The organism is Azospirillum sp. A1-3 (assembly GCF_023806445.1).
Classification (GTDB): domain Bacteria; phylum Pseudomonadota; class Alphaproteobacteria; order Azospirillales; family Azospirillaceae; genus Azospirillum.
In genome coordinates this window covers 168,585-225,567 of the sequence record NZ_JAMSLU010000005.1, presented here as the reverse complement: position 1 = coordinate 225,567, position 56,983 = coordinate 168,585, and the positions used below count along the sequence as shown (strand labels likewise).

Annotated in this window: 48 protein-coding genes (2 of these 48 only partly in view); 23 read left to right on the top strand and 25 right to left on the bottom strand. The window is 68.3% G+C overall.

Annotation, left to right across the window (positions count from 1 at the left end):
- The 3 genes from M5E06_RS25590 to M5E06_RS25580 all read right to left on the bottom strand — a co-directional run.
- Positions 1 to 448: the 5' portion of a hemerythrin domain-containing protein gene (locus M5E06_RS25590; RefSeq protein WP_252140620.1), read on the bottom strand. Its footprint begins 56 nt before the window's first position; 448 of the gene's 504 nt are visible here — the first part of the coding sequence; it begins with the start codon at positions 446 to 448; its stop codon lies beyond the left edge, outside the window.
- A complete protein-coding gene (locus tag M5E06_RS25585) occupies positions 448 to 711 on the bottom strand; it encodes a DUF1858 domain-containing protein (RefSeq protein ID WP_252140619.1) in 264 nt (87 codons plus the stop codon). The genes M5E06_RS25590 and M5E06_RS25585 overlap by 1 nt, the downstream gene beginning before the upstream one ends.
- Positions 712 to 799: 88 nt before the next feature.
- Positions 800 to 1,516 carry a Crp/Fnr family transcriptional regulator gene (locus M5E06_RS25580; protein WP_252140618.1) on the bottom strand — a complete coding sequence of 239 codons (717 nt, stop codon included), beginning with the start codon at positions 1,514 to 1,516 and terminating at the stop codon, positions 800 to 802.
- 140 nt (positions 1,517 to 1,656) lie between these two features.
- On the opposite strand from M5E06_RS25580, the gene M5E06_RS25575 reads away from it, so the two are divergent.
- Positions 1,657 to 2,751 carry an NnrS family protein gene (locus tag M5E06_RS25575; protein ID WP_252140617.1) on the top strand — a complete coding sequence of 365 codons (1,095 nt, stop codon included), beginning with the start codon at positions 1,657 to 1,659 and terminating at the stop codon, positions 2,749 to 2,751.
- Between the two features lie 284 nt (positions 2,752 to 3,035).
- Here the strand turns inward: M5E06_RS25575 and M5E06_RS25570 are convergent, their stop codons facing one another.
- From M5E06_RS25570 to M5E06_RS25560, 3 genes are all read right to left on the bottom strand, one after another.
- Positions 3,036 to 4,037 carry a glutathione S-transferase family protein gene (locus M5E06_RS25570; protein ID WP_252140616.1) on the bottom strand — a complete coding sequence of 334 codons (1,002 nt, stop codon included), beginning with the start codon at positions 4,035 to 4,037 and terminating at the stop codon, positions 3,036 to 3,038.
- Positions 4,038 to 4,125: 88 nt separating this feature from the next.
- Positions 4,126 to 4,710, bottom strand: a complete 585-nt coding sequence (locus tag M5E06_RS25565) for a YceI family protein (RefSeq protein WP_252140615.1) — start codon at positions 4,708 to 4,710, stop codon at positions 4,126 to 4,128.
- Positions 4,711 to 4,754: 44 nt separating this feature from the next.
- Positions 4,755 to 5,594 carry a hypothetical protein gene (locus M5E06_RS25560; protein ID WP_252140614.1) on the bottom strand — a complete coding sequence of 280 codons (840 nt, stop codon included), beginning with the start codon at positions 5,592 to 5,594 and terminating at the stop codon, positions 4,755 to 4,757.
- A 124-nt stretch (positions 5,595 to 5,718) separates the two neighbouring features.
- Between M5E06_RS25560 and M5E06_RS25555 the strand changes: the two genes are divergently transcribed.
- On the top strand, positions 5,719 to 6,696 hold the full coding sequence (locus M5E06_RS25555; RefSeq protein WP_252140613.1) for a LysR family transcriptional regulator: 978 nt from the start codon (positions 5,719 to 5,721) through the stop codon (positions 6,694 to 6,696).
- A 40-nt stretch (positions 6,697 to 6,736) separates the two neighbouring features.
- Here M5E06_RS25555 and M5E06_RS25550 read toward each other — a convergent pair whose 3' ends face one another.
- The gene (locus M5E06_RS25550) at positions 6,737 to 8,587 is read right to left on the bottom strand and encodes a DEAD/DEAH box helicase (protein ID WP_252140612.1); all 1,851 of its coding nucleotides are present in this window, start codon (positions 8,585 to 8,587) and stop codon (positions 6,737 to 6,739) included.
- A 300-nt stretch (positions 8,588 to 8,887) separates the two neighbouring features.
- On the opposite strand from M5E06_RS25550, the gene M5E06_RS25545 reads away from it, so the two are divergent.
- From M5E06_RS25545 to M5E06_RS25520, 6 genes are all read left to right on the top strand, one after another.
- Entirely contained in the window at positions 8,888 to 9,946 is a 1,059-nt protein-coding gene (locus M5E06_RS25545; protein ID WP_252140611.1) for a LacI family DNA-binding transcriptional regulator, read from the top strand.
- A 42-nt stretch (positions 9,947 to 9,988) separates the two neighbouring features.
- Positions 9,989 to 11,446 (top strand): xylulokinase, encoded by a 1,458-nt coding sequence (gene xylB / locus M5E06_RS25540; RefSeq protein ID WP_252140610.1) that lies wholly within the window; start codon positions 9,989 to 9,991, stop codon positions 11,444 to 11,446.
- The gene (xylA, locus tag M5E06_RS25535) at positions 11,443 to 12,765 is read left to right on the top strand and encodes a xylose isomerase (protein ID WP_286208981.1); all 1,323 of its coding nucleotides are present in this window, start codon (positions 11,443 to 11,445) and stop codon (positions 12,763 to 12,765) included. Before xylB ends, xylA begins: the two co-directional genes overlap by 4 nt.
- Before the next feature lie 247 nt (positions 12,766 to 13,012).
- Complete coding sequence (xylF, locus tag M5E06_RS25530) at positions 13,013 to 14,071, top strand: D-xylose ABC transporter substrate-binding protein (protein WP_252140609.1); 1,059 nt, start codon at positions 13,013 to 13,015, stop codon at positions 14,069 to 14,071.
- On the top strand, positions 14,071 to 15,393 hold the full coding sequence (locus M5E06_RS25525; protein ID WP_252140608.1) for a sugar ABC transporter permease: 1,323 nt from the start codon (positions 14,071 to 14,073) through the stop codon (positions 15,391 to 15,393). The genes xylF and M5E06_RS25525 overlap by 1 nt, the downstream gene beginning before the upstream one ends.
- On the top strand, positions 15,390 to 16,202 hold the full coding sequence (locus tag M5E06_RS25520; protein WP_252140607.1) for an ATP-binding cassette domain-containing protein: 813 nt from the start codon (positions 15,390 to 15,392) through the stop codon (positions 16,200 to 16,202). The genes M5E06_RS25525 and M5E06_RS25520 overlap by 4 nt, the downstream gene beginning before the upstream one ends.
- Before the next feature lie 24 nt (positions 16,203 to 16,226).
- On the opposite strand, the gene M5E06_RS25515 is transcribed toward M5E06_RS25520, so the two are convergent.
- The 3 genes from M5E06_RS25515 to M5E06_RS25505 form a co-directional block, all read right to left on the bottom strand.
- On the bottom strand, positions 16,227 to 17,348 hold the full coding sequence (locus M5E06_RS25515; RefSeq protein WP_252140606.1) for a TAXI family TRAP transporter solute-binding subunit: 1,122 nt from the start codon (positions 17,346 to 17,348) through the stop codon (positions 16,227 to 16,229).
- A 34-nt stretch (positions 17,349 to 17,382) separates the two neighbouring features.
- On the bottom strand, positions 17,383 to 18,819 hold the full coding sequence (locus M5E06_RS25510; protein WP_252140605.1) for an SEL1-like repeat protein: 1,437 nt from the start codon (positions 18,817 to 18,819) through the stop codon (positions 17,383 to 17,385).
- A 373-nt stretch (positions 18,820 to 19,192) separates the two neighbouring features.
- Positions 19,193 to 20,365: a plasmid replication protein gene (locus tag M5E06_RS25505; RefSeq protein WP_252140604.1), complete on the bottom strand. Its 1,173-nt coding sequence runs from the start codon at positions 20,363 to 20,365 to the stop codon at positions 19,193 to 19,195.
- A 726-nt stretch (positions 20,366 to 21,091) separates the two neighbouring features.
- Here M5E06_RS25505 and M5E06_RS25500 point away from each other — a divergent pair.
- The 11 genes from M5E06_RS25500 to M5E06_RS25450 all read left to right on the top strand — a co-directional run bounded on the left by M5E06_RS25500 (position 21,092) and on the right by M5E06_RS25450 (position 34,882).
- Positions 21,092 to 21,928 carry a helix-turn-helix domain-containing protein gene (locus tag M5E06_RS25500; protein WP_252140603.1) on the top strand — a complete coding sequence of 279 codons (837 nt, stop codon included), beginning with the start codon at positions 21,092 to 21,094 and terminating at the stop codon, positions 21,926 to 21,928.
- 11 nt (positions 21,929 to 21,939) lie between these two features.
- Complete coding sequence (locus tag M5E06_RS25495; protein ID WP_252140602.1) at positions 21,940 to 22,614, top strand: hypothetical protein; 675 nt, start codon at positions 21,940 to 21,942, stop codon at positions 22,612 to 22,614.
- A 71-nt stretch (positions 22,615 to 22,685) separates the two neighbouring features.
- A complete protein-coding gene (locus M5E06_RS25490; RefSeq protein WP_252140601.1) occupies positions 22,686 to 23,765 on the top strand; it encodes an apurinic/apyrimidinic endonuclease family protein in 1,080 nt (359 codons plus the stop codon).
- A gap of 73 nt (positions 23,766 to 23,838) precedes the next feature.
- Positions 23,839 to 25,395, top strand: a complete 1,557-nt coding sequence (locus M5E06_RS25485; protein WP_252140600.1) for a PAS domain S-box protein — start codon at positions 23,839 to 23,841, stop codon at positions 25,393 to 25,395.
- Positions 25,385 to 26,083, top strand: coding sequence for a response regulator transcription factor (locus tag M5E06_RS25480; protein WP_252140599.1), 699 nt, complete (start codon positions 25,385 to 25,387; stop codon positions 26,081 to 26,083). The genes M5E06_RS25485 and M5E06_RS25480 overlap by 11 nt, the downstream gene beginning before the upstream one ends.
- Before the next feature lie 140 nt (positions 26,084 to 26,223).
- On the top strand, positions 26,224 to 26,634 hold the full coding sequence (locus M5E06_RS25475) for a response regulator transcription factor (RefSeq protein WP_109075101.1): 411 nt from the start codon (positions 26,224 to 26,226) through the stop codon (positions 26,632 to 26,634).
- A gap of 165 nt (positions 26,635 to 26,799) precedes the next feature.
- On the top strand, positions 26,800 to 27,534 hold the full coding sequence (locus tag M5E06_RS25470; RefSeq protein WP_252140598.1) for a helix-turn-helix domain-containing protein: 735 nt from the start codon (positions 26,800 to 26,802) through the stop codon (positions 27,532 to 27,534).
- A gap of 89 nt (positions 27,535 to 27,623) precedes the next feature.
- A complete protein-coding gene (gene adhE, locus M5E06_RS25465) occupies positions 27,624 to 30,329 on the top strand; it encodes a bifunctional acetaldehyde-CoA/alcohol dehydrogenase (RefSeq protein WP_502802008.1) in 2,706 nt (901 codons plus the stop codon).
- 169 nt (positions 30,330 to 30,498) lie between these two features.
- Positions 30,499 to 31,590 (top strand): enolase C-terminal domain-like protein, encoded by a 1,092-nt coding sequence (locus tag M5E06_RS25460; protein ID WP_252140597.1) that lies wholly within the window; start codon positions 30,499 to 30,501, stop codon positions 31,588 to 31,590.
- The gene (locus M5E06_RS25455; protein ID WP_252140596.1) at positions 31,587 to 34,484 is read left to right on the top strand and encodes an FAD-binding and (Fe-S)-binding domain-containing protein; all 2,898 of its coding nucleotides are present in this window, start codon (positions 31,587 to 31,589) and stop codon (positions 34,482 to 34,484) included. The genes M5E06_RS25460 and M5E06_RS25455 overlap by 4 nt, the downstream gene beginning before the upstream one ends.
- A gap of 20 nt (positions 34,485 to 34,504) precedes the next feature.
- The gene (locus M5E06_RS25450) at positions 34,505 to 34,882 is read left to right on the top strand and encodes a sensory rhodopsin transducer (RefSeq protein ID WP_252140595.1); all 378 of its coding nucleotides are present in this window, start codon (positions 34,505 to 34,507) and stop codon (positions 34,880 to 34,882) included.
- Between the two features lie 147 nt (positions 34,883 to 35,029).
- Here M5E06_RS25450 and M5E06_RS25445 read toward each other — a convergent pair whose 3' ends face one another.
- The 15 genes from M5E06_RS25445 to M5E06_RS25375 form a co-directional block, all read right to left on the bottom strand.
- Positions 35,030 to 36,838, bottom strand: coding sequence for a glycoside hydrolase family 15 protein (locus M5E06_RS25445; RefSeq protein WP_252140594.1), 1,809 nt, complete (start codon positions 36,836 to 36,838; stop codon positions 35,030 to 35,032).
- Positions 36,839 to 36,914: 76 nt separating this feature from the next.
- The gene (locus M5E06_RS25440; RefSeq protein WP_252140593.1) at positions 36,915 to 37,607 is read right to left on the bottom strand and encodes a TetR/AcrR family transcriptional regulator; all 693 of its coding nucleotides are present in this window, start codon (positions 37,605 to 37,607) and stop codon (positions 36,915 to 36,917) included.
- Positions 37,608 to 37,680: 73 nt separating this feature from the next.
- Positions 37,681 to 38,547 (bottom strand): sugar phosphate isomerase/epimerase family protein, encoded by an 867-nt coding sequence (locus M5E06_RS25435; protein WP_252140592.1) that lies wholly within the window; start codon positions 38,545 to 38,547, stop codon positions 37,681 to 37,683.
- Positions 38,548 to 38,561: 14 nt separating this feature from the next.
- Positions 38,562 to 39,722 carry a dihydrodipicolinate synthase family protein gene (locus tag M5E06_RS25430; protein ID WP_252140591.1) on the bottom strand — a complete coding sequence of 387 codons (1,161 nt, stop codon included), beginning with the start codon at positions 39,720 to 39,722 and terminating at the stop codon, positions 38,562 to 38,564.
- A 185-nt stretch (positions 39,723 to 39,907) separates the two neighbouring features.
- Complete coding sequence (locus M5E06_RS25425) at positions 39,908 to 41,059, bottom strand: Gfo/Idh/MocA family protein (RefSeq protein WP_252140590.1); 1,152 nt, start codon at positions 41,057 to 41,059, stop codon at positions 39,908 to 39,910.
- Positions 41,056 to 42,411, bottom strand: coding sequence for an enolase-like domain-containing protein (locus M5E06_RS25420; RefSeq protein ID WP_252140589.1), 1,356 nt, complete (start codon positions 42,409 to 42,411; stop codon positions 41,056 to 41,058). Before M5E06_RS25420 ends, M5E06_RS25425 begins: the two co-directional genes overlap by 4 nt.
- A gap of 173 nt (positions 42,412 to 42,584) precedes the next feature.
- Positions 42,585 to 43,409 carry an ABC transporter ATP-binding protein gene (locus M5E06_RS25415; RefSeq protein ID WP_252140588.1) on the bottom strand — a complete coding sequence of 275 codons (825 nt, stop codon included), beginning with the start codon at positions 43,407 to 43,409 and terminating at the stop codon, positions 42,585 to 42,587.
- Positions 43,410 to 43,447: 38 nt separating this feature from the next.
- A complete protein-coding gene (locus M5E06_RS25410) occupies positions 43,448 to 44,464 on the bottom strand; it encodes an ABC transporter substrate-binding protein (RefSeq protein ID WP_252141029.1) in 1,017 nt (338 codons plus the stop codon).
- A 253-nt stretch (positions 44,465 to 44,717) separates the two neighbouring features.
- Positions 44,718 to 45,527: an ABC transporter permease gene (locus M5E06_RS25405; RefSeq protein WP_252140587.1), complete on the bottom strand. Its 810-nt coding sequence runs from the start codon at positions 45,525 to 45,527 to the stop codon at positions 44,718 to 44,720.
- 230 nt (positions 45,528 to 45,757) lie between these two features.
- On the bottom strand, positions 45,758 to 47,641 hold the full coding sequence (locus tag M5E06_RS25400; RefSeq protein WP_252140586.1) for a right-handed parallel beta-helix repeat-containing protein: 1,884 nt from the start codon (positions 47,639 to 47,641) through the stop codon (positions 45,758 to 45,760).
- 355 nt (positions 47,642 to 47,996) lie between these two features.
- Complete coding sequence (locus tag M5E06_RS25395; RefSeq protein ID WP_109049671.1) at positions 47,997 to 48,797, bottom strand: ABC transporter permease; 801 nt, start codon at positions 48,795 to 48,797, stop codon at positions 47,997 to 47,999.
- On the bottom strand, positions 48,794 to 49,726 hold the full coding sequence (locus M5E06_RS25390) for an ABC transporter permease (RefSeq protein ID WP_252140585.1): 933 nt from the start codon (positions 49,724 to 49,726) through the stop codon (positions 48,794 to 48,796). Before M5E06_RS25390 ends, M5E06_RS25395 begins: the two co-directional genes overlap by 4 nt.
- Complete coding sequence (locus tag M5E06_RS25385; protein WP_252140584.1) at positions 49,723 to 50,802, bottom strand: ABC transporter ATP-binding protein; 1,080 nt, start codon at positions 50,800 to 50,802, stop codon at positions 49,723 to 49,725. The genes M5E06_RS25390 and M5E06_RS25385 overlap by 4 nt, the downstream gene beginning before the upstream one ends.
- Before the next feature lie 130 nt (positions 50,803 to 50,932).
- Entirely contained in the window at positions 50,933 to 51,982 is a 1,050-nt protein-coding gene (locus M5E06_RS25380) for an ABC transporter substrate-binding protein (RefSeq protein WP_252140583.1), read from the bottom strand.
- Between the two features lie 267 nt (positions 51,983 to 52,249).
- On the bottom strand, positions 52,250 to 53,206 hold the full coding sequence (locus tag M5E06_RS25375; protein ID WP_252140582.1) for a LysR family transcriptional regulator: 957 nt from the start codon (positions 53,204 to 53,206) through the stop codon (positions 52,250 to 52,252).
- Positions 53,207 to 53,553: 347 nt separating this feature from the next.
- On the opposite strand from M5E06_RS25375, the gene M5E06_RS25370 reads away from it, so the two are divergent.
- The 4 genes in view from M5E06_RS25370 to M5E06_RS25355 are tightly spaced (at most 14 nt apart) and all read left to right on the top strand, a layout consistent with a single transcriptional unit that may run on beyond the window.
- Positions 53,554 to 54,687 carry an NAD(P)/FAD-dependent oxidoreductase gene (locus M5E06_RS25370; protein ID WP_252140581.1) on the top strand — a complete coding sequence of 378 codons (1,134 nt, stop codon included), beginning with the start codon at positions 53,554 to 53,556 and terminating at the stop codon, positions 54,685 to 54,687.
- Positions 54,668 to 54,970, top strand: coding sequence for a (2Fe-2S)-binding protein (locus M5E06_RS25365; protein ID WP_252140580.1), 303 nt, complete (start codon positions 54,668 to 54,670; stop codon positions 54,968 to 54,970). The genes M5E06_RS25370 and M5E06_RS25365 overlap by 20 nt, the downstream gene beginning before the upstream one ends.
- Complete coding sequence (locus M5E06_RS25360; protein ID WP_252140579.1) at positions 54,967 to 56,418, top strand: FAD/NAD(P)-dependent oxidoreductase; 1,452 nt, start codon at positions 54,967 to 54,969, stop codon at positions 56,416 to 56,418. The genes M5E06_RS25365 and M5E06_RS25360 overlap by 4 nt, the downstream gene beginning before the upstream one ends.
- A gap of 14 nt (positions 56,419 to 56,432) precedes the next feature.
- Positions 56,433 to 56,983 carry the beginning of an NAD(P)/FAD-dependent oxidoreductase gene (locus M5E06_RS25355; RefSeq protein WP_252140578.1) on the top strand. Its footprint extends 577 nt past the window's final position, so the window shows 551 of its 1,128 coding nt (coding positions 1-551); its start codon is at positions 56,433 to 56,435; its stop codon lies beyond the right edge, outside the window.

The window sequence follows — 56,983 nt, the reverse complement described above, 5'->3', positions numbered from 1 at the left end:
ACAGCAGGGTGTCGGTGGCCGGCACCAGCGTCGTCTCCTCCTTCTGGATGTGCAGGACCAGGGCGCGGACCAGCTCCTCGCCGAAGCTGCGAAAGACCGGCCAGCTGTCCCAGTCGAACCCCTCCCGCAGAGCCAGCGCGCAGAAGCGGCCCAGCCGACGGATGATCGGGCGCATGTGTTCGTGGTCGTCCAGCAGGTCGGCCGTCCACTCATGCCCGCCCGCCACGGCCAGCGCCGGGAACAGCGCCTCTTCCGCCGAGAAATGGCTCTCCAGCGGGCCGTCCAGCTCCGCGGCCAGGGCGGCGACGGTGTCGCGTTCCTCCGCCGTCAGCACCGGCAGGCTGTCCTCGCCATGGCGGCCGAACAGGGCTTCCAGCCGGTCCAGCAGGTCCATCACGCGGTGATGGTCGTCATGCAGGATGCGGCCGGTCAGGCTGTCGGTGTGCATCACCGTATCTCCGTCGAATGAGCCTCAATCGAATGGCCGGGCCGCCCGTCCGCGGCGGCAAGATCGGCCAGGAAAGCGTCAAGCTCCAGCCCATAGGCCTCGGCCGCCTCGCGCACCGTCATGAACGGCGCCATGGCGCAGCCGGGGCAGGCGAGGCCATGGCGAAGCAGCACCGGCACCACCGCCGGCCGCGCGCTCATCAGCTCGGCCATCGTCAGATCGGCGAGCTTCATATCGGCAAACGCCATATCGGCGACCGTCATTTCCGCATGCTCCGGCACAGGGGGACAGGCCGCCACCATAGCCACCACGCCGCAAGCGATCTTTGCGCCACAGCAACCCTGCCGGAGATCACTCCCGCTTTGGCACCGGCGGCAGATCCTCGGCGATGACGACCAGCGCGTGCGGCTTGCGGATCACCACCTGCTGCCGGCCGCTCTCGACGATGCCCTGGCTTTCCCAGGCCGACAGGGTGCGGCTGACGGTGTGCAGCGTCGTCCCCGTCATCTCCGCCACATCCTGGCGCGACAGCGGAAAGTCGATCTCCACCCCCGCCTCGACCCGCCGTCCGGCCTGCCGCACCAGCCGCAGCAGGGCATGGGCGATGCGGCGCTCCACCCGCTCCGTCGCCACCTCGCGCAGGCGGTTCTGCAGCTCGCGCAGCCGGCCGCCGATGATCGACAGCGCGTTGCGGGCGATGGCGGGATGGCGGTCCATCAGCTCGGTCATCGTCGCCGCCGGCCAGGACAGCTCGACGCAGTCGGCCACCGCCACCGCATCGGCCGGATAGAGCCCGTCGGTGAAGATCGCCAGCGTCCCGAACATCTCGCCGGGGCCGATGAAGCGCATCACCACCTGCTGCCCGTCAGGGCCGGTCTGCACGATCTTCACCCGCCCGTCGATCAGCGCATGGCCGGCCGCCGCCGGCTCCCCCTGGGTGAAGACGGCGGTGCCGCGGGGATGCAGCCGGGGCCGCGCCAGCGCCACTGCGTCGGCCAGCGCACCGGTATCGAGGCCGGCGAACAGCGGCATGCCGCGCAGAACGGCGGGATCGGGGGGCGGGGGCATGGCGGTCGTCCTGGCTCGCTGTGCGTGATCTGTATCCATTCGTGCACGACTTTGTTGCGGCTCAAAGCGCGAAATCCCGGCCGCCACCAGAATGACGCGCTACACCACCGCCTGACAGCACCACCGAAAGCCCCCACGCCATGCCCGCTCCCGTCACCAGCGCCCACCGGCTGATGTATCCGGCCGCGTCCCTCTTCGCCGCGCTGGCCGTTCCGCTGTGGCTGGCGCAGATCGGCGGCCTGCTGCCGCTGGGCTGGTCCCCGGCGATCCATGCCCACGAGATGACGCTGGGCTATGCGCTGGCGGTGGTCGGCGGCTTCCTGATGACCCGGCTGTCGCGCCCGATGCTGGCGGCAGCATTCCTGTCCTGGCTCGCCGGACGGCTGGCGCTGCTGGCCGGATTGCCGGTGGCGCTGGCCCTGCCGATTGCCTTCGCCTATCCCGTTCTGCTGTTCATTGTCGCCGGCCTGCCGTTCCTGCGCACCAGCCGCAGCGGCCACAATGCGGTGTTCGGCCCGCTGATCGGCGCCTTCCTGGTCGCCGAAGGGCTGTTCTGGGCGTCGCAACTGGGCCTCGTCCAAGGCGTCGGCCAGCCGGTCGGACTGCTGCTGATCGCCACGCTGCTGCTGACCATGGGCGGGCGCGTCATCCCCGCCGCGACCGCCGGCGCCCTGCGCCGGCAGGGGATCACCCTGACCCAGCGAGTCCAACCGAGGCTGGAGGCGATGGGCATCGCCGGCGCCGCCCTCTGTCTGCTGTCGGCCGCCACCGGCCTGCTGCCATTGCTGGGTGGCGCCGGCGCTGCGATGACCGGCACAAGCGCGCTCCTCCGTCTCGCCCGCTGGAAGCCCCATCGCCTGCTGCGCCGGCCGGAGATCGCCAGCCTGCATCTGGGCTATCTCTGCCTCGGCGCCGGCTGGCTCCTGGTGGCTGGCGCTGCGCTGTTCGACCTGCCGCCCGCTGCCGGCTGGCACATGCTGGGGATCGGCGCGCTCGGCATCCTCGCCAGCGCCATGACCATCCGCACCACCCTGCAGCGGGAGGCGGAGCCGGAGCGCTTCCCGCCCGCCGCCACCGTCGCCGTCGCGCTGATGGCCAGCGCCGCCGCTCTCCGTGTGGCGGCGGTCTGGATGCCGTCGATGCCCCTGCTGACGGCCGCGGCGGGCTTCTGGACACTCGGCCAGCTTTTGACCGCCGCAGTGCTGCTCACCCGGCCCAGACGGGCAGGACGATGACGCCGCCCCCCTGAAAGGCTGTAAGTTCTTAAAGATTTTTCTTGGCCGTCATCCCCGCGTTCGCGCTACGGGATGCACACAACTCAGACCGATATTAAGCCTCTGGAATAAAAGGTACTTTGCGTCATCCCCGCGAAGGTGGGGATCCAGGAAACTCCGCAATGAAGCGGCTGAAACGGCTGGATTCCCGCCTTCGCGGGAATGACGGCCGAGGGAGGCGCATGATGAGAGCCGATGCAAGGCGGTTCAAACCTGAAGCGTTTCTCGCCAGCAGTCATAACCCCTCACCCCCGCTGCCAGATGCCCTTGCCGGGCAGCCGCTCACGGTCATGCGGACGGTCGAAGTCCAGCGCCGGCCCCTTCGGCACGATCAGCGTCGGGTTGATGGCGGGGTTGGTGTAGTAGCCGGCCTTGATGTGGTCGATCTTCACCGTGTCGCGGATGCCCGGCCACTGGTACAGCTCGCGCAGGTAGGCCGACAGGTTCGGGTAATCCTCGATCCGCCGCAAATTGCACTTGAAGGCGCCGTGATAGGCGGCGTCGAAGCGCACCAGCGTCACGAACAGCCGCCAGTCGGCCTCCGTCAGATGCTCCCCGGCCAGATAGCGGCTGGCCGACAGATGCTGCTCCAGCCGGTCGAGCGTGGCGAACAGCCCGTCGAACGCCTCGTCGTAGCTGGCCTGCGACTTAGCGAAGCCGCAGCGGTAGACGCCGTTGTTGACGCTGGCATAGACCGCCTCGTTCCAGCGGTCGATCTCCGGCCGCAGCGGTTCGGGATAGAGGTCCAGCCGGTTGCCGGTCAGCCCATCGAAGGCGCTGTTCAGGATGCGGATGATGTCCGCCGATTCGTTGTTGACGATCCGCCCCTCCTGCCGGTCCCACAGAACCGGCACCGACACCTTGCCGGTGTAGGTCGGGTCGCTCGCCGTATAGAGGCTGTAATGGTGGCGGAAGCGGCCGATGCGCGGTCCGCCGTCCTGCTCCTCCGCATAGACCCAGCCATCCTCGCCCAGCACCGGCTCGGCTACCGACAGGCCGATCACCCCCTCCAGCCCCTTCAGCGCGCGGAAGATCAGCGTACGCGAGGCCCAGGGACACAGGTAGGAGACATACAGGTGATAGCGCCCGGCCGCCGCCGGCAGGGTAGAGCGCCCCTCCGCATCCGGCGCGCCGTCCGGCGTGATCCAGTCGCGGAAGCGGGTCGGTTCACGGTGGAAGGCGCCGCCCTTGATCTCACTGGCCGCGATGTCGCCCTTCACCCAAACGCCGTTCACAAGCTGCGGCATCGCGGTCTCTCCTGTCGATGTGGCCAATATGCGAAGGGGCCGGCGAACCGGCCCCTCCTACTCTGCAACAGCCGAACGCTGCCGGCGATCAGGACTTGACCGCTTCGACCTCGATCAGCAGCTGGATGTCGTCGCCGATGGCCGGAGCGCCGTACTTCATGCCGAACTCGGTGCGCTTGACCGTGCCGCGGGCGGAGAAGCCGGCGGTCTCCAGCTTGCTGGCCGGGCTGACGCCGTCCTTGTTGAAGGTGACGTCCAGCACCACCGGCTTGGTCACGCCCAGCATGGTCAGGTCGCCATGCAGCTTGCCGGTCTTGTCGCCGGTCTTCTCGATCTTGCTGCTCTTGAAGGTCATCTTCGGGAACTCCTTCGCATTGAAGAAGTCCGGAGAGCGCAGATGCTCGTCACGCTTGGCGTGGTTGGTGTCGACACTGGTGGTGTCGATGGTGACGTTGACCACGCTCTTCTCGACGGCGTCCTTATCGAAGGTCACGTCGCCGCCGACCGTGTTGAAGCGGCCGATCACGTTGGAGAAGCCGACATGGTTGACGATGAAGGCGACGGCCGTGTGCGCCGGGTCGATCTTGTAGCTGACCGGGGCGGCGAAGGCGGGGGCAAAGGAACCGGCAGCGGTCGCGGCGAACAGGGCGGCGGCGAACAGGGTCTTCTTCATGAACGGAACTCCGAAAAAACAGGATGAATGGAGGAAAGGAAGGATCAGTAGGGCGACGCTTCGCCGCCGGTCAGCGCATAGGCCGCACCGATGGCGACCAGCGCCGGAAGGACTGCGACCACCGTGACGGCGGCCGACGAGGCGGCACGGCCGATCAGGCCGTCACCCCGGGGAAGGAAGCGGCGGACATGGCCGGCGAACAGGGCGGGCAGGGCCAGCAGAAGCACCGCGGCCTGGGTCTGGGTGAACAGGGCCAACACGGCGGCCAGCAGCAAAGCGATGCCGGTCGCCACGCGCCCCGACAGGCCCCAGCCATGGCGCTCCACCGGCCAGTTCCACAGCAGGAACGCGCCGGCCGACGCCGCCAGCGCCAGCGCCATCTGGGCGATGGAGGCCGACGAGCCGATCAGCGCGGTGCCGCCGACCGCCAGCGCCAGCGCCAGCAGCGAGGCGGCCGGCGCCGTCGGGCTCTCGGCCATTTCCGAACCGCGGGCAAAAGCGACCCACGCCGCGGTGCCGAGCAGGACCAGCACACTGACGACCGCCGCCACGGAATCGAGCGCCGGCAGGGCGATCCACAGCAGCGAAGCGGCCAGCCAGACCGCCAGCACCACCGAAGCGACCCGCCCGCGGACGCCCACCGCATCGGCAACCACACCCAGCAGCAGCCCGGCGGCCGACGCCCAGAACAGCTTGCCCATGCTGGACGGCGGCGGCAGGGCCGGCAGGCCGATCACCAGCGCGAAGACGACCAGGAAACCGGCGGCGATGCCGGCCGCCGCCAGCGAACGGCGCAGCAGGTGCAGGACGCCGACCAGGATCAGCCCGACCAGCAGGGGCAGTACGCTGGATTGAACGAAGGGGTCTTGAAGCAGCTCGGACATGGGGGGACAGCCGGGTCTCGATAGGGTGGCGCAGGTTGCGCTTGGTCATGACCCTAACCTGTGCTCTGATAAGCGCGAATTCAGGAGATTTGCAAAAAGCATCTGCAGAAATGAGCGGGAATAAATGCTAAGTAGCAGCAATTGGGACGATCTTCGCTTTCTGCTGGCCGTGGCCCGGCATGGGTCCTTGTCGGCGGCGGCGCGCGTCCTGGGGGTGAACCACAGCACCGTTCTGCGCCGGGTGACCGCGCTGGAACAGGCGATGGGCGCCCGGCTGTTCGACAAGCTGCCCGGCGGCTATGTCCTGACCGCGGCCGGCGACGAGATGCACCGGGTGGCGCAGAAGATGGAGGAGGATTTGGCCGCCGCCAACCGGCTGCTGTCCGGCCGCGACACCCGGATCAGCGGCAGCCTGCGCGTGACCACCGTCGACATCCTGACCCTCTACATCCTGCCGCGCCACATCGCCGCCTTCCGCCGGCTCCATCCCGAACTGCGCGTCGATCTGGTGGCGGCGGAGGCCTCGCTCAGCCTGACCAGGCGCGAAGCCGACGTGGCGATCCGCGCCACCAGCAGCCCGCCGGAAAACCTTGTCGGCCGTGCCGTGTCCGGCCTCGCCTTCGCCGTCTATGGCGCCGCCGCCTGGCTGGACGCGGCGGACAGCACCGGCGATTTCGACCGCCACCCCTGGGTCGGGCTGGACGAGTCCTTCGACCACACCAACCTCGCCCACTGGATGAAGCGGACGGTGCCCGAGGCCTCCGTCGGCTACCGCGTCAACTCGGTGGCGGGCGCGGTGGAGGCGGTGCGGGCCGGCATCGGCCTTGGCCTGCTGCCCTGTGGCGTGGTCGACCGCGACCCCGCCTTCCGCCGCATCGGCGATCCGGTGCCGGAGGCCGACGCCAAGCTCTGGCTGCTGACCCACGAGGATCTGCGCCACATGGGCCGCGTCCGTGCCTTCCTCGACTTCATGGCCGACGCGCTCACCCGAGAGCGCGACCTGCTGGAGGGGCGTTGTCCGTTGCCAATCTCCCTCTCCCTCCCGAAATCCCCCTCTCCCCCCCGGGCTCCCTCTCCCCCCCGGGGAGAGGGGGATGCATAGCGAGGATTCTCGGGCAGGCACGCCGCGCGTCCCCCTCACCCTAACCCTCTCCCCGGGGGGGAGAGGGGATTCCACCGGCGCCGCGAGACGCAGGCATCCCATAACCCGCCCGATGCGACCCCCGCCGCCGGGTCGACCAAGTAAACTGCGGATCGTCGACGATCAGGTGCCGGTGGTCCGACAGCCGGTTGCGCTCCAGCCAGCCGACCGTCGCCTCCAGCTCCGACAGCGTCATTTCGGAACGCGCCTTCTTCATCAGCCGCTTCAGCACGGCGTTGTAGATGTGGTAGCCGGTCGGCCCCTCGGCGACGAGATTGTTGTCCTCGTCCTCGATCACCTGCGCGGCGACCAATTGGCCGATGCGCTGGCGCAGGTGATGCTCCGCCGCGCTCGGCGTCAGCGGCAACTCCCCTGGGTCACGCCCCTGCGCCCCGAAGTCCGGCCCAGGCGCCACCACGGCGAAGCTCAGCGCCGTCGCGTTGGATTCCAGCGGGATGATCTCCGGCTCCCGCTCCGCCGACCGTTCGAACGGCAATTCCTGCTGCGGTCGGCGGGTCTTCACCATGGCGCGGGTTCCCTGCTGGGTCTCCACCATGGTGCGGAACTGCTCGAACAGCGCGTCGGAGGGGTGGTAGATCAGCGCCCGCTGCCGGTCATAGGGGCCGCCATGCGGGTCCACCCGCGTCGCCCGCGCGATCGCCTGCTCCAACCAGGGGCGCGATCGGATGTGCGTCAGGCAGGCGACATGGGTGATCGACGGTGCGTCCAGCCCCTCATAGGCCATGGCGACGGAGACCAGCACCGCCGGCTCGGGGCGCAGCCGGAAAGCCGCCACCACCTCCTGCGCGTCGCGGCACTCGGAAATGGCGAGCCGCGCCATGCGGCCAGCCTGCGCCTTCGGCATCCAGCCTTGCAGCGTCTCCAGATAGAAGCGCGCCGTCCCCTGATCGGGCGCGATCACCAGCAGCTTGCCCAGCCCCGCATCGTCGCGCCCCGCCGGCAGCTTCAGCTCCGCTCGTCGCTTCGCCCGATGCTCCCGGCAGGAGCGGTAGGCCTCGCGCAGCATCGCCTGGGCGAAGCCGGTGCGCAGCGCGGTGAACAGGGCGTCGCGCGTGTTCTCCCCCGCCTTCGACAGCGCATCGACCCAGCGGTTGGTCCGCTCCGCATCCAGCCAGGAGGCCGACCCGTCCATCGCCCCGAAGGTGACCGGCAAAATCGCCTTTTCCGCCAGCGCCTGCCGGCGGGAATAACCGACCACCGCCCAGCCCGGCGCCTTGAAGTCGATCTCCCGCACCTTGCGCGTCCCCTGCGGCGCGCGGTAGGGCAGCCACAGGATCGGCCGCCCGTCGGCGCGCTCCAGCGTCCCGCTCATCAGCAGCCGGGCCGACGCATTCTCCAGCAGCGGCAGGATCGACCGGCTCCAGGCCGTTTCCTCCTCCACCGCCGCCATGCGGTCGGTGTCGAACACCGCCGGCAGATGGTGCAGCTCGTCCACCGCCAGCAGATAGCGGTGACGGCGGAACTCCTGCAGATGCAAATCCGGCGCGGCGGCCACCGCCTGATATGTGGTGATATAGCCCTGCAATCCGCGGCAGAGGTCCCGCCCGTTCTCCGCCGCCCGCAGGGCGATATTGTGTCCCAACAGCTCGCGCCAGCGCGGATCGACGAAGGCCTCCTCCGCCTGCTGGCGCAGGCTGTCGCGCGGCACGATCCAGCAGACGCGGTCGATCCGCCCCGCCTTGTGCAGCGCCGCCGCCATGATGACCGGCAGCAGCGACTTCCCCCCGCCGGGCGTCACCGCCGCCAGAACGTCGCGAACCTCCGTCTGCTGCTGGCCGATGGCGTTGGCGATGGCGCTGACCAGTTGCTGATGGGTTCTCAGCTGCGGCATTCCACCCTGCTGGCTGTGGCACGAGGGAGGAGCAAGCCTAAATTCCCGCGAGTCCCCCAGTCATGGGTGCAATCGAAGGTGTCGAACCCCATCGGGAGTAGCGCAGTCCCCGGTCGGGGGCAGCGATTCGCGCCGCCTAAGCCCTATGACGACGACCGACGGCAGCATACTGACGTACGCACCTTAACGCCCAGTACGGCAACAGGCTCAACATCGGCGCGGATCGGCCAAAAGGCAGAGCACCAGCGGCACCTCCGTTTTTGAGTTGCGTACCTCAAAACGCGGGCATATGTTCGCGTCATGAACAATCAAGTCAACGATGCACCCCTGACCCTGCGCGACGTGGCCGCTGCCGCCGGCGTCAGCCTGGCCACCGCCGACCGGGTGGTCAACGGCCGCCCCGGCGTCAGCGCCAAGACCGCGACCAAGGTGCAGGAGGCGGTGCAGCGCCTGGGCTTCCGCCCGTTGGCTGCCGCGGCGGAACTGGCGCGGGCGCGCTCCTGGCGCTTCGCCGTGGTTCTGCCCGGCGGCGGCAACCGCTTCATGATGGACATCGCCGACAACATCCGCGCCCAGGCCGATTGGTTCCGCGCCCGCCGCATCGGGGTGGAGATCGTCGAGACCGACGTGTTCGACGCCGACACCCTGGCGGCGGAGCTGGCGACCCTGCCGGGCCGCTTCGACGCGGTGGCGCTGGTGGCGCTCGACCATCCGCGCATCCGCGCCGCCATCGACGATCTGGTGGAAGCCGGCATGGCGGTGGTGACGCTGGTGTCGGACGCGCCATCGTCGCGGCGCCAGCATTATGTCGGCATCGACAACATCGCCGCCGGCCGCACCGCCGGATCGCTGGTCGGCCGCTTCCTCGGCCCCCCGCGCAATGGTGAGGCTGGCGGCTCCGTCGGCATCGTCACCGGCTCCGGCAGCCTGCGCGACCATGCCGAGCGCCGCTTCGGCTTCGGGCAGGTGCTGGCGGAGGAATATCCCCACCTCACCCGCCTGATCCCGGTGGAGGGCCGCGACGATCCCGAGCGCAACCGCGATCTGGTCCGCCGCATGCTGGCCGACACCCCCGATCTGGTGGCGATCTACAACACCGGCGAAGGCTCGGTCGGCATCGGCGAGGCGCTGGCCGAGGCCGGTCTCGCCCGCAAGATCCTGTGCGTCGGACACGAGCTGACCCCCGCCACCCGCCGCATGTTGCTGGACGGCACCTTCGCCGCCCTGGTCGCCCAGGATCCGGGGCACGAGGCGCGCTCGATGGCGCGGGTGCTCCATGCCCTGGTCACCGGACAGGAAATCGTCGCGGCGCAGGAACACATCCGGGTCCAGGTCATCCTGCGCGACAACCTGCCCTGAACGACATCAAAGCCCGACGGGCATCAGAAAAGGTCGACAGTCATGTTTCTCGGGATCGACATCGGCACGTCCAGCATCAAGGCGGTGCTGACCGACACCGACGGGTCCGTCGCCGGCAGCGCGTCCCGCCCCTGCACCGTCTCCCGTCCCCATCCCCTGTGGTCGGAGCAGGAGCCGGAGGATTGGGTCGCCGCCGCCATCGCCGCGGTCGACGAACTGGCCGAACGCCAGCCGGCGGATCTCGCCGCCGTCGCCGGAATCGGCTTCTCCGGCCAGATGCATGGCGCGGTTCTGCTGGGCGCCGACAACCGGGTGCTGCGCCCGGCCATCCTGTGGAACGACGGCCGCTCCCACCGCCAATGCGCGACGCTGGAGGAAACCCTCCCGACGCTCCGTTCCATCAGCGGCAACATCGCCATGCCCGGCTTCACCGCCCCCAAACTGCTGTGGGTGGCGGAGGAGGAACCGGAAATCTTCGCCGCTCTCGCCAAGGTCCTGCTGCCCAAGGCCTATGTCCGCTGGCGGATGACCGGCGCGATGGTGGAGGAGATGTCGGACGCCTCCGGCACGCTGTGGCTCGACGTGGCCCGCCGCGACTGGTCCGACGATCTGCTCGCCGCCACCCGCATGACCCGCGCCCACATGCCGGATCTGGCCGAAGGCTCCGACGCCGTCGCCCGGCTGTCGCCCGAATTGGCCCGCCGCTGGGGCATGCCGACGCCGCCGGTGGTGGCGGGTGGGGCAGGGGATTGCGCCGCCAGCGCCGTCGGGCTCGGCGCCATCACGCCCGGCGACGGCTTCCTCAGCCTCGGCACCTCCGGCGTGGTGTGGCGGACGACCGACCGTTTCCTGCCCAACCCGGCGATGGCGGTCCATGCCTTCTGCCACGCGCTGCCCGGCGTCTGGCACCAGATGGGCGTCATGCTGTCGTCGGCCGCCTCGCTCGCCTGGGCCGCCTCCACCCTCGGCGCGCCGGAGGCGGAACTGCTGGCCCCCCTCGGCGACGCGGTCGACGGCCCGTCGCCGGTCGCCTTCCTGCCCTATCTGTCGGGCGAGCGCACCCCCCACAACGACGCCACCGTCCGCGGCCTGTTCGCCGGCCTGTCGGCGGAGACCGACCGCAACGCCATGGTGCAGGCGGTTCTCGAAGGCGTCGCCTTCGCCTCCCGCGATAATCTCGTGGCACTCGGCGAAGGCGCCGGCGCCCCCACCTCCCTCGACCTCGCCGGCGGCGGTTCCCGCTCCCGGCTGTGGGCGCGCATCTGCGCCGACGCGATCGGCGTCACCATCCACCGCATCGAGGACGGCGAGGTCGGCGCCGCGCTCGGCGCCGCCCATCTCGGCCGCATGGCGGCGACCGGCGAGCCCCCCGCCACCGTCTGCCGCAAGCCCCGTCGTCTTGAGACCTTCACCCCCGATCCGGCCCGCGCCGAGGCGTACAGCCAGGCCTGGCTGCGCTGGCGCCGGCTCTACCCCCTTGCCAAGGAGTTCGCGTCTTGAGCACCGCCTCTTTCTTCGGCGACCTGTCCCCGGTGGCCTATCGCGGGCCGGACAGCCGCGACCCGCTGTCCTACCGCTGGTACGACAAGGACCGCGTGGTGCTGGGCAAGCGGATGGAGGACCATCTGCGGCTGGCCGCCTGCTACTGGCACAGCTTCTGCTGGCCGGGCGGCGATCCCTTCGGCGGCGAGACCTTCCAGCGCCCATGGATGCGCCCCGGCCTGGACCCGATGCAGGCCGCGCGCGCCAAGGCCGACGTCGCCTTCGAGATGTTCCGCCTGCTCGACATCCCCTTCTTCTGCTTCCACGACCTCGACGCCGCCCCCGAAGGCGCCACGCTGGCCGAGAGCACCGACAACCTGAAGGCCATCACCGAGCTGTTCGCGGCGAAGATGGAGACCGCCAAGGTCCGGCTGCTGTGGGGCACCGCCAACCTGTTCTCGCACCGCCGCTACATGGCCGGCGCCGCGACCAACCCGGACCCCGACGTCTTCCTCTATGCCTGCGGTCAGGTCCGCGCGGCGCTGGAGGCCACCCACGCGCTGGGCGGCGCCAACTACGTCATGTGGGGCGGCCGCGAAGGCTATGAGACGCTGCTGAACACCGACCTGAAGCGCGAGCTGGACCAGATGGGCCGCTTCCTGGCGATGGTGGTGGAGCACAAGCACAGGATCGGCTTCGACGGCCCGATCCTGATCGAACCGAAGCCGCGCGAGCCGACCAAGCACCAGTACGACTTCGACGTCGCCACCGTCTACGGCTTCCTGGAGCGCTATGACCTGCTGGCCGACGTGCGGGTGAACATCGAGCAGAACCACGCCATCCTCGCCGGCCACAGCTTCCAGCACGAGGTGGCGCTGGCGCTGGCGCTGGGCATCTTCGGCTCGCTCGACATGAACCGCGGCGACGCGCTGCTGGGCTGGGACACCGACCAGTTCGCCAACGACATCGGCGAGCTCACCGTGGTCATGCACGACATCCTGAAGGGCGGCGGCTTCACCACCGGCGGCCTGAATTTCGACGCCAAGATCCGCCGCCAATCGCTCGACCCGGCGGACCTGCTGCACGGCCACATCGGCGGCATCGACACCTGCGCCCGCGCCCTGCTGCAAGCAGCGCAAATGCTGGAGGACAGCGCCCTGACCAAGCCGCTGGCCGAACGCTACGCCGGCTGGGACAGCGCGGAGGGGCAGGCGATCCTGTCCGGCAAGCGCGACCTCGCCACGCTCGCCGAACGGGCGCTGTCCGGCAACCTCACCCCCCAGCCGCGCTCCGGCCGGCAGGAGTATCTGGAGAACATCGTCAACCGCTACGTCTGAGAAGGGCACATGACATGCCCTCTCCCGCCCCGGGAGAGGGAGGGGACCCGCCGAAGGCGGGGAGGGTGAGGGGGAATGCAAGAATCCTGAACCGCACGGCTCCGTGCCTAACCCCTCACCCTTCCCACCGCTTCGCGGCGGGCCCCTTCCCTCTCCCGGGACGGGAGAGGGAGGTGATGCCCGCTCCACTGCTCTCATCCATCAACAAGGCCGCCACCCCAGGACGGCCATACAGGGAGGAAACACGATGAAGCACCGCCTCACCGCAACGGCCGCCGGCCTGTTCCTGACGCTGGCCGCCGCCACTACCATGACCTCGACGGCGGCGCTCGCCGCCGGCACCACCGTCGGCGTGTCCTGGTCCAACTTCCAGGAGGAGCGCTGGAAGACCGACGAGGCCGCGATCAAGGCCGTCATCGAGAAGGCCGGCGGCACCTATCTCTCGGCCGACGCCCAATCCTCGCCGGCCAAGCAGCTCTCCGACATCGAATCGCTGATCTCGCGCGGCGCCAATGCGCTGATCATCCTGGCGCAGGACAGCGACGCCATCCGCCCGGCGGTGGAGAAGGCCGCCGCCGAGGGCATCCCGGTCGTCGGCTATGACCGCCTGATCGAGATCCCGTCCGCCTTCTACATCACCTTCGACAACAAGGAGGTCGGCCGCCTCCAGGCGCGCAGCGTCTTCGCGCTGAAGCCCAAGGGCAACTACGCCTTCATCAAGGGCAGCTCCACCGACCCCAACGCCGACTTCCTGTTCGCCGGCCAGATGGAGGTGCTGAAATCCGCCATCGACCGGGGCGACGTGAAGAATGTCGGCGAGGCCTACACCGACAAATGGCTGCCGGCCATCGCCCAGCAGAACATGGAGCAAATCTTGACCAAGACCGGCAACAAGGTCGATGCCGTGGTCGCCTCCAACGACGGCACGGCCGGCGGTGCAGTGGCCGCACTGGCGGCGCAGGGCTTGGCGGGAACCGTGCCGGTGTCGGGCCAGGACGGCGACAAGGCGGCGCTGAACCGCATCGCGCTCGGCACCCAGACGGTTTCGGTGTGGAAGGACGCCCGTGAACTCGGCCGCCGCGCCGCCGAAATCGCCATGGAGCTGGCCGGCGGCAAGAAGATGACCGACATCGCCGGCGCCACCAGCTTCGACGGCGGCCCGAAGAAGCAGAAGATGACGTCCCTGTTCCTCACCCCCATCGCCATCACCAAGGACAACCTCGGCCAAGTCATCGACGCCGGCTGGGTGACCAAAGACGTGGTGTGCCAGGGCGTGAAGCCCGGCAGCGTCAAGGCCTGCAACTGATGGCGGAGCCGTCCACCACCCTGTCCCCGGCGTCCTCGACGGAGGCGCCGGTCGGACGGCGGGCCGGCATCGGCGACGCCCTGCGCGCGCTGGAGCTGGACACCCGCATGGTCGGGATGATCGGGGCGCTCGCCGTCGTCTGGATCGGCTTCGACATCCTGACCGGCGGCGCCTTCCTGACCCCGCGCAACCTGTGGAACCTGTCGGTGCAGACCGCGTCCGTCGCCGTGATGGCGACGGGCATGGTGCTGGTCATCGTCACCCGCAACATCGACCTGTCGGTGGGGTCCATCCTGGGCTTCACCGGCATGGTCGTCGGCGTGCTCCAGGCCCGCCTCCTGCCGGAGATCTGGGGCTTCGACAATCCGCTGACCTGGGTGGTGGCGGTGCTGGCGGCGATTGCCGTCGGCGGAGCGGTGGGGGCGCTGCAGGGCGCCGTCATCGCCTATCTCGGCGTGTCGTCCTTCATCGTCACGCTGGGCGGGCTGCTGGTCTGGCGCGGCGCGGCATGGTGGGTGACGACCGGCCAGACGGTGGCGCCGATGGACGGGCTGTTCAAGCGGCTGGGCGGCGGCTTCGACGGCGCCATCGGTGCCGGTCCCAGCTGGGCGGTCGGCATCGCCGCCATCCTGCTGTCGGTCGCCGCCATCGTGATGACGCGGCGGCGCCGCGCCGGTTTCGGCTTCCCCGTCCGGCCGCTGTGGGCGGAAGGGGTGGTGATCCTGCTGGTCGCCGCCGCCATCACCGGCGCCGTGCTGGTGGTCAACGCCTATCCGCTCCCCATCCCGGTGGTGCGCCGGATGATGGAGGCGCAAGGCCTTGCCACCGACGGCACCCTGCCGGTCGTCGCCCACGGCTTCGCCATCCCGGTGCTGATCGCGCTGGCGGTCGGCGTGGCGGTGACCTTCCTGTCGCGGCGCACCCGCTTCGGCCGCTATGTCTTCGCGCTCGGCGGCAACCCGGAGGCGGCGGAGCTGTCGGGCATCAACACCAAACGGGTTCTGGTGATGGTGTTCGGGCTGATGGGGGCGCTATGCGGCCTGTCCGCCTGCATCGCCACCGCCCGGCTGAACGCCGCCACCAACGCCAACGGCACGCTGGACGAGCTGTATGTCATCGCCGCGGCGATCATCGGCGGCACCTCGATGGCCGGCGGTGTCGGCACCATCCTGGGCGCGATGCTCGGCGCCATGGTGATGCAGTCCTTGCAGTCCGGCATGGTGCTGCTGGGGGTGGACGCGCCGATGCAGAACATCGTCGTCGGCGTCGTCCTGGTCGCCGCGGTCTACATCGACACGCTCTATCGCAGGGGGATGAAATGACCGGCCTTGTCATGGCGGCCCCCCAGGCCGCCCAAACCGCGACCCGCCCGCTGGTGGAGATGCGCGACGTCTCCATCGCCTTCGGCGGCATCAAGGCGGTGGACGGCGTCAGCATCGACCTCTATCCCGGCGAGGTGGTCGGTCTGCTCGGCCACAACGGCGCCGGCAAATCGACGCTCATCAAGATCCTGTCCGGCGCCTATGCCGCCGACCATGGCGAAATCCGGGTGAACGGCGAGCCGGTCCACATCACCAGCCCGCGCGACGCCAAGCGTTGCGGCATCGAGACGATCTACCAAACCCTCGCTCTGGCCGACAATGTCGACGCCGCCGCCAACATCTTCCTGGGCCGCGAGAAGCTGACCCCCTGGGGAACGCTGGACGACCACGCGATGGAAGCGGAGGCGCGCAAGGTGATGGGCCGCCTCAACCCGCATTTCCGCCGCTTCAAGGAACCGGTCAAAGCCCTGTCCGGCGGCCAGCGCCAGTCGGTCGCCATCGCCCGCGCTATCCATTTCGATGCCCGCGTCCTGATCATGGACGAGCCGACCGCAGCATTGGGACCCGCCGAAACCCAGCAGGTGGGCGAGCTGGTGAAGCAGTTGAAACAGGAGGGCATCGGCATCTTCCTGATCTCCCACGACATCCACGACGTGTTCGATCTGGCCGACCGCATCCATGTGATGAAGAACGGCAAGCTGGTCGGCACCGCCCGCGTATCGGATGTGACCAAGGACGAGGTGCTGGGCATGATCATCCTCGGCAAATGCCCGCCGGGCGCGGTGCCCGGACCGGGGGCCGCCGCCTGACCCCCGGGCGCCGGAGCTGCCCCCCTATTGCGGCGACCGCGCCTGCCACAGCAGGAACTGCTCGAACAGCTTCTCCGCCTGCTGGGGCGGGACCCCGCGCTGTTCGACGAAGCTGCGGAACTCCTCCTTCCGCGCGGCGGCGGTCTGCGGCTCCTTCGCCGCCGATGCCTGACGCAGCCACTGCTCGGCCGGCTCGAAGCGGGTCCAGCCGGGCACGTCCGCCGCCAGATTGACCTCCTTCCATTTCGGATGGCGCGGCGGCTTCAGGAACTCGTCGAACTTGCTGAAGAAAGCGTCGACGAAGCGGGCGACCTTGCGGTGGCGGTCCACGTCACGGTCCCAGCCATAGACCGCCATCACCGCGCCGACCGCCACCGTGTCCACCTCTTCGCCGGGCTTGATCAGCCCCTCATAGTCGGCGCTGGTCAGCCGCGACGGCAGATAGGTGTCGAGCAGCGCGGCGCTCATCGGGATCGACAGGAAATGCAGCCCGTCATTCCCCTTCAGGTCGCGGAACAGCCGGGTCGGCTTGCCGGCGACATAGGCCATCGCCGCGATCTCGCCCCGGCGCAGCTTTTCCAGGGCCAGGGCCTGATCGTCCGCCTGCGGCTCCACCCGGATGCCCAGCATGTCGAAGACCAGCGAGGCCGTCATGCTGGTGCCGCTTCCCTGCACGTCGAAATTGACCTTGCGGCCCGCCAGATCCTCGATCCGCGTCACCCCGGGACCGGCGAGGATGTGCATTTCCTCGTTGTAGAGCTTGGCGATGTATTTGATCCGCCGGTCGAGATTGGGCAGAATCCGTTCGCGCTTGGCATAGGCGAGAACGTCCGACTGCACGATGCCGACGTCGATCCCCTTCAGCAGCACGATGTCCTTCAGGTTCTGCACCGACCCCTTGCCCAGCATCGGCAGGACGCGCAGCGTGTCGCCGTCGTCCAGCACCGACGCCAGATCGGCGGCGATGCGCACATAGGTCCCCTCGACGCCGCCCGACACGATGCCGACGGTCCCGCTGTTGGCGTTGACGCCGCGCGCATCGGCGGCCGACGCCGTGCCGGCCCCCGCCATCGCGCTGCCGGCGATGCATGCTCCCAACACGAGCATGCGGCCAAAATGAAGAATATGGGCGACCGATGCCTTCATGATGCTCCCCCTCGATGGCTCCGCCTGCGCCCGGCTATCTGGATTTGCCGGCGAGCCAGTCGGTCAGTTTCTTCAATTGCTGTTCGGCGTCGCCGCTGCCGGCGGCGACCGCCCGCCGGTACCAGGAGGCCGCCTGCTCCGGATCGGGCGGAAGCCCGCGGACATGCAGCCGCTCATGGACCAGCGGATCGTGGGTCCGGCCGAGCGCGAAGGCGGCCTTCGCGTTGCCGGTGGCGGCCACCATCTCGTAATAGAGCCGCGCCCCCGCCAGATCGCCCTGGGCGAACAGATCGTCGCCCCGCTTCATCAGCGCCGCCTCGGGCACGCCCGACGGCAGCTTGGGCGGGCGCGGCGCCGCCACCTCGTGCCGCTGTTGTGGCGGCGGCGAGGGCGGGGCCGTCACCGCCGGCGCGGCCGGAAGGGCGGCGGTGGTGACCGGCGGTTCCGGCACCGGCGGCGCGGCGACAGCCTCCTGAACAGCGGCCGGCACGGTCACTTCGGGGACGGCGTCAATCTCCCGATCGGGCGATTCGACGGGTGCCGGATCTGGTGCGGCCTCCGCCACGGCTTCGCTTGGCGGCGGTTCCGGCGGCGACGGTGACGCGACGCTTCCCGATCCCACCGGCCCCGTATCCGGCCCGGTCGCCGCCCTGGTCTGCTCCACGGTCTGGGAAGAGCCCCCTTGCGCCGGCGGCGTGTCCGGCACCGAAGATTCGGCGGCGGCGACCGTTTGGGAGACCGGGATCGCCAGGGTCACCGCCTGTTTGGCGACCACGCCGCCGCCATGGTCGGTCACCGCCGTGATGCGCAACGTCACCGGATCGGAGCTTTCCGGCGGCAGGGTCAAGGTCAGGTCGGGCAGCCCTTCCAACTGCACCTTCCACGCGCCGTCCGCGCCCCTCTCACCATTCGAAAGACTGGCTTTCGCCGGCAGATTGTCGATCAGCACATAGGTGATCGCTTCATGCTGCGGGTTCGGCTGGCCATAGGGGGCGGTGACGGCGATGGACAGCAGGATCGGCTGCCCCGTCCCGCTGGCGGAGGCCTGGGCGGCAACGAACGGCATTAGCCGCCAGTCGGTCTCCGCTCCGTCGCCTTTGGTCCCGGCTCCTTTGGCCTCGTCCCGTTTCGGGATCACCATCGTGCGCGTGGCGACGGCATCCACCGGCGGGGTGGTGGCTGGCTGGGCAATGGCCGGCGGCTTCTCACGCACGACGAGCCAGGAATCCAGCGTGCTGTCCGCGCCGCCCTCCTCCCGGCCATCCTCCCCCTGCGCCATTCCGGCAAGCAGCACGCCCGACCGCCAGGAAACGCCGTCCAGTTGCACCGGCAGCGCCAGGACCGTCAGCACGGCCAGACAGGGGCGTAAGGAGCCCGGACTCTGCGGTCTGGCGTCACCATGCTGAAAACCGCGCAGCAAATCGGTACGATGCAGGAAAGGGCGCAGAAAACCGGACCGCATCTCGCGCATGGCGACATCCTCCCTGACAAAATCCCTCAAGACCAGCCTTGAAGCCGGCCCGAATTTCGGGACTTTTGAAAGATATGCGGCGATGTTTTACGCCGTCAGTTGTTTCGAATTCTTTATTATCTTACCGACCGCTTTAAGGTCGTTTTATTTTAAGATGTAGCGGGGGAAAAACAACCATCCCGTAGAGGGCATTTCCCGCTTTACGGCAAAGGGTGGATTACTTCCTTAGATCCGACTCCGGAGCCGATCGGGCGGCAACCATGCCGGCCGGGCCGGGCGATGCCGGAACGAGGTGCCGACATCGCGCAGATCCGCCTCAGCCGCCCCGACGCGAACCGGCGGGACGGCATTCAATCCGGAATGCTTTTACAGATCACCCTTCGCCCTGGGCGCCCAGCAGGTTGCTGCGGCGGCGGCGGATCTCGACGCTCTGGCCGGGGGTGATGGGCAGGAACTCCCGCGGGCGCTCGTCGCTGCCGGCCAGGGCGCGGAAGGTGGCGGCGTTCGCCTCCTGCACATCGTTGCCGCGGCGGACCTGATCGAGGAACTTCTTGCTCGGCATCATGATGTATTCGATGTCGTTGATGCGCCTGCCATCCTTCGACACCGTCTTCTCGACATGGTCGAGGATTCCCTCCTCCACCAGCGAATCCACGGCCAATGTCACGGTGCGCAGCGTGTCGCGCCGCCGGCTCCACTCGTTCATGCCGCTGTTGTTGATGATGTCGTCGGCCGACAGGATCATCGGCGGCACGCCATCGGGCATCCGCGTCAGGTCGAGGTCGCCATACTCGATGGACAGCCGGTTGTAGAGCCAGCGCGCCACCGGGCTCTTCAGCCGCATGATCCACTGGTAGGAGATCGGCTTGAATTCCAGGTTGCGGATGGCCGAGGCGACCAGCGCGTTGAACTCCAGATAGGTGTCGTTCTCGTCATCCTCGCCGCCCTCGCCGGTACGCGGGCGGATGTAGAGGGTGGGGAAGACCGAGGATTCCAGGACGGGCCGCGCCGACTTGCGGCCGTTCTCCGGCACCTTGCTGATGATCATGCGGGTACGGGCCAGGATCTCCAGCGCCTCGCGGATCTCCGCCGTGTCCATGGTGCGGTTGACCGCCCGCAGTTCCCGCCGGATTTCGTACAGCGAGAAATGCACGCGCACCCGGTCCTGCTTGTCGCCCATCAGCGACAGGCGCGAGCGGTCCATGGCGAGGCGGCGGACCACCTGCTCGACGATCTGCTCGCGCTCCGACGGGAACACCTCGTATTCGACCATGCGCTTGTCGGCCGGATCCTCGCCGGGGCCGGGCTTGGCCGGGCGGTAGATGCGGGCGGGCTGCAGGGTCAGCGAGAACAGGGCATCCTTGAAGGGGAACTCCTTGTGCACCGACTGGACGAACGCATTGGCGGCCGGCAGCTCCGGCTCGGTCCCGCGGCCCTTCGACACGAACACGAATCGCGGCGCCGTGTCGTAAAGCGCGATCATATGGGACTGACTGCGGTCCTCCATCTCGAACAGAGTCAGCTGGACCGCGTTCGCCTTGCTCATGGCTCATCCCTCCTCGCCAACCGCCACGATAGGGGCTGGCGTCGGACGGACGCAACCGGCGGGTCCGAATCGCCGCGAAGCCCTGTGTCCCGTTTGGCCGCGCTTGTGTAGGAATTGCCCGCGCCTGTGTCCCGAATGCCCGCGTTTCGGCCGGATCGTCGCCGCCGGACCGCCCCGGAACCGCCCCGATCGTCCCGAATCGGGAGCGGAACGGCGAAGCGCGAGCATATGGGACAGAGACTCGGGAGCACCCCATCCCCCCGCCAGCACAACGAAACGCGGGCAAATGGGACAGCCCGGATCGCAGCGGACTCCAAACCGCGAGCATTCGGGACACAAGCTTGACCGCATAAGCTGTGGCAGCGGGCGCAAACGCGGGCAAATGGGACCGAATCTCTTCTCTCCCCCGCGAGCCCACGCGATTATCCGCCCGTCCAACCGCGAGCAAGCGGGACAACCCGCCCCCGCCAAACGCGGGCAAACGGGATCGAATCCGATTCGCAAGCCTGCCGCGGCCAAATGGGACCGCATCGCGACCAAAGGCGACACAGGCGCGGGCTGATGGGACACAGCTGCGGGCGAAGGGGACACACCGGACTCGGTCCCATTTGCCCGCGATTCGACGCCCGCGCCGACCGGCGGAATCCTTCGCGCAAGTTCACCGGCCGTCCAGTTGGCTCACTCCAGCTGGCCGCCAGCCGGTTCCGATGCTTTGCGGAGTTTCCCATGTCGCACCCGACACCACATCCGACAGACGGCCATCCCCTCGACACCCGGCGCTGGGGGCGGATTCCGGCATGGTGGCTCGACCACCCCGGCCTCGACGCCGATGGGTTCGCCGTGCTGGCGGCGCTGGCCACCTTCGCCGACGACGGCGGCCTGTGCTGGCCGTCGCAATCGACGCTCGCCGCCAAGCTGAAGCGGTCCCGCCCCACGATCAACCGCATCATCCAGGGTTTGAGCGACCTCGGGCTGGTCGGCATCGAGCATCGCCGCGGTCGTGACGGTGCCCGACTGTCCTGCCTCTACCGCCTGCGCTTTACGCCGGCAGATGCGGACTCGCCGGACATCGCCGCCACCAACCGCCCTGTTCCGGCCGCCGACAGGGATGACTCGGTCACAAACACCCCCTGTCCGCCGGCGAGTCAGGAACAGGTCCATTTCAAACAGATTCCGGACTCGCACGCTTCGGGCGAGCGCACGGACAGACGCGAGCCGGTGGACACACAAACGCGGGCACAGCCGGTTCCGGAGGACTGGATGCCGACCGCCGCCGACCTCGCCTGGGCCAAGGCCCGTCATGCCGACATCGATCTCGGCCGTCATGTCGAAGGCTTCATCCTGCGCTGCCGCGCCCATGGCTACCGCTACCGCGACCTCTCCTCGGCCTGGAGAGCCTGGCTGTCGCAGGACGCCGCCGTCGGCAAGGCACCGGTGTCCCGCGACCGCTCGCCGATAACCCCGTCCAGCCGAACCTCCGCCACCGCCGCCGAACAGCGTCTCACCGCCTGGAGCGCAGCCGCCGCCGAACTGCGCCAGCGTTCCACCCCCTCCTGGTCGTGAAGGGAAAGCCGATGACCGCAAGATCCGGAAACGCCCGCGCTGGAAACTCCCCCTCCGGCAGCGCCACCATCACCGCCCTGCCACGCGCCCACAGCCCCGTCGCGCCGGCCGCCGCCTTCGACCCGGCTCTGCCCGCTCCCCAGCGCCGGATCCGGCTGACCGCCGCGCTGCCGCCGCCGCTTCAGGAGCTTCTGGCCCGGGGCCGCACCGACCGCCGCCCGCGCTTCGGCGAGGATGGCTTCGACGGCATGATCGAGCAGTGGTCTCCCCCCGCCGGCGTCACCGCCGCCCAGTCGGCGCTCGCCCGGCAGACGCTGGAGGAGCTGTCCGCCACCGTGCTGGCTCCCGCCGACAGCGACCATCTGCTCGGTCGCGTCCTGACCCTGCTCAGCCATTTCCCGGCCAAGGGCCTGTCGCCGGATGTGGAGCGGATGATGGCGCTCGACTGGGCCGACGATCTCGGCGAATACCCGGCCTGGGTGATCGACGCCGCCGCCCGCAACTGGCGCCGCAGCCGAAAATGGCGGCCCTCCATCGCCGAGATGCGCGCCCTGTGCGAGGAGATCTGCGCCCCGGAACGCGCCCTGGCCGACCGGCTGCAGGCGCTCGCCGACGCCGCCCCGCGCGAGGCGACCGCCCCGGATCCGCGGTCCTTGGCGACGGGAGCGCTGCGCCGCATGGGGTAAGATCCTTTGCGGTGGAAGCCCCGGATCCGCGGTCCATATTAAGCGGCCCATCCGCTTCATCATGCCGTTCGATGCCCGACAGCTCCTCCCTGCCGCCCCCGTCCGCCGCCCGTTTCGGCTGGTGCTGCCAGTTTGTCCCGCCCGATGGCGACGCCGCCCGTGCCAAGCGCATGAATCCCGGCACCGTCACCATCGCGACGCTGAGCAAGCTGAGTCCCGCCCGCGCCGAGGAAAAGCTGACGGAGGTGCTGCGCCGCAATCTCCAGGCCCTGCACCTGCAGCTGGACGAGGTCGCCCGCCATCCGGCCTACCGCCGCCTGCTGCGCGTCAACAGCGGGCTGCTGCCGGCCTACACCCACGAGGTCGGGCGGCCGCTCTACCAGCAGCCCGGCATTCAGGCCCTGGTGCGGAGCGGGCTGGAGCATGCCGGTCGCAAGGCGATGGAGTCGGACATCCGCATCGGGCTGCATCCGGACCAGTATTGCGTGCTGAACAGCGCCAACCCCGCCACCCTCGCCAATTCGGTGGCGGAGCTGGAATACCATGCCGATATCCTGCGGATGATGGGTCTGGCCGGCGGCTGGCACCCGCGGGGCTCGCACGTCAACATCCATGGCGGCGGGCGCGGGGAGGGGATCGCCGGCTTCCGCCGCGGCCTCGCCCTGCTGTCGGAGGATGCCCGCAACCTGCTGACCGTCGAGAACGACGAGATGTCCTTCGGCCTGGACGACCTGCTGCCGCTGGCCGACGCGGTGCCGGTCGTGCTCGACCTCCACCACCACTGGGTCCGCAGCCAGGGCGAGTATCTGCATCCCGACGATCCGCGAATCGCCGTCGTCATCGACTCCTGGCGCGGGGTGCGGCCGGTCGCCCATATCAGCGTGTCGCGCGAGGATCTGCTGCCGGACTGGCCGGCCGACAGCCTGCCGGACTATGCCGCGCTGGCGGCGCGTGGGTTGACTCCGAAGGATCTGCGCGCCCATTCCCAGCGCATGTGGAACCACGCCGTCAACCGCTTGGTGGCCGACCACCTCTCCTGGGCCGATTTCGAGGTGGAGGCCAAGGCCAAGAACCTCGCCGTCGACGACCTGGAGCAGGACGCCCTGCGCAGCGGCGCCGTGGCCGCCACCAATGGCGGCGGGCTCCCCTGATCGCCGGCCTTGACCCACGGTTGCGCTCAACTACTCTGTGACTGAAGTGGAATGAGAGGTCGAGGGTTGAGACGTGGCCGACGATAACCGGGAAGACAACCGGGGTGCCCTGTCGCAGTTGCAGGCGATGCTGGACACCGTGCCGGACGGGGTCGTCATCATCGACGCCCGCGGCCGGATCACGTCCTTCAACCCGGCCTGCGAACGGCTGTTCGGCTGGACGGCGGCGGAGGTGATCGGCCGCAACGTCAACATGCTGATGCCCTCCCCCTATCGGGAGGAGCATGACGGTTATCTGGAACGCTATCACCGCACCGGAGAGCGGCGGATCATCGGCATCGGCCGCGAGGTGACCGGCCAGCGCAAGGACGGCTCCTGCTTCCCCATGGACCTGTCGATCGGCGAGGCGGCCCAGGACGGCGTCCCCGTCTATATCGGCATCATCCGCGACCTGACAGCATCCAAACAGGCGCAGACGGCGCTGCGCGAGCGCGAGGCGCGGCTGACCTCCATCCTCCAGACGGTGCCGGAGGCCATCATCGTCATCGACGAGAAGGGGCTGATCGAATCCTTCAGCCCGGCGGCCGAACGCCTGTTCGGCTGGGCGGCGGCGGAGGTGATCGGCCGCAACATCAACATGCTGATGCCGTCGCCCTACCGCGAGCAGCATGACGGCTATCTGGAGCGCTACGAGCGGACGGGGGAGCGGCGGATCATCGGCATCGGCCGAATCGTGTCGGGCCAGCGCCGCGACGGGTCGGTGTTCCCGATGGAGCTGGCGGTGGGGGAGGTGCTGCTCGCCGGGCGGCGCTGCTTCACCGGCTTCGTCCGCGACCTGACCGAACGGCAGGCGACCGAACGGCGCCTGCAGGAACTGCAGTCGGAGCTTCTGCATGTCAGCCGGGTCAGCGCCATGGGCCAGATGGCCTCGACGCTGGCCCATGAGCTGAACCAACCGCTGACTGCCGTGATCAACTATGCCAAGGCCGCCAAGCGGCTGATGGAGCGCCCGGAAACCGTGACCAAGGCGATGGACATGGTCGACAAGGCCAGCGCCCAGGCCACCCGCGCCGGCCAGATCATCCGCCATCTGCGCAGCTTCATCGAAAAGGGCCAGACCCACCGCTCCGTCGAATCCCTCAACAAGGTGGTGGAGGAGGCGAGCGCGCTGGCATTGGTCGGCGCCAAGGAGCGCGGCCTGCATGTGCGCTTCGACTTCGACCCCGCCGACCCGCAGGTGCTGATCGACAAGGTGCAGGTCCAGCAGGTGATCCTCAACCTCGTCCGCAACGCCATCGAATCCATGGGTGGAGCACACATCGACCAGCGCGTGCTGACCGTCCGCACCGGCCCCGATCCGGACGACACCGCCTTCCGCCGCGTCGCCGTCCTCGACACCGGTCCCGGCGTGCCGGAGACGGTGCGCGCCCAGCTGTTCCAGCCCTTCGTCACCACCAAGTCCAGCGGCATGGGGCTGGGCCTGTCGATCTGCCGCTCGATCATCGAGGCGCATGGCGGACGCCTGTGGCTGGAACCGCCGGCCGAACCGCCGGCGACCGGCGCCAGCTTCGCCTTCACCGTCCCCTTATCCGCCCCCCTATCAACGTCGGATGCCGACGATGCCAGCTGATGCCGTGCCCGACATGTCCGCCGACCTCACCGTCTTCATCGTCGACGACGACGACGCCATCCGCGATTCCCTCCAGGTCCTGCTGGAATGCGCCGGCTTCCAGGCGGAAAGCTTCTCCACCCCGCTGGCTTTCCTGGAGTCCGACGCCCCGTCGCGGCCGGGCTGCCTGCTGGTCGACGTCCGCATGCCGCAGATGAGCGGCCTCGACGTTCAGGAACGGCTGGCCCGCGACGGCCGCGCCATCCCGGTGGTGGTGATGACCGGCCATGGCGACGTGCCGCTCGCCGTTCGCGCCATGAAGGCGGGAGCGGTCGATTTCGTCGAAAAGCCCTTCGAGGAGGAGTCGCTGCTCGCCGCCGTCCGCTCCGCCCTGGCCCGCGCGGCGGAAAGCAGGGTGCCGGCCGCCGCCCCGCCGGCCGCGGCCCCGGAACAGCCGGCACCGCCCCCCGCCGCCTCCGCATCGCCGGAGGTGCTGGCCCGCCTGTCCGCCCTGACGCCGCGGGAACATGACGTTCTGCGCTGGCTGGTGGCCGGCAAGTCGAACAAGGTCATCGCCTTCGAGCTGTCGATCAGCCCGCGCACCGTTGAAATCCACCGCGCGCGGGTGATGGAAAAGATGCAGGCCGACAGCCTGCCCACCCTGGTGCGCATGGCGATCTCCGCCGGCGTGGTTCCCGGCGGCCTGTGATCTCCATCAAGCCTGATCTGCATCAAAACCACGCCGCATACGCAATGGTCCGTATATCGGCACCCCCTGCCACATTTTATCTTCCATGACGCGCCGCATCGTCGGCGCTGTTGTATCTGCATGGAAGTTCGGAGGCCGTCATGGATCATTTGGACAACGGGCCGGGCAGGGGCCCCGGGGCCGGGATCGTCCACATCGTCGACGACGATGAGCCGGTCCGCGACTCCCTGAAGGCCTTGCTGGAAGCCTTCTCCTTCGATGTGCGGGACTTCTCCTCCTGCCGGGAATTCCTCGACCACTATGACGGAAACCCGCAGGGCTGCGTCGTTCTCGACCTGCACATGCCGGTGATGAGCGGGCTGGAGTTCCTGGAACGCCATCGCGGCGACCTGCACGGAATGCCGGTCATCATGGTGTCCGGCCGCGGCGATCCCGCGACCTTCGCCCGCGCCAAGGAGGCCGGCGTCGTCGCCGTGCTGGAGAAGCCGTTCGACGAGGACCAGCTGATCGACATGCTGAACGGCCTGATGCCGTCGGCCGCCGCCGCCTGAGTTCCGGCGGCCCATAAGGCCGTCTACGTAGGTACACTTACGTACGCAAACATCCTTAGGTACATCACCGAACTAAACAGCACCGCGGGGGACGGCTAGCTTCTGGTCATCGGATGCACCCCGGAACGAACCGGACCGCATCGCACCGTCAAGGCCGAGGTCACCATGTCCACGCACGCCGCCGTTTCCGCCCACGCCAACCGCGCCGTTCCTGGTTACCTGGTCTCCGCCCTGGCGATGTCCCCGACCTCCGCCCTGGAGGCCTTCCAGCGCAACCCCGCCGACCCGCTCGCCGGCCTGGGCCATGCCAAGGTCCACGAACGCGAAACCACGCTGTTCAGCGAAGGCGACGACGCCGGTTCGGTGTTCCGCGTGATGAGCGGCATGGTCCGCCTCTACAAGATGCTGCCCGACGGCCGGCGTCAGATCATCGGCTTCCTGCAGGCCGGCGACATGATGGGTCTGGCCTTCGCCGCCCAGTATCTCTACACCGCCGAAACCGTGACGACGACCACCATCCAGCGCATCCCGCGGCTGGAGCTGGACGCCCTGATGGACGCGCATCCGGCCTTCGCCCGCAAGCTGCTGTCGGCCACCACGTCGGAGCTGATGGCGGCGCAGGACCAGATGGTTCTGCTCGGCCGCAAGACGGCTTGCGAAAAGGTCGCCACCTTCCTGCTGCGCCTCAGCGACCGCAAGGCCCTTGGCGGAGGAGACGAGCGCATTATTGACCTGCCGATGGGCCGCAGCGACATCGCCGACCATCTGGGCCTGACCACCGAAACCGTGTCGCGCACCCTGACCAAGCTGAAGTCGACCCGCCTGATCCGTATCCTCGTCGGCGGCAAGCTGGAACTGCTGGACCGCGACGCCCTGGCCGACCTCGCCAGCTGCTTCTGATCCCCAACCGCTTCCTTTCAACATCCTGGCCGCGCACCGGACGCTTCAGATGATCTCTGGAGGGGGCCGGAGCGCCGCGGCGCGCCCGAATGGCGCCCCCGGACAGCAAGTGCCCGGACAGCAAGTGGATGATGACCATGACCGTCACGACCCTTTCCGACCTGAACGCCCTAATCGCCCGCGTGAAGGCGGCGCAGGCGCGCTTCGCCGAGTATCCGCAGGAGAAGGTCGACCTGATCTTCCGCAGCGCCGCCTTGGCCGCCGCCAACGCCCGCATCCCGCTCGCCAAGATGGCGGTGGCGGAGACCGGCATGGGCGTGATGGAGGACAAGGTCATCAAGAACCACTTCGCCGCCGAATACATCTACAACAAGTACAAGGACGACAAGACCTGCGGCGTCCTGTCGGAAGACCATGACGCCGGCATCCTCACCATCGCCGAGCCCGTCGGCCTGATCTGCGGCATCGTCCCCACCACCAACCCGACCTCCACCGCCATCTTCAAGGCGCTGATCGCGCTGAAGACCCGCAACGGTCTGGTCCTCTCCCCCCATCCCCGCGCCCGCAAATCGACCTGCGAAGCCGCCCGCCTCGTGCTCGCCGCCGCGGTCGAGGCCGGCGCCCCCGACGACATCATCGGCTGGATCGACGAGCCCTCGCTCGAACTCTCCAACGCCGTCATGCACCATCCCGACATCAACCTGATCCTCGCCACCGGCGGGCCGGGCATGGTCAAGGCCGCCTATTCCTCGGGCAAGCCCGCGATCGGCGTCGGCGCCGGCAACACCCCGGCCGTCATCGACGAGTTCGCCGACATCAAGCGCGCCGTCGCCTCCATCCTGATGTCCAAGACCTTCGACAACGGCGTCGTCTGCGCGTCCGAACAGTCGGCGGTGGTGGTCGATGCCGTCTATGACGCGGTGCGCGACCGCTTCGCCCACCATGGCGGCTACATCCTGTCGGCCCGCGAGGCCGATGCCGTGCGCAAGGTCCTGCTGACCGACGGCCACCTGAATGCCGACATCGTCGGCCAGCCCGCCCACGCCATCGCCGCCATGGCCGGCCTGACCGTGCCGCACGCCACCAAGGTGCTGATCGCCGAGGTCACGGACATCGACGACAGCGAACCCTTCGCCCATGAGAAGCTGTCCCCCACCCTGGCGCTCTACCGCGCCAAGGATTTCTGGGAGGCCTGCGACAAGGCCGCCGCGCTGGTCGCTCTCGGCGGCATCGGCCACACCTCCGCCCTCTACACCGACCAGGACCAGCAGGCCGAGCGCATCCGCCATTTCGGCGACAAGATGAAGACCGCCCGCATCCTGATCAACACGCCGTCGTCCCATGGCGGCATCGGCGACCTCTACAACTTCCGCCTCGCGCCCTCGCTGACGCTGGGCTGCGGCTCGTGGGGCGGCAACTCGATCTCGGAGAATGTCGGGCCGCAGCACCTGATCAACAAGAAGACGGTGGCGAAGAGGGCGGAGAACATGCTGTGGCACAAGCTGCCCAAGTCGATCTACTTCCGCCGCGGCTGCCTGCCCTTCGCGCTTGAGGAGCTGCGCGGCAAGAAGCGCTGCCTGATCGTCACCGACCGCTTCCTGTTCGAGAACGGCCATGTCAACGACAGCGTCCGCGTCCTGAAATCGCTTGGCCTGGAGGTCGAGACCTTCTTCGAGGTCAGCGCCGACCCGACGCTGGCGGTGGTGCGCAAGGGCGTGGCGCTCGCCAACGCCTTCCAGCCCGACGTGATCCTGGCGCTGGGCGGCGGCTCGCCGATGGACGCGGCCAAGATCATCTGGGTGATGTACGAGGCGCCCGAGGTGGCGTTCGAGGATCTGGCCCTGCGCTTCATGGACATCCGCAAGCGCATCTACACCTTCCCCAAGCTGGGGGTGAAGGCGCAGCTGGTGGCGGTTCCGACCACGTCCGGCACCGGATCGGAGGTCACGCCCTTCGCCGTGGTGACCGACGAGCGCACCGGGACCAAATACCCGATCGCCGACTATGAACTGACGCCGACGCTGGCCATTGTCGATGCCAACCTCGTCATGGACATGCCCAAGGGGCTGACTGCGGCGGGCGGCATCGACGCGGTGACCCACGCGCTGGAGGCCTACGTCTCGGTGGTGGCGAACGAGTATACCGACGGTCAGGCGCTCCAGGCGTTGAAGCTCCTGAAGGAGAACCTGCCCTCGGCCTACCGCAACGGCTCGCAGGATCCGAAGGCGCGGGAGCTGGTTCACAACGCGGCGACGCTGGCCGGCATCGCCTTCGCCAACGCCTTCCTCGGCGTCTGCCATTCGATGGCGCACAAGCTGGGTGCCGAGTTCCACATTCCCCACGGCATCGCCAACGCCCTGCTGATCGCCAACGTGATCCGCTACAACGCGGCCGACATCCCGACCAAGCAGACGGCGTTCAGCCAGTATGACCGGCCCAAGGGCGTGGCGCGCTATGCGCAGATCGCCCGGCATCTGGAGTTGGGCGGCAGCCGCGACCATGAGCGGGTGGAGAAGCTGATTGCTTGGGTCGAGGAGATGAAGCGGGCGCTGGAGATCCCTGCCTCGATCCAGGCGGCGGGGGTGCCGGAGGCGGCGTTCCTGGCGCGGGTCGATGCGATCGCCGAGGCGGCGTTCGACGACCAGTGCACCGGCGCCAACCCGCGCTATCCGCTGGTCGCCGAGATCAAGCAACTGCTGATCGACAGCTATTACGGCCGCGCCTATGTCGAGGCGGAAGGTGACCGTACTGCCGCGCTGAGCGTCGTCGGCCAGACCAAGACCGCCGCCGAATAACCAATCGCCCAATCACGGGCGCACACATCGGGGGACCGTCTGGTCGGGAGCGAAGGCTCCCGGCCGGGCGGTCCCCCTTTGCGTTCCTGTTCATGGGAACCCGATCGCATCCGGTGAGTTGACCCGCCAGCCCGGCACCAGATTCGCCGGCACCACCCCGAGGTCGACGATGCGCCCGCAGGCCCCCATAGACGAAATCGGCGTCGAGGCGTTCACGGTCCCAACCGACAGGCCGGAGGCCGACGGCACCCTGGACTGGGACCACACGACGCTGGTCGTGGTCACCGCACAGGCGGGCGGCCGCCAGGGCATCGGCTACGGCTACGCCGACCTCGCGACCGCGCAGCTCGTCGCCGGCCTGCTGGCCGGGCGGCTGCGGGGCCTCGACGCCGTCGACATCAACCGCGCCTGGATCACCATGACCGATGCGGTGCGCAACCTCGGCCGCCCCGGCATCGCCGCGATGGCGATCGCCGCGGTGGATGCGGCGCTGTGGGACCTCAAGGGCAAGCTGCTGGACCGGTCGGTCGCCGACCTGCTGGGCCGCGCCCACGACGGCACGCCGGCCTATGGCAGCGGCGGCTTCACCTCCTATTCCGACGATACGCTGGTCGAACAGCTCGCCGGCTGGGCGCAGGACGGTCTGCCCGCCGTCAAGATGAAGGTCGGCCGCGACGCCGCGCAGGACGTCCGGCGGGTGGCGCTGGTGCGCAGCGCCATCGGCCCCGCCACCGGCCTCTATGTCGACGCCAACGGCGCCTATGACCGCAAGCTGGCGCTGGCCCAGGCCGGGCGCTTTGCCGAACAGCGGGTCGGCTGGTTCGAGGAACCGGTGTCGTCCGACGATCTGGAGGGCCTGCGCCTGCTGCGCGACCGCGCTCCGCCCGGCATGATGATCGCCGCCGGCGAATACGGCTACACCCCGATCTATTTCCGCCGCATGCTGCAAGCCGGCGCGGTGGATGTGCTGCAGGCCGACGCCACCCGCTGCGGCATCACCGGCTTCCTGGCCGCCGCCGCGCTGGCCGAGGCCTTCACCGTGCCGCTGTCCGCCCACACCGCGCCGACGCTGCACGCCCAGGTCGGCTGCGCCTGCCGGCCGCTGAAGAACATCGAATATTTCCACGACCATGCCCGCATCGAAACCATGCTGTTCGACGGCGCGATCACCCCCGTGGCCGGCATGCTGACGCCGGACCGGAGCCGCCCCGGCCTGGGCATCGAACTGAAACGGGCCGACGCCGAGAGGTTCCGCAGATGAGCAGCATCGACGTGCCGGCGCTGGTCGCCGCCCTAAAAAGCCGGGTGAACGGCGAGATCCGTTTCGACGACGGCGACCGCGCGCTCTACGCCACCGATTCCTCCAACTACCGCGAGGTGCCCATCGGCCTCGTCGTGCCCTTCGACGTGGAGGCTCTGGCCGAGGCGGTGCGGGTCTGCCACGAGTTCGGCGCGCCGATCACCCATCGCGGTGGCGGCACGGCGCTGGCCGGACAGACCACCAACTACACGGTCATCATCGACAGTTCCAAATACTGCAACGGCTTCCTCGCCATCGACCTCGACCGCCGCCTCGCCACCGTCGAGCCGGGGATCGTGCTGGACGAGCTGCAGAAGCGCTGCCGGCCGCACGGGCTGCGCTTCGGCCCCGATCCGTCGACGCATGACCACAATTCCATCGGCGGGATGATCGGCAACAACTCCGCCGGGCCGCACTCCGTCGTCGCCGGGGTGACCAGCCACAATGTCGAGAGCATGGACATCGTCACCTATGACGGCCTGCGCCTGACCGTCGGCTGGACGACCGAGGAGGAGCTGGACCGCATCATCGCCGAGGGCGGGCGCAAGGGCGAAATCCACGCCAAGCTGAAGGCCCTGCGCGACCGCTATGCCGGCGAGATCCGCCGCATCTATCCGAAGATCCCGCGCCGCGTCTCCGGCTTCAACCTCGACTCGCTGCTGCCCGACGGGAACGGCCGTTTCAACCTCGCCCGCGCGCTGGTCGGCAGCGAGGGCACCTGCGTCACGATCCTGCGCGCCACGCTGAACCTGATCCCCGATCCGCCGTCCAAGGTGGTGCTGGTCGTCGGCTTCGAAAGCGTCTGCCACGCCGCCGACGTGGTCTGCGACGTCCGCAGCTTCGACCCCGACGCCATCGAAGGGGTGGACGAGCGCCTGACCGATTTCATGCGCAAGAAGCACCTGCATGTGGACGACCTCAAGCTTCTGCCCGACGGTCCGTCCTGGCTGTTCATCGAGTTCGGCGGCGACAGCCGGGACGAGGCCATCGCCAAGGCCCGTCGCCTGGAGGACCATCTGCGCGGCCAGCCGCATGTCCACGACACGCGCCTCGTCGCCGATCCTCACGAGCAGGAACGGCTGTGGAAGGTGCGCGAATCCGGTCTCGGCGCCACCGCCTGGGTGCCGGGTGAGAAGCACGATACCTGGCCGGGCTGGGAAGATTCCGCGGTGGCGCCCGAGAATCTCGGCGCCTACATGCGCGACCTGCTGAAGCTCTACGACGATTACGGCTACAAGCCGGCGCTCTACGGCCATTTCGGCGACGGCCTGATCCATTGCCGCGTCGGCTTCGGCCTGCACACACAGGAAGAGGTGGACAGGTTCCGCCGCTTCCTGAACGATGCCGCCCATCTTGTGGTGCGCCATGGCGGCACCCTGTCCGGCGAGCATGGCGACGGGCAGGCGCGGGCGGAACTGCTGCCGATCATGTTCGGCGACGACCTCGTGCAGGCTTTCGCCGAGTTCAAGGCGATTTGGGATCCGGACAACCGCATGAACCCGCACAAGGTCGTGCATCCCTATGCGGCGGACCAGCAATTGCGCCTCGGCCCGCGCTTCAAGCCGCCGCATCTCGACGGCGTCTTCACCTATCCGGAGGATGGCGGCTCGCTGACCCACGCCCTGCTGCGTTGCGTCGGGGTCGGCAAATGCCGGCGGCACGAGGGCGGCACCATGTGCCCCAGCTTCCGCGCCACGCGGGAGGAGCGGCATTCGACCCGTGGCCGGGCCCGCCTGCTGCAGGAGATGCTGCAGGGCGACCCCATCCGCGACGGCTGGCGCGACGAGGCGATCCACGACGCGCTGCACCTGTGCCTGGGCTGCAAGGGCTGCAAGGCCGATTGTCCGGTCAATGTCGACATGGCGACCTACAAGGCGGAGTTCCTGCACCACCATTACCAGCACAGTCCCCGCCCGCGCGCGGCCTGGAGCATGGGGCTGATCCATCGCTGGGCGCGCCTGCTGGCCCCGGTGTGGTGGGCGCCCAACCTCGCAACGCAAACACCGGTGTTCGGCCGCCTCTCCCGCGCGGCGGCAGGCATCGCCCCGCAGCGCCCGGTCCCGACCTTCGCCGCGAAGACCTTCCGCCGCTCCTGGACAGCCCCGCCGGACCGGGGTCGGCCGCCGGTGGTGCTGTGGACCGACAGCTTCAACAACCATTTCACGCCGGAGCCGCTGTTCGCCGCCGCCGAGGTGCTGGACGCCGCCGGCTACGCCGTCAGCATCCCGCGCAAGAACCTGTGCTGCGGCCGGCCCTATTACGATTTCGGCCGGCTCGACGACGCCAAGCGCACGCTGAAGCAGACCATGGCCGGCCTGCGACGCGAGCTGGACGCCGGCGCCTATGTCGTCGGCGTCGAGCCGGGCTGCCTCTCGGTGTTCCGCGACGAACTGCCCAACCTGTTCCCCGATGATCCGGAGGCGAAACGCCTCTCCAGCCGCAGCATGCTGCTGGCCGAATTCCTGGAAAAGGTGGCCCACTTCGACCCGCCCAAGCTGTCCGGCCCAGCGCTGGTGCATGGGCATTGCCACCACAAGGCGATCTTCGGCATGGGCTGCGACGCGGCGCAGATCCGCAAGAGCGGCCTCGACGCCCGCATCCTCGACGACGGCTGCTGCGGCATGGCCGGCGCCTTCGGCTACGAGGAGGACAAGTACCCGGTGTCGCTGGCGATCTTCGACCAGGGGCTGGGCGCCACATTGCGGCAGGCGTCCCCCGACACCCTGCTGATCGCCGACGGCTTCTCCTGCCGCGAGCAGGTGGAGCAACTGACCGGCCGCCACCCGCTGACCCTGGCCGAGGTCTTGCGCGACGCCCTGCGCCGCCGCACATCACACCAACCCGCCGGCAGATGACCCAAACTCAGGAGACACCTATGGCCAAGGCACCGATCGGACACACCCGCTGGGCCATCGCCGACAACTACATCCCGTCCTGGAGCCACGGCCCCGAGCCCGAACTGGCCAGCCACGAAGGTCTGTCGATCCTCAACACCGGCGACCGCGAGGTGGAGGTGCGCCTCACCCTCTACTTCCCCGACCGCGAGCCGGCCGGGCCTTACAAGGTGAAGGTCGGCGCCCGCCGCACCAACCATGTCCGCATGAACCTGCTGGACGACCCCGAGCCGGTCCCGCTCGGCCAGCCCTTTTCCACGGTCGTCGAGGCCGACGGGCCGGTGGTGGTGCAGTTGACCCGCCTCGACAGCCGGCAGGCGGAAAACGCGTTGCTTAGCGTCATCGCCTTTGCGGGCTGAAAATCTCCCTCTCCCCCCCGGGGAGAGGGTCGGGGTGAGGGGGATGCACATGCTGGATTTTTGGGAAAGGGCCGCCGCGCGTCCCCCTCACCCTAACCCTCTCCCCGGGGGGGAGAGGGGATCTAGAAACTCATAACCTCTGACCGATCACGCACCACCGCCCTCCCCATTGGCGCGCTGCTTGGCCGCCTGGGCGTTGCGGCTCAGGTTGATGGCGGAGTTGATCAGCGCGATGTGGGAGAAGGCCTGCGGGAAATTCCCGACCAGCCGCCCGGCCTGCGCATCATACTCCTCCGACAGCAGGCCCAGGTCGTTGCTCAGGGCCAGCAGGCGTTCGAACAGCGCCTTTGCCTCGTCGCGGCGGCCTTGCAGGACGAAGGCATCCACCAGCCAGAAGCTGCAGGCCAGGAAACTGCCCTCGCCGGGGGGCAGCCCGTCCTCGACCCGACCGGTGTCGTAGCGCTGGACGAAGCCGTCCTTCAACAGCTGGCGCTCGACCGCCGCCACCGTGCCGGCGATGCGCGGATCATGGGCCGGCAGGAAGCCCACCACCGGCAGAAGCAGCAGCGACGCGTCCACCAGCTTGCTGCCATAGGACTGCACGAAACTCCCCAATTCCCGGTCATAGCCGTTGGCGCAGACATCCTGATGGATGCGCCGGCGTAGATCCTTCCAGCGCCCGACCGGCCCATCCATGGCGAACCGCTCGGCGCTCTTGATGGCGCGGTCCACCGCCACCCAAGCCATCACCTTGGAGAAGGTGAAGGGTTGCCGCCCGCCGCGGGTTTCCCAGATGCCTTCGTCCGGCTGGTCCCACACCGTTTCCAGATGGGCCAGCAGCGAGCGCTGAAGCTCCCAACCCGCCTCGTTGCCGCCCAGCCCGCCGCGCCGCGCCTGATGCAGGGCGTCCATCAGCTCGCCATAGACGTCGAGCTGGAGCTGCGAAGACGCGGCATTGCCGATGCGCACCGGCCGGGCGCCCTCATAGCCGGGCAGCCAGTCCGCCTCCCACTCCATCAGCCGGCGCTCGCCCGCCAGTCCATACATGATCTGCAACTGCTCCGGCCGGCCGGCGGTGGCGCGCAGCAGCCAGCCGCGCCAGGCGTTCGCCTCGTCATAATAGCCGGCATTCATCAGCGCCTGCAGCGTGAAGGTCGAATCCCGCAGCCAGCAGAAGCGATAGTCCCAATTCCGGATGCCGCCCAGCTGCTCCGGCAGCGAGGCGGTGGCGGCGGCGACGATGCCGCCCGTCGGCGAATAGGTCAGCGCCTTCAAGGTCACCAGCGAGCGCCGCACCGCTTCAGACCAGGGGCCGTCATACTTGCATCGGCCGATCCAGTCCTGCCAGAACCGCTCGGTGTCGCCAAGCGCCTGTTCCGCATCCACCGGGTCGGGGATCGGATCGCAGGAGGGGGCGTAGGTCAGCACGAAGGGCACCCGTTCGCCGGCCTCCACCGTGAAGTCGCCGACGGTGGTCAGATTCCGACCGCACAGCTCGACCGGCGTGCGCAGATGCAGCATGTCCGGCCCGGCGATGGCGCGCAGCGTGCCGTCCTCCAGCCGCGTCACCCAGGGCACGGCGCAGCCATAGCCGAAGCGGATGACCAGCTCGGTCCGCATGACGACGCGGCCCCGGCGCCCGACGACGATCCGAACGACGTCCGATGCCTGGTCCCGTGGCGGCATGAAGTCGATGACGGTCACCGCCCCGTCGGCCGTCTCGAAATCGGTCTCCAGAATCAGCGTGTCGCCGCGATAGCGCCGCGTGATCCGGGCCTCCGCGTCGGCCGGGGCGATCAGCCAGCGGCCATGCTCCGGCGTTCCCAGCAATGCCGCGAAGCATGCATCGGAATCGAAGCGCGGCCAGCACAGCCAGTCGATGGACCCCTCGCGCGACACCAGCGCCGCCGTCTCGCAGTCGCCGAGCAGGGCATAATCCTCGATCCGCGAAGCCATTCGGTCTTCCTTCCTTCCGCGCCCCCCGCCAGTTTCCAACTCGCCGCAGCGCTTCCGGTTCCCGGAAGGACAATGGTCAGGGCCGCAGCGATTGCAGCACCAGCTCCACCATATGGGCCAGCCGTTCCTCCTTCGCCGGATCGGCCAGCAGGTCGCGGCCGAAGATCACCGACAGGGTGTGGACGTTGGACAGGTAGAAGTAGGACAGCCCGGCGATGGAGATGTAGAGCTGCACCGGATCGACCCCGGCCCGGAACACCCCCTGGTCCACCCCGCGCGCCAGCACGTCGGCGATCATCTGCACAAAGGGGGAATGCATCGACTGCACCTGACCGGAAGTCTTCAGCAATTCGGCCCGGTGCAAATTCTCGGTGTTCAGCAGGGCCATGAATTCGGGATGGTCGATGAAATACTGCCAGGTGAAGCCGATCAGCCGGGCGATGGCCTCGGGCGGCGCCAGCTTGTCGAGGTTCAGCGTGCGCTCGGTCTCGCGGATGTGGGCATAGGCGTCCTCCAGGACCGCCAGATACAGCTCCTCCTTGTTGCCGACATGGTAATAGAGCATGCGCTTGTTGGTACCGGCCTGCTCGGCGATGCGGTCGACGCGGGCGCCGCCCAGCCCATAGCGCGCGAACTCCTCCGTCGCCGCGGCCATGATGCGCGCCCGCGTCCCCTCCGGATCGCGGGTGACCTTGGCCGGAGCGGCGTTTCGGCCAGGGGAGGGGGCATGCGGCACCGGTTCGTCGGGTGCGTCGGTCAGGCTGTCCATGCGGGAAGCCGGCTCCTGCGGTCCGGGGAGGGGGGTGGTCTTCCCCCCATGGTAGAAGCGTCGAGCCGCGATTTCAAACCACGCTGCGGTGCCGCTCGATGCAGGTGTCCAGCACCTCGCCCATCGGCTTCTCCCACCAAGTGTTTTGCGAGAAGATCTCCACCTCCGAATAGCCGGCGAAGCCGCAATTCTCGACCCAGCCGCGGATGCGCGGAATGTCGATGACGCCGTCGCCCATCATGCCGCGGTCGAGCAGCAGGTCGGTGGTCGGCACCAGCCAGTCGCAGACATGGAAGGCCAGCAGCCTTTCCCGACCGGCGCGGCGGATCTGCGCCTCCAGATCCGGGTCCCACCAGACATGGTAGACGTCGACCGCCACCCCCAGCGCCCCCGACCGTTCCGGATCCAGCCGGTCGCAAATGTCCAGCGCATGCGCCATCGTGTTCACACAGGCGCGGTCGGCGGCATACATCGGGTGCAGCGGCTCGATCGCCAGCGGCATCCCGGCCTTGCGGGCATAGTCCAGCAGTTCCCCGATGCCGTCCTCCACCTGCGACCGCGCCAGCGCGATGTCCTTGCTGACCGCCGAACCGGGCCGGGAATATTGCGGCAGCCCGCCGACCACCAGCACGAGGCAGGCGGCACCCAGCGCTGCCGCCTCGTCCACCGCGCGGCGGTTGTCGTCGCGCACCTCCGCCGCCTTGGACGGGTCGGCCGGGAACATGCCGCCGCGGCAATAGCCGGACAGCGCCAGCTCCCCCGCCCGCACCGCCCGCAGCGTGGCGTCGAGCCCGACCGCCGCCACCTGATCGCGCCAGGGCGAAACGGCGCGGATGCCGCGGCGGGTACAGGCGTCGAGGATCTCGACCAGATCACCCTGCTTGCGCACCGTGGCCGTGTTGATCGACAGCCAGCGGTGATCCCCGGAAAAGTCTCTCATCTTGAAATCTGGCATCACGAAATCCCCCGCACCGCCAGAACCGCCGCCATCCGCTGCGCCGCGCGGTCCGGATCGGACAGCAGCCCGGCCTTGTCGGCCAGCCGGAACAGTTCGGCCAGATGCAGGGTGGACCGCGTGCTCTCCTGCCCGCCGACCATGGTGAAATGGTCCTGATGGCCGTTCAGATAGGCCATGAACACCACGCCGGTCTTATAGAAGCGGGTCGGCGCCTTGAAGATGTGGCGCGACAGCGGCACGGTGGGCGCCAGGATGTCGTGGAACGCCGCCTCGTCGCCGTCGGCGAGATGGGCCAGCGCCGCGGCGGCAGCCGGCGCGATGGCGTCGAAGATGCCGAGCAGCGCGTCGGAATGATGCTGCCCGTCGCCGGCGATCAGCTCCGCATAATTGAAATCGTCGCCCGTATACATGCGAACACCGGCCGGCAGCCGCCGCCGCATGATGATCTCCTTGTCCTTGTCGAGCAGCGAGATCTTGATGCCGTCCACCTTGGCCGCGTAGTCGCCGATGATCGACAGCGCCGTGTCCATCGCCGCGTCGATGTCGCTGCTGCCCCAATATCCCGCCAGTGCCGGGTCGAACATGTCGCCCAGCCAATGCAGGATCACCGGCTGTTTCACCTGCGACAGGATGCGGCCATAGACGCGGACGTAATCCTCCGGTCCGTTGGCGACGCGGGCCAGCGCGCGCGACGCCATCAGGATGATGCGGCCGTCGAGCGCCTCGATGGCCTCGATCTGCTCCTCATAGGCGCGGATGACGTCGTCGATGCCGCGGGCGTTCTCCGGCGGCAGATGGTCGGTGCCGGCGCCGCAGGCGATCACCCCGCCGCGCGCCTTGGCCGCCGACTGCGACCGCCGGATCAGCTCCAGCGAGGTCGGCCAGTCCAGCCCCATGCCGCGCTGCGCCGTGTCCATCGCCTCGGCGACGCCGAGACCGAGGTCCCACAGATGCTCGCGGAAGGCGATGGTGCGGTCCCAGTCGATGGCCGGCGCCAGCCACGGGTCGCACTCGGCCAGCGGGTCGGCGACCATATGGGCGGCGGCGAAGGCGATGCGGGTCAGCGGCCGGTCGGTGCGGGCCGGAAAGCCGCGCGGCGGGGCGAGCGTGTAGCTCTCGATGCTGCGGTCGGAGCGGGGGAGGCGGATGGTCGGCATGGGATGGTGTTCCTGGGTAGGTCGTTGCCGCCGATGCCCCCTCCCCATCCCTCCCCCACCTGCGGTGGGAGAGGGGGCAGGAGCTTTGCAGGAGCACAGCGGCAGTTCCCTCTCCCGCTCTCGGCGGACCGAAGGTCCGTCCGATTGCGGGGGAGGGTTAGGGAGGGGGCATTCGAGCCGAAGCCTCACCCCCCGATCGCCGGCACATCGACCCAGCGGCGCTCGCGCCAGCTCTGCAGCGCGCATTCCACCAGCTGGACGCCCTTGGCGCCTTCGATGAGGCCATGGCGGTAGGGCGCATCCTCCACCACATGGCGGATGAAGGACTCCCACTGCACCTTGAAGCCGTTGTCGAACACGGCGTTGTCGGGCACCGGCTGCCAGGTGTCGTAGAAGTCGATGGTCTGCTTCTGGTCGGGGTTCCACACCGGGCGCGGCGTGCCCTGGCGCGGCTGGATCACGCAGTCGGTCAATCCTGCGACCGCCGAACCGTTGGTGCCGTCGACCTGGAAGGTCACCAGATCGTCGCGATAGACCCGCGTGCACCAGGACGAGTTGATGGTGGCGATCACCCCGCCCTCAAGCTCGAACATCGCATAGGCGGCGTCGTCGGCGGTGGCCTTGTAGGGCTTGCCCTTTTCGTCCCAGCGTTCCGGAATGTGGGTGGCGCCCAGGCACGAGATGCTCTTCACCTTCCCGAACAGATTGTCGAGCACATAGCGCCAGTGGCAGATCATGTCGAGGATGATGCCGCCGCCATCCTCGTCCCGGTAGTTCCAGGACGGCCGCTGCGCCGGCTGCCAGTCGCCCTCGAACACCCAATAGCCGAACTCGCCGCGCACCGACAGCATGCGGCCGAAGAAACCGCTGTCGCGCAGCATGCGCAGCTTCTCCAGGCCGGGCAGGAACAGCTTGTCCTGCACTGTGCCGTTCTTCACCCCGGCCTCTTCCGCCAGCCGGACGACGCGCAGCGCCTCGTCCAGGTTGGTGGCGATGGGCTTCTCGCAATAGACATGCTTGCCGGCGCGGATCGCCTTTTCCAGCAGGGTGGGGCGCATCTGCGTGGTGCCGGCGTCGAAGAAGATCACGTCGTCCGGATTGTCCAACGCGGCGTCGAGATTGTCGCTCCAGCGCTCGATGCCGTGGCGTCGGGCCAGTTCCTGCATCTTCTCCGCATTGCGGCCGACGATGATCGGATCGGGCATGACGCGCGAGCCGTCGGACAGGGTGACGCCGCCCTGGGCGCGGATCGCCAGGATCGAGCGGATCAGATGCTGGTTCATGCCCATCCGCCCGGTGACGCCGTGCATGATGAGGCCAAGGCGCTTGGTGCTCATGGGTGGACTCCTTCGGAAAGCGCTGATGTCGGGTTTGAAAGGGGTGACAGGCCGGACCAGTCGGGTTCGGCCGAATGGGCGTAACCAAGGCCGGACAGCGGCGCCGCCGCCAGCCGCCCGCTGCCGGTGGCGAGCCTGACCGTCCCGTCGGCGTCGCGTTCGTAGAAACCGGGATGGGCGTCGAGGAAGGCCGCGCCTTCCGCCTCGCTGCCGAAGCCCCCGCCATACTGGTGCCCGTTGCGTTCGGCGTGCGGGATGCCGAGGAAAGCGACCAGCGCCGTGTCCTGCTGCACCGACAGCCCGGCCTGACAGGTCAGATCCTCGGCGGAGATGAAGTGCGGCGGCCCCCACGCCGCGCAGCGGGCGCGGTTGAGCATCGCCTTGTAGAGACCCTTGCAGGATTTCGACGACACACCGCGATAACCCAGGACGCGGGCTTGCGGAAAGGCGTCGTACCCGTCGTCGGACTCGTCGATGATGACCGGCACCCGCTCCGCCACCGCGCCCAGCGGCCGGGCGAGCGCCGCCTCCCGCGCGATGGGCTGCTCCAGATAGGCGAGCGCCTTGCGGAAGCCGGCCAGGGCAGGGGAGGCGTCGATGCGGTCGAGCAGCTCCGCGACATGGTCCGCATCGCGATACTGCTCGTTGCCGTCCAGCGTGGCGCGGTAGCCGGGAACGGCCGTCTCCAGCACCGTCGCCAGCTCGGTGAGCCTCGCAACATCGGCGGACACGTCGCCGCCCAGCTTGATCTTGAACCAGCGCAGATGCGCATGCTCTGCCAAGTCGTCCGGCTTGTCGAGCAGCCCGACTGTGTGCCGCAGCTCCACCTCGCCGAGCGGGGAAAGCCCGCGAAGAAAGCCATCCAGATCGAACCCGCCGAGATCGGGTGCCAGCCGCGCATCCAGCCCGGCGACATTGGCGCCCAGCCCCTGAAACGCGTTGAGATTCAGCACCCGCAGCAGCCCATCCAGCACCGCCTTGTCGATCTGTGCCGGCCCGAAGGCAGCGGCCAGCTTCGGCTCCATCGTTGGCGAGAAGGCGGCATGATGCCCAAAGGCGGTGTCGAGCCGGCTGTCCGCCAGATAAGCCTCCCGCGCCTCGACCAGCGAGCGGCGCAATCCGTCCACCGTGTCGGCCGGGCTACGATCCGGGCGCTTGTCGAACCATTTCGGCATCATCATCTCGGCCGTGGCTCCCCACGCCTCGCCCTTTCCCTCCACCTCGATAAGGGCGCGGACGAAAGCCTGCGGGGCGGCCTCGACCGTCACCGCGCCGAAGCGGAACGGCTTCACGAAACGGACGGGCCGCTCGTACAGCTCGATGGCGCGGATGCGGAGACGGGGGGCGGACATGGTGAGAGTCTTTCAAATGGAGAAGTGGCATGCCCCCTCCCTTCCCATGCTGACGCATGGGCCCCTTTCCCTCCCCCGCCTTCGGCGGTAGAGGGAGTTGGGTGCGGAGCGGCGGCAGTCCCCTCTCCCTCGAAGAGGGGGAGGGTTAGGGAGGGGGCACCTGGAGCCGGCCTCTAATCCAAATGCCCCTGCGCCGCGAAATGCTTGCGGATGGTCTGGGTCAGCTGGATGAAGACCGGGTCGCCCATGACGTCCAGCGTCCGCGGGCGCTCCAGTGGGACCTCGTAGGTGGCGGCGATGGTGCCCGGCCGCTCCGACATCACCATCACCCGGTCGGCCAGGAACACCGCCTCGGGAATGGAGTGGGTGATCAGGATCACCGTCTTGCCGGTCTCGTGCTGGATGCGCTGCAGCTCGACATTCATCCGCTCCCGCGTCATGGCGTCGAGCGCGCCGAACGGCTCGTCCATCAGCAGGATCTTCGGATCGTGCACCAGCGCCCGGCACAGCGCGGCGCGCTGCTGCATGCCGCCCGACAGCTGCCACGGATACTTATGCTCGAACCCCTTCAGCCCAGTCATCTCGACCAGCTTGTGGGCGCGTTCCAGATAGCGCTCGCGCGGCAGCCGGCGGATCTCCACCGGCAGCATGATGTTGCGCAGAACCGAGCGCCAGGCCAGCAAGGTCGGGCTCTGGAAGACGATGCCGGTGTCGTCGTGCGGCTCCGTCACCGTATCGCCTTCGATTTGGATGCTGCCGCTGGTGACCGGCAGCAGGCCTGCCAGCATCTTCAGCAGGGTGGACTTGCCGCAGCCCGACGGTCCCACCACCACCAGGAACTCGCCCGGCCGCACGTCGAAGGTGATGGGGCGGAGCGACGGCACCTCGCCGTCGCGGGTGCGGTAGGTCTTGGTCACGCCGTCAATGCGGATCAGCGGCTCGCCGGACAGGCGCCGCGTTTCCGCCTCGCCCACCAGTTTCAACTGTGGCTGTGCCATGCTCTCCTCGTCGCTCCGTGCGGGCATGCTGCGGTCGATTACTTGGCGGCGGCGTTCATCGCCTTCGCCGCAGGGTCGGCCGGCAGGAACTCGCGGGTGTAGAAGCGCTTGGGGTTGTCCTTGGCCGATTTGTCCAGCCCGCCATATTCGACCAGCAGATCCACCGTCTCCTTCATGTTGGCGTCGGTGACCTGGAAGGGCCGCATCTTCTCCGTCTCCTTGGTGCGGTAGAGCGGGATCGTCAGTTCGAATCCTTCCTGCAGCGTGTCGGGCTTGCCGCCCTTCGGGTTGGCCTTCAGGATGGATGCTGCGGCCTCCTTCGGCGCCTTCTCCGCCTCTTCCACCGCCTTGGTGGTGGCGGCCATGAAGCGGCGGACGAGGTCGGGATTCTCCTTCAGCGTGTCGGTGTTGGCGATGATGCCGGAGGAGACCATGTTGACGCCGTAATCGGCGAAGCGGATCGGCGTCACCGACTTGCCGGTGGCGTCCTTGATCTTCATGCTCTGGTCCATGACATAGCCCAGCAGCAGATCAGCCTGTCCGTTGATGACGGCGTTCAGCTTGGTCTGGGCGTCGCCCGACACCACCTCGAAATCACGCTCCTTCAGGCCGGTCTTCTTCAGGAACAGCGGCCAGATCTGGGACATGCTGTCGCCCGGCGTCATGGCGACGATCTTGCCCTTGATGTCCTCCGGCTTGCGGATGTTCTTCTCGGTGAAGCCCATCGCCGACATCGGGCTGGTCTGCAGCAGCACGCCCGGCGAGGACACCGGCGCGCCCTTCATCGCCGCCTTGATCATGGTCGGCACGTCGACATAGCCGAAGGTGACGGCCTTGCTGGCGACCAGCTGCGTCGTCACCGCCGATCCGCGGCCTTCCTGGATTTCCAGGTCGATGCCCTCGGCCTCGTACAGCCCCTTGTCCTTGCCGTAATAGAAGGGCGCGTGCTCACCATAGACGTACCAGTTCAGCATCAGCGTCACCTTGTCGGCGGCCTGCGCCGGCAGGGTGGAGGCGGCAAAGGCGCAGAGCGCCGCGACGATGGCATTCTTCATCACGACCGGTGTCCTCCCATGGGTGGTGGATCGCCCCGTCGGCCGGCGGTGGCCGGCACCGGGGTTCTTGTCGATGAACGGATTTCGGGACTACATCTTCAAAACTGCGGTGTCGGATCACATCGAGCGAGTCTCTCGACCGTCATTCCCGCGAAGGCGGGAATCCAGCCTTTTCAAGGGCTTGGACGGGCAGCCTGGATCCCCGCCTTCGCGGGGATGACGGCCGACACTCGACCTGACAACTCACAACCTCTCAGGCCGTCGGGCCGTACTTGTTGCGCTGGCTGGCGTGCCAGGGAATGGAGAAGCGTTCGACCACGTCGATGACCCAGAACAGCACGACGCCCATCAGCGCCAGCACGGTCAGCGCCGCGAACATCAAGGGCAGTTCGAAATTGCCGATGGAGCGCTGCAGGACGAAACCGATGCCGGAGTTGGAGCCGACGAATTCGCCGACCACCGCCCCCACCACCGCCAGCGTGATGGAGACCTTCAGCCCGGCGAAGATCGCCGGCAGCGCATGCGGCAGGCTGACCATCTGGAAGGTCTGCAGCCGCGACGCCTTCATCGAGCGGGCCAGATCCATCATCTCGCCGTCCACCGACTTGAAGCCCTGCACCGCCGAGACGACGACCGGGAAGAAGCCCAGCAGGAAGGCGGCGATCACCTTCGGCATCAGGCCGAAGCCGAACCACACCACGAACAGCGGCGCGATGGCGACCTTGGGGATCGACTGCGAGAAGACCAGCAGCGGGTAGACATAGGCCTCCACCGTGCGCGATCCGGCGATCAGCATCGCGATGGGAATGCCGAACAGCACCGACAGCGCGAAGCCGCCGAGAGTCGCCGTGAAGGTCGGGACGGATTCGGACAGCAGCCGCGGCCATTCGTCGATCATCGCCAGCACGACGTCGCCGGGCTTCGGCACCAGATAGGCGGGCACCCCGAAGATACGGACCGACAGATCCCACAGAACCAGCAGGATGACGATCAGCAGGATGGGGCGGACCCAGTCGGAATTGAGCAGGCGCAACGCTGCGCCCGAGCGAGAGCGGGGTTCCATGCGTCTCCTCCGGCCGGCAGGCTCGGGCGACCGGTGTGGCGGTCGCTATGTTTTAACCGGCTGGTTAAAAGTACGGCTGCCGGCCCCTTGCGGTCAACACAGAAAATGGTGGTAACGGATCATTTGTGATCATAACGATACCGCCCGCAAACGCGAACGGGCCGCCCGTCGCCGGGCGGCCCGCAGTCACAAGGTGCTTAGAAGGCTCTGTTCGGCCGGGTCGAGGCCGATCAGCCGATCAGGCCGATGTCGTGGGTGGGGATGTGGTCGAAGCCGTGGGCATAGACCGACGAATCCGACGACAGGCTGTAGTCGTGCGCGCCCGGATTGACGAAGCCCGGATCGACCATGGTCGAACCCTTGTCGTAGCCGGCCGCCTGCCATTCCGCCAGATTGCCCTTGCCGCCGCCGGCCATCACCTGCGGCCAGACGTCGAACATGTCCTGCGACGTGTTCAGGTGGCTGTAGAAGTTGTCGTGGATGTTGCCGACATTGGCCGGGCCGTAGATGTGGAAGGCGGTGCCGTCGCTGACGTCGACCACATTGCCGGAGACGTCGTTGCCGCTCATCTCGTGACCCTTCCAGCCGCTCCAGCCAACCGGCTGCTGCAGGCCGATCTGGGCGCCGCTGTTGTCGGCGATCACGTTCTCGGTGACGCTGTTGTTCCAGCCGCCATGCAGGAACACGCCGCCGATGTTGCCATGGACGAGGTTGCCCTTGACCGTGGCGCCGCTGGTCCAGTCGTCGAGATAGATGCCCCAGCTCGCCACCTGCCCGGTCGGGTTGGTCGCAGTGGTGCCGGTCACCTCGTTGTTGACGACGGTGTGGCCGGTCAGATCCTGCTGGCGGTTGATCAGGTAGATGCCGCCGCCGTCGTTCGATTCCAGATTGGCATCGACCACCTTGTTGAAGGCGACCGTCACCCGGTGCGAGGCGTCGCTGCCGTCCGTCTGAACCGAACCGACGGCGATGCCCTTCTCCGGCGAATGCTCGACCAGATTGTGCGTGACCTGGACGTCGGAACTGCCGTTGACCCAGATGCCGGCGTCGCCACGGTTGGCGGCGTTCGGATGCGTGATGTGATTGTCGGACACGACCGTCGAGTTGGAGCCGGCCTTGACGAAGATCGACTCGGCGCCGGTGCTGTCGAACTGGTTGCCGATCACCTTGCTGTCGGCGCTGTTCTGCACGGTGATGCCATAGCCGCCGCCCTTCACCTCATTGTTGGCGAAGGTCAGGCCATTCGCCTTGTCGGCGAAGACATAGTGGCCGTTCGCGACGCCGTCGGTGAAGGTCAGCCCTTCGATGGTGACATGCTGGGCGCCGCTGACGCCGAAGGACACCGATGCCTGCGACCCGCCATGGATCACCGCCTTCTCATTGCCGTAGCCGGTGAAGGTGACGCCGGAATCCTGGCCGGTCAGCCAGACCGGATTGTTCAGGTGGTAATCACCGCCGCGGACATAGGTGGTGTCGATGTCGCTCGACCGCATGGCGGTCTGGGCCTTCTGCAGCGAGGCGAAGGGACCGTCGGTGCCGTCGGCGTTGGGAGCGGCCAGCTTGCCCGACCAGCTGTCCTTGCCGTTGGTGGCGACGTAGAAACCGGGGCCGGTCGGCTGCGGCACGCTCGGGGTGGGGGCGCTCGGCGTCGGATCGGGCGCTTCGCTGACCGGCGGGACGGGCGTCGGCGTGGTGGGGGCCGGCGTGGTGGGAGTCGTCACGCCGTCCGCGGTGAAATAGCTCTTGTCGGCATCGACCACCAGCGCGCCGTTCCACCACATGCCGGCCTGCCCGTCGGCGACGTCATGGCCGTCGAGCGCGCCCTTGTCGTAAGTGACATGGTCGGCGGTCGGCAGGACCGATTTGCCGTTGATGGTGACCTCGTTGACGATCAGGTTGCGGTCGGTGCCGTTGAAGACCCCGTCATTGTCGTACTGGACCTGGATCTTGTGGTCCTGGTTCTCGGCGATGTCCGTCTTGAAGACGAAGTCCTTGGCCGTGGCACCCGTGGTGCCCTCACCGATCTGCTTGCCGTCGACCAGCAGGTTGAAATGCGCGTCGAGGGTCCCCTTCGCGTTCACGGTGATGGTCGAGTTCCCGGAGGTCGTGGCCATTGGTCCGTATCCTTGGCGGTTGCGATGCGGCGCCACCATGGCCAGACGGCTGGGGCATTGGTGAGGCATTTTTCCGGGAACAGACGAATTGGTGGTAAATCCTGTTACTTTCCTGCGATCACTGGGCAATATCTGGAACTGATTACCCAGCATAAGCGGGGATGGACACCACGATTGGTGTAGGGGTAACTCTCCCGATGCCGGTCCATTGCTCGAACAAGGCGCAGTTTCACGACCTCATCTGTCGCCAAGTCTTTTCAGAAGGACAGAATCATTCACCGAAAAGAAAAACGCCCCGCACGCGGACGTGCGGGGCGATCAGTCTGGGGAGGAAACTCGAAGAAGGATCGTCGTCTCAGTCGCGGCCCTTGCCGACCAGCAGCCGTTCCAGGCCATAGACGCGGTCGAGCACCAGCATGGCGGCCACGGTCAGGAAGATCAGCACCGCCGACACCGCCGCGACCAGCGGGTCGATGTTGTCCTGGATGTAGAGGAACAGGCGGACGGGCAGGGTGGTGGTCTCCGGCGAGGCGATGAAGACGGTCATCGTCACCTCGTCGAAGCTGTTGATGAAGGCCAGCACCCAGCCGCTCGCCACGCCCGGCAGGATCAGCGGCAGCGTCACCCGGCGGAAGCAGGTCCAGGACGAGGCACCCAGCGACGCCGCCGCATTCTCCACCGCCCGGTCCATGCCGGTCGACGCCGCCAGGATCAGCCGCAGGGCGAAGGGCAGGATGATGATGACATGGCTCAGCACCAGCCCGGCAAAGGTGCCGCCCAGCCCGATCATGGTGAAGAAGCGCAGGAAGGCGATGCCGAGCACGATGTGCGGCACCATCAGCGGCGACAGGAACAGCGCCTGGATCGCCTCGCGCCCGAAGAACTGGTGGCGCGCGATGGCCAGCGCCGCCGGCACCGCCACCAGGATCGCCAGCGTGGAGGACACCGCGCCCAGCAGCAAACTGTCCTTGAAGGCGCGGATGAATTCGGGATTGTCGCCGATGGCGCGGAACCAGCGCAGCGACAGCCCCTCGGTCGGCAGAGACAGATAGCCTTGCGAGGTGAAGGCCACCGCGCAGACGATCAGGATCGGCGCCAGCAGGAAGCCCAGGAACAGGACGTGGAAGATCAGGGCGATCGGACCGTTGCGGTTCATTCGAACACCTGTTTGTAGCGACGTTCGACCAGCCGGTTGCAGCCGACGATGATGACGATGTTGGCGATCAGCAGCAGCACCGCCACCGTGGCGCCCAACGGCCAGTTCAGCGTGTTCAGGAACTCGTCATAGGCGAGCGTCGCCGCCACCTTCAGCCGCCGCCCGCCGATGATCGCCGGGGTGGCGAAGGCGCTGGCCGCCAGCGCGAAGACGATGATCGACCCCGACAGGATGCCCGGCACGATCTGCGGCAGCACCACCCGGCGCATCACCGTCAGCGGCCCGGCGCCCAGCGACAGCGCCGCATTCTCCACCTGCGGGTCGAGCCGCTGCAGCGAGGCCCACACCGACAGCACCATGAAGGGCACCAGCACATGGGTCAGCGCGATGACGACGCCGGTCTCCGTGTACATGAACTCGATCGGCGTCGCGATCAGCCCCAGCCCCATCAGCCCCTGGTTGACCAGGCCCGTCGAGCCGAACAGCAGCGCCCAGCCCAGCGTCCGCGACACCACCGAGATCAGCAGCGGCCCCAGCACGATCAGCAGACAAAGCCCGCGCCACGGCGACTTCATCCGGCGCAGGATGTAGGCCTCCGGCGCGCCGAACACCGCGCAGAGCAGCGTCACCAACGCCGCGATGCGGAAGGTGCGCAGGAACACCTCGTGGAAATAGTCGTCGGCGATGATGTCGGCATAGTTGCCGAGCTGCCAGACATTCTGGATGCCACCATAGAAGCTGAAGCTGTTCAGCGACAGCAGGAAGGTCATCACCAGCGGCACCAGCAGCAGCACCGCGAACAGCGCCAGCCCCGGCGCGCTCAGCAGATAGGGTGCCAGCGGCCAGCGGCGCGGCCGGCGGGGAGGGGGTGCGGCGGACGCCTGCACTTGGCTGTCGGCGGCATTTTCGGTGGAAGCCGCCATGCTCATGCCGCCTCCCGATCGGCGGGCATCACCGCCATGTCGTCGGGCCGCCACCCGACCATCACCCGCTCGCGTTCCGCCGGCAGGGGAGAGCCGTCATGCTGGCGGATCACCATCAGCCGGCCGGCGGCGGTCTCGATCTCGAACAGCCATTGCGTGCCCTGGAAGACGCGGGCCAGCACGGTGCCGCCGAGCCCGCCGGCATCGACGAAGCCGACCTTCTCCGGCCGCACGGCCAGCGCCCCCGGCCCCACGGGCACCGGCTGCGTCACCGGCCACACACTGTCGGCGACGGTGATGACCGTGCCGCCACCCGCACCGCTGCCGACCATGCCCGGCAGCAGGTTGGTGCGGCCCAGGAAGTTGGCGACGAAGGCGTTGGCCGGCCGGTCGTAGGCCTCCTGCGGCGTGGCGACCTGCTGGATGCGGCCCTTGTTCATCACCACCACGCGGTCGGACAGCGCCATCGCCTCCGACTGGTCATGGGTGACGAGGATCATGGTAGTGCCGACGGTGCGCTGGATGCGGCGCAGCTCGATCTGCATCTCCTCGCGCATCTTGGCGTCCAGGTTCGACAGCGGCTCGTCCAGCAGCAGCAGGCTCGGCTTGATGACGAGCGCCCGCGCCAGCGCCACGCGCTGCTGCTGGCCGCCCGACATCCGGCGGGGGTGGCGGTCGCCATACTGTTCCAGCCCGACCAGCTTCAGCGCCTCGGCTACCATGCGGTCACGGTCGGCCCGGTTGATCTTGCGCATCTCCAGCCCGAAGGCGACATTCTCCGCCGCGGTCATGTGCGGGAACAGGGCGTAGCTCTGGAAGACGATGCCCAGCCCGCGCTCGTTCGGCTTCTTCGCCAGCAGGTCCTGGCCGTCCAGCATCACCCGGCCGCCATCGGCGTCGAGGAAGCCGGCGATCATCTGCAAGGTGGTGGTCTTGCCGCAGCCCGACGGCCCCAGCAGCGAAATCAGTTCACCCTTCTCCACCGTCAGCGAGACGTGATCGACCGCCGTCCAGTTGGCGAAGCGCTTGGTCAGTTGGTCGAGAACCAGATAAGCCATGCCGTCGTCTCCCTTGCCCTTCATCTCCCTCTCCCCCCGGGGAGAGGGTCGGGGTGAGGGGGATGCACAAGGGTGGATTCTCGAGAATCCTTGCCGCGCGACCCCCTCACCCTAACCCTCTCCCCAGGGGGGAGAGGGGGGATGCACCCTTACATCAGCGCTCGATCTCGCGGGTCCAGCGACGGTTCCACTGCTCGCGGTTCTTGTTGATGGTGTCCCAATCCACCACCAGCAGCTTGCCGACCTGCTCCGGGCCATAGGGAATGCCGACCTGCTTGTCGGCGGGCAGTTCCACCGTCTTGTTCACCGGACCGAAGCCGGCGCTGACGGCCAGCGCAGTCTGCGCCTCGACGCCCAGCATGTGCTGGATGAACTTCTGCGCCTCGGCCGCATTCTTGCTGCCGGCGACCTGGCAGGCGGCGGAGCCCAGCACGATGCCGCCTTCCTTCGGATAGACGAAGGTGGCGGGGAAGCCGGTGTCGGCCAGCGCCTTGGCGCGGCCCGACCCCCAGACGGCGATGACGGCCTGGTTGCTCTGGAACAGCTCGGTCATCTTGCCCGGCGACGGCTCGTAGGCCAGCACGTTCGGGTTGATCTTGTCCTTGAACTCCTTGAAGCCCGGCTCGATGTTGCTCTCGCCGCCGCCGTCCAGGCGGGCCATCATCACCAGCGCGTGCAGGCCGTAGCTGTTGTTGATCGGCGGAACCACCAGCTTCTTCTTGAAGCGCGGATCCTCGATGTCCTTCCACGAGGTCGGGGTCGGGATCTTGTTCTCGTCGAAATAGGCCTTGTTGTAGACGATGCCGGTGCCGACGGCGCCGAAGTTGATCGCCTTGCCCGACGGCATCTTCGCCAGATCATAGAGCTGGTCGTAGACCGGCGCCTTCTCCAGGTCGGCGCAGAAGTTCAGCGCCACCGCCTGATACATCGGGCCGTCGTCCAGGATGACGACGTCGATCTGCTGGTTGCCCTTCTGGGCCTGCAGCTTGGCGAGATTGTCGGTGGAGTTGCCGGCGACATACTCGACCTTCATCCCCGTCGCCTTCTCGAAGGCCGGGATGATGTCCTTGCGCATGGTCTGCTCGAAGGAACCGCCATAGGCGGCGACATAGAGCGTCTTGTCCTCGGCCTGGGCCGTCTGGACCGCGGCCATGCCGCACCACAGGGCCGCCGTCGCCATCAACCCGCACATCACGGAGCGCATCGTCATTCTCCTCTAGAGCCTTGATCCCTGTTGGCAGGGTCCCTGTTCATCGGGCTCCCAGGTCATGGCCTGGGGGTTCGTCTGGTGCTGATCTTCGGACCGCATCGCGAACAGCGGTCCGGATCGCCGCTTTTACGTCCGTTACCTTGCCGGCCGCCCGTTTTCGGGCTGTTTTTCGTGAAGGTCCCGGCTCGGACATGGATCAAGGGTGATGGCGCAGTCACATAACCGTCAAATCGAATTCGCGCCACCATTCATCCGCTAATGTTATAATTCCGTGTTCCGAACGAGTTGGGGGCCGCTTTCGGTTCCATCCCCCGTTCCGATCAGGCTGTCGCGGAAGCGCGTGGCCTCCTCCATGAAGCCGTTGAGGAAGTCCTCGGCGATCATCGACAGCGGCACCTGGGCGGAGCGCAGGATGGCGATGTCGAAGCCGATGCGCGGTTCGAAGGCGCGGACGATCAGCCCGTGCGGGACATAATCCTGCGCGGTGAAGGGATCGACGACCGACACGCCATAGCCGGCCGCCACCATGGCGCAGGCGTTCATGGTCAATTGGGCCTCCACCCGCATCACCCGCGCCACGTCATGGTCGGCGAAGGCGGTGTCGATGCGGGAGCGCAGCAGGGCCGGCGGGGTGGTGGAAATGAAGCTTTCGCCTTCGAAATCCTTCGGCACCAGCACCTCCTTGGCGGCCAGCGGGTGGCCGGGGGGCAGGATGGCGACGGCCGGGATCCCGTGGATCTTCTCGGTCACCACCGCCGCGTGGTCGATGGGCGTATGGGCGAAGCCCAGCTCGCATTGTCCGGTCGCCACCCAATCCAGGATGGTGGGCGACGTGCTGCCGCGCAGCGCGATGTCCACCCGAGGCCGCTCGGCGAGGAAGCGCGCGACGTAGCGCGGCAGGAATCCCACCCCCAGCGCCGGCATCGCCGCCACCCGCAATGCCCCGCTGCGCCGCGCGGTCAGGTCGCGCGCCGTCTGCTCGATCAGTTCCAGCCCGACGAAGGCGCGGTCCACCACCTGATACAGCGAGATCGCCTCGCTGGTCGGCGCGATGCGCGGCCCGCGCCGTTCGAACAGCGTCAGCTTCAGCGCATACTGCAGATCGCCGATCAGCCGGCTGACCGCGGGCTGGGAGATGTTCAGCAACTCCGCCGCTGCGGTGATGCCGCCGGTCACCATCACGGCGCGGAAGGCCTCGATCTGGCGCGGATTGATCATGGCGCCCGTCCCGCCGTGCCGGTCGCAACATAACATTCGGTCATGAAACACCCCTTCGATCTGATTTGACAGTTATAGGTTGGCTGCCGATGCTGTCGCAAGGATCGAGGAGCGGCGGTGCGTCGCCGGGCAGCATCCCGCGGCGCTCCGCCAAAGAAAACCCTGCAGTTCGCAATCCATCCATGTGTAACGCCGGCGGATCCGGCGACCCCACAAGGATATGCGCGGCATCGTCAAGTATTCGGCACTGTATGCGGGTGCCGGGCGCGGCGATGCGCGCCACACGATAACGGCGGCGGCCGGTGCGCACGGGAAACGGTGCGGCGCCGGCGGCGGGAGTGGAGACGATGACGCAGCCCACTCGGGGCGGAGAGTACGACGTCGCCGTGATCGGCGGCGGGCTGGTCGGATCGGCGCTGGCCTGGGGCCTCGCCCGGTCGGGCCAGAAGGTTGCGATGCTGGACGAGGGAGACATCGCCGTCCGTCCGTCGCGCGGCAACTTCGCCCTGGTCTGGGTGCAGGGCAAGGGTCTCGGCATGGCGGAATATGCCGGCTGGACCAAGCAGTCCTCCGACGACTGGGGCGGCTTCGCCGACCTGCTGCGCGAGCAGACCGGTCTCGACGTCGCCTACCGGCGCCCCGGCGGCTTCATGCCGATGCTGTCGGAAGAGGATCTGCAGGCCCGCGCCAACACCATGATGCGGCTGCACAACCAGCCCGACATGATCCCTTACCCCTACGAGGTGATGGACCGCGAGACCCTGCGCAAGGAGCTGCCCTTCATCGGCCCCGAGGTGGTCGGCGGCACCTATTGCCCGCTGGACGGCCACTGCAACTCGCTGCGGCTTCTGCGCACCCTGCACAAGGGCATCGGCCTGCTCGGTGTCGATTACCGCCCCAACCACCGGGTGGAGAGCATCGAGCATCGCGACGGTGGCTTCCGCATGACCACGGCGGCCGGCGAAATTCGCGCCGGCAAGATCGTGCTGGCCGCCGGCCATGACAGCGCCCGGCTGGCGCCGATGGTCGGCCTGTCCGCCCCCGTCCGTCCCCAGCGCGGCCATGTCATCGTCACCGAGAAGACCGCGCCTTTCCTGCACCACCCCACCGTCTATGTCCGCCAGACCGACGAGGGCGGGGTGATGATCGGCGACAGCTTCGAGGAGGCCGGTTTCGACACCACGCTGCAGCCCGGCGTGTCGTCGGCCATCGCCCAGCGCGCCATCCGCTTCTTCCCGCTGTTGGGCAAGCTGAATGTGGTGCGGAGCTGGGCGGCCTTGCGCGTTCTGACGCCGGACGGCTTCCCGATCTACGAGGAATCGACGACCGCGCCCGGCGCCTTCGTCGCCACCTGCCACAGCGGCGTCACCCTTGCCGCCAACCATGCGCTGACGCTGGCGCCGCTGATTGCGGCCGGCGGCCTCGGCGACCGCTTCAAGCCCTTCAGCGCCCGGAGGTTCCATGTTCCGCAGGCTGCCTGAGATCGAAGCCGTCGGTGAGACGGTTTCCTTCACCATCGATGGCCGTCCGGCCAACGCGCGGGCCGGCGACAGCGTCGCCGCCGCCCTGCTGGCGAACGGCGTCACCGTCTGCCGCAACACGCCCGTCAGCGGTGCGGCGCGCGGTCCCTACTGCATGATGGGCGTATGCTTCGACTGCCTCGTCACCATCGACGGCACCGGCAACCGCCAGGGCTGCCAAGTCCGGGTATCCCCCGGCATGGCGGTGGAAACCCAGAACGGCAAGCGCGAGGTGGAGCGATGAGCGCTTTTGATTTCGACATCGCCGTCGTCGGCGCCGGCCCGGCCGGCCTCGCCGCCGCAGCGCTGGCCGCCTCCAAGGGCGCGTCGGTCGTCCTGCTCGACGAGCAGGCGGAGCCGGGCGGCCAGATCTACCGCGCCGTCACCGAAACGCCGGTGCGCGACCGCAAGGTGCTCGGCCCCGACTACTGGCATGGCGCCGAACTGCTGGGTCCGCTGCGCGACAGCGGCGCCGTCCACTGGCCGGGCACCACGGTCTGGAGCGTCGCCCGCCCGCGCGAGGACGCCGCCGACGGCTCCCGTCCCATCCAGATCGGCCTGTCGCGCAACGGCGCGGCGGCGATGCTGACCGTGCGCCACGTCATCCTGGCGACCGGCGCGCTGGAGCGTCCCTTCCCGATCCCCGGCTGGACCCTGCCCGGCGTGCTGGGTGCCGGTGCGGCGCAGGTTCTGCTGAAGACCTCCGGCCTCGTGCCGTCGGGCGCCACGGTGATGGCGGGCAGCGGCCCGCTGCTCTGGCTGCTGGCTTGGCAGTATCTGCAGGCCGGCGCCCGCATCGACGCCATCCTCGACACCACGCCGCGTGAGAACTGGCGCGCCGCCCTGCCGCTGCTGCCCGGCTTCCTGCGCTCGCCCTATCTCGGCAAGGGCATGAAGCTGATGCTGGAGGTCCGGCGCAAGCTGACCGTCATCGGCAACGTCACCGCGCTCCGCGCCGAAGGCGGCCTTGCCGGCGGGGGCACGTTGAAGAGCGTCGTCTACACCCGCAACGGCACCGAACACAGGCTGCCCGCCGACACGCTGCTGCTGCATCAGGGCGTCATCCCCAACCTGAACCTCGCCAACGCCACCGGCTGCGCCCAGCGCTGGGACGAGCAGCAGCGCTGCTGGCGCCCGACCACCGACGAGTGGGGTGCGACTTCGGTCGAGGGCGTGTCGCTGGCCGGCGACGGCGCCGGCATCGGCGGTGCCCGCGCGGCGGAAGAGGCGGGTCGTCTGACCGCGCTCGACGCGCTGCACCGGCTGGGCCGCATCGGGCGGGAGCAGCGCGACCAGTTCGCCGCCCCCTTCCGCGCTGCGCTGGACCGCGCGCTGACCGGCCGCGCCTTTCTCGACACGCTCTATACCCCGGCGGAAGCCTTTCGCGTGCCGGCCGACGACACCATCGTCTGCCGCTGCGAGGAGATCACCGCCGGCGCGGTGCGCGAGGCGGTTCGGCTCGGCTGTTCCGGCCCCAATCAGGCCAAGAGCTTCCTGCGCTGCGGCATGGGGCCGTGCCAGGGCCGGCTCTGCGGACCGACGGTGACCGAGGTCATCGCGGCGGAGCGTAACGTCTCCCCGGCGGAGGTCGGCTATTACCGCCTGCGCCCGCCGGTGAAGCCGATCACGCTGGCCGAGTTGGCCGCCCTGCCGAAGACCGACGCCGACATCGACGCCGTGTTCAAGCACTGACGCGGAGGCGCCCGATGACCGCAACCGCTTCCCCCAAGCCCGACGTCATCGTCATCGGCGGCGGCCTGCATGGCTGCTCCGCCGCGCTGCACCTGTCGATGCGCGGCGTCCGCGTTCTGGTTCTGGAAAAGGACCATGTCGCCCGCCACGCCTCCGGCGTCAATGCGGGCGGCGTGCGCCAGCTCGGCCGCCATGTCGCCGAGGTGCCGCTGACCGTCGCCTCGATGGCGCTGTGGCACGGCATCCAGGATCTGGTGGATGACGATTGCGGCTTCGAAAGTCACGGCCAGATCAAGGTGGCGGAGAACGAAGCCGAGCTTGAGACGGTGCGTGCCCGCGTCGCCGAACTCAATGCGCTGGGCTTCACCCACGAGGAGGTGATCGGGCAGGACGAGCTGCGGTCGCTGGTGCCGGCCATCGCCGACCATTGTGTTGGCGCCCTGGTGTCGCGCGGCGACGGTGCGGCGATCCCCTTCCGCACCACCTTCGCCTTCCGCCGCAAGGCCATCGCGCTCGGCGCCCGCTTCCAGGAGGGCGGGGCGGTGACACGGCTGGCCCGCCAGGG

Bases quoted from the DNA above. Each gene is read 5' to 3' on its own strand.
- M5E06_RS25585 (WP_252140619.1), bottom strand. From the start codon at position 711: ATGACGGTCGCCGATATGGCGTTTGCCGATATGAAGCTCGCCGATCTG.
- M5E06_RS25580 (WP_252140618.1), bottom strand. From the start codon at position 1,516: ATGCCCCCGCCCCCCGATCCCGCCGTTCTGCGCGGCATGCCGCTGTTC.
- M5E06_RS25575 (WP_252140617.1), top strand. From the start codon at position 1,657: ATGCCCGCTCCCGTCACCAGCGCCCACCGGCTGATGTATCCGGCCGCG.
- M5E06_RS25570 (WP_252140616.1), bottom strand. From the start codon at position 4,037: ATGCCGCAGCTTGTGAACGGCGTTTGGGTGAAGGGCGACATCGCGGCC.
- M5E06_RS25565 (WP_252140615.1), bottom strand. From the start codon at position 4,710: ATGAAGAAGACCCTGTTCGCCGCCGCCCTGTTCGCCGCGACCGCTGCC.
- M5E06_RS25560 (WP_252140614.1), bottom strand. From the start codon at position 5,594: ATGTCCGAGCTGCTTCAAGACCCCTTCGTTCAATCCAGCGTACTGCCC.
- M5E06_RS25555 (WP_252140613.1), top strand. From the start codon at position 5,719: ATGCTAAGTAGCAGCAATTGGGACGATCTTCGCTTTCTGCTGGCCGTG.
- M5E06_RS25550 (WP_252140612.1), bottom strand. From the start codon at position 8,587: ATGCCGCAGCTGAGAACCCATCAGCAACTGGTCAGCGCCATCGCCAAC.
- M5E06_RS25545 (WP_252140611.1), top strand. From the start codon at position 8,888: ATGAACAATCAAGTCAACGATGCACCCCTGACCCTGCGCGACGTGGCC.
- xylB (WP_252140610.1), top strand. From the start codon at position 9,989: ATGTTTCTCGGGATCGACATCGGCACGTCCAGCATCAAGGCGGTGCTG.
- xylF (WP_252140609.1), top strand. From the start codon at position 13,013: ATGAAGCACCGCCTCACCGCAACGGCCGCCGGCCTGTTCCTGACGCTG.
- M5E06_RS25525 (WP_252140608.1), top strand. From the start codon at position 14,071: ATGGCGGAGCCGTCCACCACCCTGTCCCCGGCGTCCTCGACGGAGGCG.
- M5E06_RS25520 (WP_252140607.1), top strand. From the start codon at position 15,390: ATGACCGGCCTTGTCATGGCGGCCCCCCAGGCCGCCCAAACCGCGACC.
- M5E06_RS25515 (WP_252140606.1), bottom strand. From the start codon at position 17,348: ATGAAGGCATCGGTCGCCCATATTCTTCATTTTGGCCGCATGCTCGTG.
- M5E06_RS25510 (WP_252140605.1), bottom strand. From the start codon at position 18,819: ATGCGCGAGATGCGGTCCGGTTTTCTGCGCCCTTTCCTGCATCGTACC.
- M5E06_RS25505 (WP_252140604.1), bottom strand. From the start codon at position 20,365: ATGAGCAAGGCGAACGCGGTCCAGCTGACTCTGTTCGAGATGGAGGAC.
- M5E06_RS25500 (WP_252140603.1), top strand. From the start codon at position 21,092: ATGTCGCACCCGACACCACATCCGACAGACGGCCATCCCCTCGACACC.
- M5E06_RS25495 (WP_252140602.1), top strand. From the start codon at position 21,940: ATGACCGCAAGATCCGGAAACGCCCGCGCTGGAAACTCCCCCTCCGGC.
- M5E06_RS25490 (WP_252140601.1), top strand. From the start codon at position 22,686: ATGCCCGACAGCTCCTCCCTGCCGCCCCCGTCCGCCGCCCGTTTCGGC.
- M5E06_RS25480 (WP_252140599.1), top strand. From the start codon at position 25,385: ATGCCAGCTGATGCCGTGCCCGACATGTCCGCCGACCTCACCGTCTTC.
- M5E06_RS25475 (WP_109075101.1), top strand. From the start codon at position 26,224: ATGGATCATTTGGACAACGGGCCGGGCAGGGGCCCCGGGGCCGGGATC.
- M5E06_RS25470 (WP_252140598.1), top strand. From the start codon at position 26,800: ATGTCCACGCACGCCGCCGTTTCCGCCCACGCCAACCGCGCCGTTCCT.
- adhE (WP_502802008.1), top strand. From the start codon at position 27,624: ATGGCGCCCCCGGACAGCAAGTGCCCGGACAGCAAGTGGATGATGACC.
- M5E06_RS25460 (WP_252140597.1), top strand. From the start codon at position 30,499: ATGCGCCCGCAGGCCCCCATAGACGAAATCGGCGTCGAGGCGTTCACG.
- M5E06_RS25455 (WP_252140596.1), top strand. From the start codon at position 31,587: ATGAGCAGCATCGACGTGCCGGCGCTGGTCGCCGCCCTAAAAAGCCGG.
- M5E06_RS25450 (WP_252140595.1), top strand. From the start codon at position 34,505: ATGGCCAAGGCACCGATCGGACACACCCGCTGGGCCATCGCCGACAAC.
- M5E06_RS25445 (WP_252140594.1), bottom strand. From the start codon at position 36,838: ATGGCTTCGCGGATCGAGGATTATGCCCTGCTCGGCGACTGCGAGACG.
- M5E06_RS25440 (WP_252140593.1), bottom strand. From the start codon at position 37,607: ATGGACAGCCTGACCGACGCACCCGACGAACCGGTGCCGCATGCCCCC.
- M5E06_RS25435 (WP_252140592.1), bottom strand. From the start codon at position 38,547: ATGAGAGACTTTTCCGGGGATCACCGCTGGCTGTCGATCAACACGGCC.
- M5E06_RS25430 (WP_252140591.1), bottom strand. From the start codon at position 39,722: ATGCCGACCATCCGCCTCCCCCGCTCCGACCGCAGCATCGAGAGCTAC.
- M5E06_RS25425 (WP_252140590.1), bottom strand. From the start codon at position 41,059: ATGAGCACCAAGCGCCTTGGCCTCATCATGCACGGCGTCACCGGGCGG.
- M5E06_RS25420 (WP_252140589.1), bottom strand. From the start codon at position 42,411: ATGTCCGCCCCCCGTCTCCGCATCCGCGCCATCGAGCTGTACGAGCGG.
- M5E06_RS25415 (WP_252140588.1), bottom strand. From the start codon at position 43,409: ATGGCACAGCCACAGTTGAAACTGGTGGGCGAGGCGGAAACGCGGCGC.
- M5E06_RS25410 (WP_252141029.1), bottom strand. From the start codon at position 44,464: ATGAAGAATGCCATCGTCGCGGCGCTCTGCGCCTTTGCCGCCTCCACC.
- M5E06_RS25405 (WP_252140587.1), bottom strand. From the start codon at position 45,527: ATGGAACCCCGCTCTCGCTCGGGCGCAGCGTTGCGCCTGCTCAATTCC.
- M5E06_RS25400 (WP_252140586.1), bottom strand. From the start codon at position 47,641: ATGGCCACGACCTCCGGGAACTCGACCATCACCGTGAACGCGAAGGGG.
- M5E06_RS25395 (WP_109049671.1), bottom strand. From the start codon at position 48,797: ATGAACCGCAACGGTCCGATCGCCCTGATCTTCCACGTCCTGTTCCTG.
- M5E06_RS25390 (WP_252140585.1), bottom strand. From the start codon at position 49,726: ATGAGCATGGCGGCTTCCACCGAAAATGCCGCCGACAGCCAAGTGCAG.
- M5E06_RS25385 (WP_252140584.1), bottom strand. From the start codon at position 50,802: ATGAAGGGCAAGGGAGACGACGGCATGGCTTATCTGGTTCTCGACCAA.
- M5E06_RS25380 (WP_252140583.1), bottom strand. From the start codon at position 51,982: ATGCGCTCCGTGATGTGCGGGTTGATGGCGACGGCGGCCCTGTGGTGC.
- M5E06_RS25375 (WP_252140582.1), bottom strand. From the start codon at position 53,206: ATGATCAATCCGCGCCAGATCGAGGCCTTCCGCGCCGTGATGGTGACC.
- M5E06_RS25370 (WP_252140581.1), top strand. From the start codon at position 53,554: ATGACGCAGCCCACTCGGGGCGGAGAGTACGACGTCGCCGTGATCGGC.
- M5E06_RS25365 (WP_252140580.1), top strand. From the start codon at position 54,668: ATGTTCCGCAGGCTGCCTGAGATCGAAGCCGTCGGTGAGACGGTTTCC.
- M5E06_RS25360 (WP_252140579.1), top strand. From the start codon at position 54,967: ATGAGCGCTTTTGATTTCGACATCGCCGTCGTCGGCGCCGGCCCGGCC.